Here is a 55,960-nt window from a genome sequence, read left to right as displayed (position 1 = left end):
GCACAGTTCTACGCTCGATCAGAAATCCTCACCTATCAACCCGTCTCAAAAAATCGGCGAGCTTCTGGCTGCTTTCGCGCGGGCTTTCCACCGTGGCCCAGTGCCCGCACCGATCCAGCGACGAGAATACGGCGCCCTTGATCTTGTCGGCAAGCGCCTGGGCGACCCCCGGCGGATTGACCGTGTCGGCGTCGCCGGTGACCAGCAACGTCGGCGCCGAGATCCTGCGCGCATCGACCGCGGTCGCCTTGGCCAGAGCCTCGCAGGTGCGGGCGTAGGATTCGGGATCCTGACGCGTGATCGATTCCCGCACGAAGGCAACTGCCGCCGGCGAGGTTTCCCTTGTGTGCGCGGAAATCGCGTTGGCGACGATCTGGTCGGCGATATCGGCAATACCGCCCGAACGCGCCAGACGCGCCCGGTTGGCGAGCCCTTGCCGTGTTGCGTCCGTCGGTTCCGCCAGGGCGCCGAACAGCGCCAGCGATGTAACCAGCGATGGCTGCGTCGCGGCGATCTGCTGGCAAACGATGGTGCCCATCGAATGGCCGACGAAGTGCGCGGCAGCAACCCCCATGCCGGCCATGGCGCGGATCACGGCCTCGCTCATCCCTTCGACGGTCAGCGGCTCGATCGGGCGCGGCGAGCGGCCGGAGCCCGGCAGGTCGAGCCGGATGACGCGATAGGCGGAAAGCGCCGCCATCTGCGGCTGGAACATGTTCGAGGTACCGCCGAGGCCATGGATCATCACCACGGCGGCGCCCTCGCCGACAACTTCCGCAACGACCTGGCCAACCGTCACCGTGGTCATTGCGCATGCTCCGTGAAGCGGTTTTCCAGCGTGCCGATGCCATCGATCTCGATGCGCACGACGTCGCCGGCCTTGAGGTATTTCGGCGGGTCGAAACCGATGCCGACCCCGACCGGGGTGCCGGTGGCGATGATGTCGCCGGGCTTCAGCGTGATGCCTTGCGACAGCGTGGCGATGATGGTCGGAATATCGAAGATGAGCAGCGATATGCGGGAATTCTGGCGCAGATCCTCGTTGACGAAACACCGGATGCCGGCTGTTGCCAGGTCGAGTTCGTCCCTGGTCACCGCCCACGGGCCCATGGGACAGAACGTGTCTTGCGACTTGCCGATCAACCACTGGCTGTATCTGCCTTGCAGATCGCGGGCCGTGACGTCGTTGACGATGGTGTAGCCCCAGACATGGTCGAGCGCGTTCTCCTTCGATATACCGCGCCCGCCCTTGCCGATGATGACGGCCAGCTCCGCCTCATAGTCGATGGCGGTCGAGACCGATGGATCGATCAACACGCTGGCATGGTTGGCGACGACCGATTCGGGAACCTTGGAAAAGATGATCGGATGCTTCGGGATCGCGCCGGCGCCGGCGCTGGAATCGAAGCCGCTGCGGGCGAATTCGTGCGCGTGCTCGTGATAGTTCTTGCCGACGCAGAAGATGTTGCGGCGCGGTTGCGGGATGGGCGCCTCGATTTCCACCTGCGCCAGCGGGATGGGCGACAGGGTGCGCGGCATGCCGGCGCCGTTGCGCTCTATCAAAGCCAGAATGCCTGATTTGGCCTGATCAACGGAAAAATCGAAGGGCGCGATCGTCTGGGCGTCGAGATCGACAAGCCCCACGCGACGTTCGCCGGCGATCGAAAAAGTCGCGACCCGCATCCAGATCCTCCCTGAACCAATACTGAGCCAATTATTCGCTCTTTTGTTACACGCTATCGCCGATTGGTTTAGCCCGCAAGAAGAATCTGGGTTGGTCGCACCAAAAAGGATTTGGTTGCCAGCCCTACCGCTTCACAGGATATCGACCGCTGCCATGCGATGGACGACGGAACCTGAAGCTGCTATCAATGGTTCAGTATCGGATCAGATAAAAGTGACCGGACATGCCCAAGCTCGTCGCCAGCGATATCGCCACCGCGCTGAAGAAGCGGATTTCTTCCGGTGAATGGATCGAGAATGGCCGCATGCCGCCGGAACGCGATCTGGCGAGCGAATTCGGCGTGGCGCGCAACACGGTGCGCCGCGCCGTCTCCTTCCTCGAGGACGACGGCACCGTGGTTCGGCATGTCGGGCGCGGCACATTCCTGACCGCCACCAATCCTGGTTCGATGGCAGCGGTTGTCGGCCGGATGGAAGGCACCAGCCCGGCCGACATGATGGAGATCAGGCAGCTGCTTGAGCCGGCGGCGGCGGCCTTCGCCGCCACCAATGCCAGCGCCATGGAACTCAACGCGGTGCGCGAGGCGCACAAGATCGCTTCGGAGTCGCAGGACATGCCGACCTTCGAGCATTGGGATGCGGAGTTTCACCACCGCATCTTCGCCTGCTCGCGCAACGACTTCCTCAAGGAGATCCACAATCTGATGCGCATCCTGCGCAATCAGGCGCCATGGTTCGAAATGAAAAAGCGTTCCTTTTCCGAAGAACGCCGCGGCATCTATTGCAGCGAGCACCAGATCGTTCTCGATGCGCTGCTGCGCCGTGACCCGGAGAGCGCCAGCCAGGCCATGCTGGCGCATCTGAGAACCGTCGAGCGCAACCTGCTGGGCCGGTAAATCCGCGCACCGCTATCCTCAATAGGGCAGGCCGACATAGTTCTCCGCGAGCGCGGTCGACGCGGCGCGCGAGTGCACGAGGTAGTCGAGTTCGGCCTCCTGGATGCGCTGGCCGAAGTCCCCGGTATCGGGAAAGCGGTGCAGCATGGTCGTCATCCACCAGGAAAAGCGCACCGCCTTCCAGACCCGCGCCAGTGCCTTGGCGGAATAGGCATCGAGACCCGCTTCGGACTTCCCTTGATAGAAGTCCCGCAACCCGTTGAAGAGATAGCGCACGTCGCTAGCGGCGAGGTTGAGGCCCTTGGCGCCGGTCGGCGGCACGATGTGAGCAGCGTCGCCAACCAGGAACAGCCGGCCGAAGCGCATCGGTTCGGCAACGAAAGAGCGCAGCGGCGCGATCGACTTTTCGAAGGAAGGTCCGGTGGTGACGCTGGCCGCCGTCTGTTCCGGCAAGCGGCGGCGCAGCTCGTCCCAGAAGCGATCGTCCGACCAGGCCTCGACTCGGTCACCCTCGGGGCACTGCACATAGTAGCGGCTGCGGTGCGTCGAGCGCATCGAGCACAGCGCAAAGCCCCGCTCATGATTGGCGTAGACAAGTTCGTGATCCGCTGGCGGCACTTCGGCCAGCACGCCGAGCCAGCCGAACGGATACTGCCGCTCGAACGTTTTCAGCGCCCGCTCCGGCACCGATCCGCGGCTGACGCCATGATAGCCATCGCAGCCGGCAATGAAGTCGCAATCCATGCGACGCGTGATGCCGTCCTTGTCGTAGGTGACGAATGGTGCGGCACCGCCGAAATCATGCAGTGCCACATCCGACGCCTCGTAGACGGTGACAAGGCCGGCCGCCTCGCGCCTGTCCATCAAATCATGCGTCACCTCGGTCTGGCCGTAGACCGTGACATGCCTGCCACCGGTGAATTCGGCGAGATCGATGCGGTGCAGGCGCCCGTCGAAGGCCAGCGAGATGCCGGAATGCGGCAAGCCTTCGGCATGCAACCTTGCGGCAGCACCGGCTTCCCCAAGCAGATCGACCGTGCCCTGTTCGAGCACCCCTGCCCGCACGCGGCCAAGCACATGGTTCCGACTTGAGCGTTCCAGAATGACCGTCTCGACACCGATGCCGGCCAGAAGTTGCCCAAGCAGCAGGCCGGAGGGTCCCGAGCCGACGATGACGACCTGCGTTCGCATCAGTGGCCGAGACTTTCGATCTGCGCGGCGAGTTCGGCGGCAAGGCGCAGCGATGCCGCGGTCGCGACCACCATCTGCGGCAGCAGCAGCCATTCCAGCGTCCATGCCGCGCCCGAACGTTCCTGCTCATGCACCAGCGCCTGATGCATGCCGGAAAGCTGCGTGGCGTTGAAGCGGGCCAGCGCCACCAGCGCTTCGGCTTTCACCGGGTTCTGCTTGTGCGGCATGGCCGACGAGCCGCCGCCGCCGGAAAGCGTGATGTCGGCGCCGCCCTGCGCCATCAGGGCGATGTCCTGACCAAACTTGCCGAGGCTGCCGGTCAGCAGCGACAGCCAGCCGGCGAAATCGGCGAGCGCGTCGCGCTGGCTGTGCCATTGCGGCGCATCGCCAAGGCCGAGTTCTGCGGCAAGCGCCGCGCGCACCGCCGGTCCCTTGTCGCCAAGCTTTTCCAGCGTCCCGGCGGCGCCGCCGAACTGCACGACCAGCAGGCGCCCAGACTGTTCCGATAGTCTTTCCCGATGCCGCCGCAGCGGCCCGCGCCAGGCGTTCACGCGATCAGCTACTTGGATAGGGATCGCGGGCTGCATGCGGGTCATGCCGGTCAGCGCCCTGCCCCCAAAACGCTCCTCAAGCGATGTGAGGCGCAAAACGGTCTCGGTCAGGAGCAGGCCGAGATGGTCGACGACGGATTTCAGTCGAAGCACCAGGCCAGTGTCGATGACATCCTGGCTTGTGGCACCGAAATGCACCTTGTCGCCATGCGGCTCGCCAACCGCCACTCTGAGTTGGCGTACCAGTTCCGGCACGATGACGCCGTCCTTGGCGGCAGCGGCGCGCAGCAAGGTCGTGTCCGGCCGGAACGAGGCCAGCACCACCCCGATCGCCACCGCCGCGTCCCTGGTGATGATCCCGTTTTCGGCTTCCGCTTCCGCCAGCGCGCTCTCGAACGCCAGCATTGCCTCTATCTCGGCCTCGACGGAAAAATGCCTCGCCGCCTCCTCGTCGCCGAGAAAGGCGGAAAGCAATGGATGGTCGAAGGCCGATATGGTCATATCGCGGATCTCCTAGCTGTCGAAGAAGACCGTTTCCTTCTCCCCCTGGAGATGGACATCGAAGACGTAGGTGTCGCCCTGGCGCTCGGCGATCAGCGTCGGCACGCGGACGCGCTGCTCGATACGCGCCAGGATCGGATCCCCGGCATTGGCTTCTTCCTCATCGGAGAAGTACAGCCTTGTGTGCAGGCCGAGATTGATGCCGCGCGCGACGATCCACAGCGTGATGTGCGGTGCCATCGGGCGGCCATCGCGGAACGGCACGCGGCCGGGCTTGATCGTCTCGAAGGCGCAGACGCCAGTGTCCATGTCGGTCGGGCAACGGCCCCAGCCGAAGAAGTTCGGATCGGCGACACCGCGCAATTCAGCCGGCGAATTGTAGAGTCCGTCCGCGTTAGCCTGCCAGATCTCGATCAGAGCGTCCTTGAGCGGCGTCCCGGTGCCGTCAAGCACCCGGATGCGCAGGCCGATGCGCTCGCCTTTTGTCTTCTCGTTGACCATGGTCGCGCCAAGGTCACTGGCATAGACGCCACCGATGCCGCAAAAATTGGGCGTCAGCCCGATATGGACGTAAGGGCCCGCCGTCTGCGAAGGGCTTTCCCTGAGCCTGTCGGGCAACTGGGCCATCAATTGCCCTCCAGCCGGTTTTCGAACAGCGACGAGCGGCGCCCGCGCAGCACGATATCGAACTTGTAGCCGAGCGCATCCATCGGGATCGTCGCCTGCGTGTCGAGGACGGCCGTCAGCGCCTCGATGGCCGCCTTGTCGGCGATGCCGCGAACGATCGGGCATTTCCAGATGAGCGGATCGCCCTCGAAATACATCTGGGTGATCAGCCGCTGGGCAAAGCCATGGCCGAACACCGAGAAGTGAATGTGCGCGGGGCGCCAGTCATTGGGGCCGTTCGGCCATGGATAGGGCCCGGGCTTGACGGTTCGGAAGGCATAGAAGCCATCCTCGCTTGTGATGGTGCGGCCGCAGCCGCCGAAATTCGGATCGAGCGGCGCGAGATAGCCATCCCTCTTGTGGCGGTAGCGGCCACCGGCATTGGCCTGCCAGAATTCGAGCAGCACGCCGGGCACCCCAATGCCGCGTTCGTCGAGCACGCGCCCATGGACGATGATGCGCTCGCCGATGGCGCTCTCGCCCGGCCTGGCGAAATTATGGATCAGGTCGTTGTCGAACTCGCCCAGCATGGCGTGACCGAAGACAGGTCCCGCTATTTCCGACAGCGTGTTGTCGAAGGACAAAAGCGGCTTCCGCGGCGAGCGCAGCACCGAACTCTTGTAGCCTGGCGTCAGCGCCGGCGGGTGCCATGTCCGGTCGCGCTGGAAGAAGGCGCCGGTCTCGGGCCTCCGGTTCGAGCCGGACTCAGCGGGCATTGTCGGCTCCGTCCATCTCCGAAAACACGTCCTTGGCGATCTTGAAGGCACGGTTGGCGGCCGGCACGCCGGCATAGATGGCGACATGCAGGAACGCCTCGCGGATGTCGTCGCGCGTGGCGCCGGTGTTGGCGGTGGCGCGCACATGCATGGCCACTTCCTCATCATGGCCGAGCGCGGCCAGCAGCGCCAGCGTGACGATCGAACGCTCGCGCCTGGTGAAGCCCGGCCGCGCCCACACCGTCCCCCAGGCGGCCTCGGTGATCAGCTCCTGGAACGGCTGGTCGAAACCGGTCGCCGCGACATTGGCCCGATCGACGTGGCGGTCGCCGAGCACCGACCGTCGCACGGCAAGGCCTGTCCGATATCTTGCCGTATTGCCGGGGACTTCATCCATGGGTTTCTCCAGGGGCAAGCGATGCGACAAAACCGCGGATCAGCGCGACCAGCGCCTCCGGCTGCTCGATGCACGGAATGTGCCCGGCGTTGCGGATGATTTCGAAACGTGCGCCGGGGATCAGATCCGCCAGCGAGCGGACAAGATCGGGAGGCGTCGAGCCGTCCTGGTCACCGACGACGCAGAGTGTCGGGACAGCGATGCGGCGCGCGCTCTCGGTGAAATCGGCGTCGCGGACAGCCTTGCATGTCCCGATATAGCCCGGCAGCGCCTGCCGGGTCAGCATGTTGCGGCAACCGGCAAGGTCGGCGGGGCGCCCGGCATGGAAATCCGGCGTGAACCACACTTTCATCACGCCATCGGCGATCGCCTCGATGCCGTAGCGCTCCACGACCGCGATACGGCTGTTCCAGCTTTCGGCGGTACCGATCTTGTGGGCGGTGTCGCTGAGGATCAGGCCCAGGACGCTTTCAGGGCGGCGGACATGCAGGCCCTGCGCCACCATGCCGCCGACCGACAGGCCAAACAGCACGACCTTGTCGAAACCGAAGTGGTCGACGAGGGCGTGCAGATCGTCGACATGGTCGTTAATCGAGTGGACGCCGCTGCCGATGTCGGAGAGACCGTGGCCGCGCTTGTCATAGACGAGCAGCGGCATCTCGCCGGCCAAAAGCGCAACGACTTCATCCCAGATCCGCAGATCGGTGCCGAGCGAATTGATGAACACGATCGGGGCCGTCTTGCCGTCCGCCTCGACATATCGGTGGTGCAGCGTGATGCCGCCAATGGTGACGAATGGCACGATTTCGATCCTCCATCTCCACATTGCACGCCGCATTTGGTTCGGTAAAATGATATTTTGCGCCGTTTCATTAACTCGGGGGTTATCAAATTCATGCCCGACAGCCGCATCCGGTTCCGTCACCTGCAGGCATTCCTGGAAGTCGCCCGGCAGGGCAGCGTGGCCCGCGCCGCCGACTTCCTGCATGTCAGCGCGCCGGCGGTGACCAAGACCCTGCGTGAACTGGAAGAGGCGCTCGGCATCGCCGTGGTCGAGCGCGACGGGCGCGGCATCCGGGTCACCAGGCTTGGCGAAATCTTCCTGGACCATGCCGGCTCGGCAATATCGGCGTTGAAGCGGGGCATCGATTCCGTTCGCCAGGACGGTACCATCCATCGCCACCCGATCCGCATCGGCGCGCTGCCGACAGTGTCGACGAAGGTGATGCCGCAAGCCATGAGCCTGTTCCTCAAGGAGAACACCGGAGCTGCGATCAAGATCGTCACCGGGGAGAACGCCGTGCTGCTAGAGCAGTTGCGCAGCGGCGCGCTCGATCTCGTCGTCGGTCGGCTGGCGGCGCCCGAAAACATGACCGGTTTCTTCTTCGAGCACCTCTACTCGGAACAGGTGCTCTTCGTCGTGCGCGCCGGGCATCCGCTGCTGGAACCGGGAGCGGACATCTTCGCCAGGCTCGACGAATTCCCGGTGCTGATGCCGACCCGGGAATCCGTCATCCGTCCCTTTGTCGATCGCCTCTTCATCACCAATGGCATGACCGCGCCGGCAACCGAGATCGAGACGGTCTCGGATTCCTTCGGGCGTTCCTTCATGCGGCAGAGCAATGCGGTGTGGATCATCTCGGCCGGCGTGGTCGCCAACGAGCTCGCGAGCCGCGCCTTCGTCGCCTTGCCGGTCGACACCGAGCAAACCAAAGGGCCGGTCGGCCTGACGATGCGCACCGACACCGCGCCCTCGCCCGCCTTCACGATCCTGCTGCAGACCATTCGCGAAGCCGCAAGGCCGGGCGCCTGACCTTCGGCGCGTTCATGCATCAAGGCCGGACCTGCATGTCGACCGGGCGGCCGACCGTCGATGAGAAGATAGCCGATCGGTTCGTTTCCAAGCTTGCGGCCCGCGCGTCGCAACGGTGATCCGCGCGGCCATGTCGTGCCGGGCTCGCCGCGAGGCCGCCAAGTTTGTCACCGGCAACGACGTCAGACGGCCCGTGACGGCGTGAAGCGAACGCAGGCGGATCGCCTCTGCCCGGGCGCCAGCATTATCCAGCCAGTGTTGGTGTCCTCGTCGTTCACGCGGTTGAAGGCATCGGTGATGTTGCTGACCGGCTCGGCGCAAAAGAACGGCTCACCCGGCGGCGTGTAGAGGACGAGGAAATCGAGCGGTGCCTCGGCCTCCATGTCCAGTTGCCGCCCATGCTCCGGCCAGGAGATCCGGGCACGGCGCGTCCATCCGGTGAAAACCGTGTCGAAATCCACCTCCGACACGTCAAAGCCGATGGATGGATCGGCCCCTGCTGGCGGCGGAACGTGACGGACAGGCAGTATCTCCGCGTCGGTTTCCCACATGCCGGACACCGACGCCTGGACATGCGTCCACGGCGTCGACGGGAAATAGGGATGGAGGCCGAAGCCAGCCGGCATCGGCGCGTCCGACAGGTTGCGCACGGCAATGGTTATGGAAAGCGTACCGTCAGCCAGAGTGATCTCCTGCTCGGCTTCATAGCTCCATGGCCAGGAATCGGCGGCGTGGCGATAGCGCAGGACGATCGTGCCGGCTTCGTGCCTCACAACCGTCCAAGGATGGCGCCAGCCATGGCCGTGCTCATGGTGCGGATCCTCCGGCCGACTGGGCAGTTGGACAGTGCGACCCGCGAATTCGAAGCGGCCGCCCCTTATGCGATTGGAATAGGGGATGAGCGGGAAGCAGGCCATGGCGCCTGCATCGCGACGGCTGATCGCCAGCGGATCCGCTGGGCGCAGCCAATCCACGACAGAGCCATCTTGCCACCACCGATACGATGCCACGGCGCCGCCGGCTGCAGGAGCAATGTCGACAGTCGCGATGCCGTCGCTGATCGAGACCAGTTCGGTCTGCTGCGCGGCAACGGCAGCGGAATTCTTTGTCATCGGCATCCCCCATCCCTTGACTCCAATCGCCATGGCTATAAGACATATCATATGAATAGTATGAAGAATAAGAAATCTTTCAGCACGGCGCGTACGTCACGGGTTGCCGTGGCGGTCTCCAGTGGCTCCACCGCGCTGCACGCGACCGTCGTCGAGCAGATTGGCTTGCGCATCGTCCAGGGCGACTTCCTGCCAGGAGAAGCCCTGCCCAATGCGGACGATTCCAGCGAGATGCTGGGCGTCAGTCGCACGGTGCTGCGCGAGGCGATCAAGGTGCTGGCCGGCAAGGGGCTGGTCGAATCGCGGCCGAAAACCGGCACACGCGTGCGTCCCCGCTCCGACTGGAATTTCCTCGACCCCGACGTGCTGTCATGGCGCTACGCCGGCGGCATCAGCGCCGACGATGTGCGCGCGCTGTTCGAATTGCGCCGCGCCATCGAGCCGATGTCGGCAGCCCTCGCCGCCCAGCGCGCCAACCCGGCGCAGATCGCCGAGATCCAGGCGGCACTCGCCGAAATGGAAGCGGTGAGCGACGATGGCGACCGCTTCGCCAAGCCCGATCTGGTGTTCCATCAGACCATCCTGCGCATGACCGGCAATGAGCTGATCGGCTCGCTGGCCGCACTGGTCGAAACCGCGTTGGTGATGAGCTTTCGCCTCTCCAACGACAATCCGGATGGACAGCGCCACTCCTTGCCGCTGCATCGCGAGGTCGCCGAGAAGATCGCCGCCGGCGACGCGCTCGGTGCGCAGAAAGCGTTGCTGGTGCTCATCGACAATGCCGAGGACGACGTGCGCCGCAGCGTCGAGAACCGCAACAAACGCCGCAACGATCGGGGCCAGCAATCGTGACCGACACCAAACGCAAACTGCGGTCCGAAGCCTGGTTCGGCGGTGAAGGCAAGAACGCCTTCATGCACCGCAGCTGGATGAAGAACCAGGGCATCCCGGCAGACGCTTTCGACGGCCGCCCGGTGATCGGCATCTGCAACACATGGTCCGAATTGACCCCGTGCAACGCCCATCTCCGCGCCTTGGCCGACCACGTCAAGCGCGGCGTCTATGAGGCCGGCGGCCTGCCGCTGGAGTTTCCGGTAATGTCGCTGGGCGAGAGCAACATGCGCCCGACCGCCATGCTGTTCCGCAATCTGGTGAGCATGGATGTCGAGGAATCCATCCGCGGCAATCCCATCGACGGCGTGATCCTGCTGGTCGGCTGCGACAAGACCACGCCGGCGCTGCTGATGGGGGCTGCCTCGTGCAACCTGCCGACCATCACCGTCTCCGGCGGGCCGATGCTCAACGGCAAGTTTCGCGGACAAGACATAGGCTCGGGCACGCATGTGTGGAAATTCGCCGAGGAGGTGAAGGCGGGGCGCATGCCGGTCGCCGACTTCCTCGCCGCCGAGCAAGGCCAGAGCCGGTCGGCCGGCAGCTGCATGACGATGGGCACGGCTTCGACCATGGCCAGCATGGTGGAAGCACTCGGCATCGGCATGCCGGACAATGCCGCGATTCCGGCGGTGGATTCGCGCCGCGGCGTGCTTGCCCAACTGGCTGGACGCCAGATCGTCGAGCTCGTCCGCCGCGACGTGACGATAGCGCAGATCCTCACCAGGCAAGCGTTCGAGAATGCCATCCGCGTCAATGGCGCGATTGGCGGTTCGACCAATGCGGTGCTGCACCTGATCGCCATCGCAAACCGGGTTGGTGTCGATCTCAGCCTCGAGGACTGGGACCGTCTTGGCCGCGACGTTCCGACGATTGTCGACCTGATGCCGTCGGGCAGATTCCTGATGGAAGACTTCTACTATGCCGGGGGGCTAGCTGCGGTCATGGCGTCGCTTGATGAAGTGGGGCTTCTTCATCGCGACGTCATGACCGTCAGCGACAAGACGATCGGTGAATTGGTCGACGGCGCGCCCAATTACAACCGCGAGGTCATCCGTCCGCTGAGCGAACCGCTGACAGAGCAAGGCGGCATCTCGATCCTGCGCGGCAATCTGGCGCCCAACGGGGCGGTCATCAAGCCGTCGGCGGCGACGCCCGAGCTGATGCAGCATCGCGGCAAGGCTGTCGTCTTCGAGAACATCGAGCACTACTACGCCCGCATCGACGACCCGGAACTGGATATCGACGCCTCTTCGGTGATGGTGCTGAAGAACTGCGGACCGCGCGGCTATCCCGGCATGGCCGAGGTCGGCAACATGCCGCTGCCGGCCAAGCTGCTCAAGCAGGGCGTCTCCGACATGGTGCGCATTTCGGACGCACGCATGAGCGGCACGGCCTACGGCACCGTCGTGCTGCATGTGGCGCCTGAAGCGGCGGCAGGCGGCGCGCTGGCGCTGGTGCGCGACGGCGATCTCATCGAGCTCGACGTTGCCGGCCGCCGTCTGGAATTGCTGGTATCGGACGAGGAACTGGCGATCCGCCGTCTCGACTGGAAGCCGCCGGCACCGCCCGAAGGCGGCTACCAGAGCCTCTATGTCGAGCGTGTTCTGCAGGCCGACAGGGGCTGCGATTTCGACTTTCTCGTCGGCCGGCGCGATGCCGGCATTCCCCGGCATTCCCACTAGAGACGCACGATGACGGATCCAATCGGCAGCTACGCGACCTACCCAAGCCTCAAGGGCCGCAGCGTCTTCATCACCGGCGGCGGCAGCGGCATCGGTGAAAGCCTGGTGCGCCATTTCTGCGCGCAAGGCAGCCGTGTGGCTTTCGTCGATCTGGCCGAGGAGCCGTCTCGGCGGCTCGTCGATGCGATCGCGGCCGAAGGACATAGCGCACCGCTGTTCATTCCCTGCGACCTGCGCAATGTCGAAGAGCTGCAGGCAGCCACAACGCAGGCAGCACGGCACAATGGTCCGATCCAGGCGCTTTGCAACAATGCCGGCAATGACGACCGGCATCAGACCAAGGACGTCACGGTCGCCTATTGGGATGACCGCATGGCGGTCAATCTGCGCCACCAGTTCTTCGCTGCGCAGGCGGTGCGCCCGCAGATGAGTGCGCAGGGCGGCGGCTCGATCATCAATTTCGGCTCCATCACCTGGATGGTCGGCGATCCCGATTGCCCGGCCTATGTCACCGCCAAAGCCGCTGTCTACGGCATGACGCGGGCGCTGGCCCGTGAACTCGGCCCCGAGCGCATCCGAGTCAACTGCATGGTGCCCGGCTGGGTGATGACCGAGCGCCAGATGCGGCTGTGGCTGAACCCGGCCGGCGAACGCCAGATCGACGAAAGGCAGTGCCTGCCGGACCGGCTGCAGCCCTCCGATATCGCGCGCATGGCGCTGTTCCTCGCCGCCGACGACAGCCGCATGTGCACGAGCCAGCAGTTCATCGTCGATGCCGGCTGGGTGTAACCCGCGCGGCTCCAAGGGAAGAAGGGTATTTCATGCGTCTTGTTCAGTTCAGAATGCCGGATGGCAGCAGGCGGGTCGGCCGTGTTTCCGATGACGGCAACCGCCTGCATCCGCTCGAAAAGACGGCCAGCGTGCTGGACCTCGCCGAAGCGGCGATCGCCGAGGGTGTATCAATCGCCTCGCTGGTCGAGAAGCGGACGGGCGCCGCGACAGTCGACTATGACGAGCTGTTGCGCGATGGCCGCGTGCTCGCCCCGTTGGATCACCCGGAGCCGGCGCGGTTCCTGGTCACCGGCACCGGCCTGACCCACACCGGAAGTGCCGCCGCACGCAACCAGATGCATGTTCTGACGCATGGCGAAGGTGCCGAGGAATCCGATTCCTTGAAAATCTTCCGCATGGGGTTGGAGGGCGGTAAACCCGGCGCCGGCAAGATCGGCATCCAGCCCGAGTGGTTCTTCAAGGGCGTCGGCACCTGCATTGTGCCGCCTGGCGCGCCGCTGCCGATGCCGGCATTCGCGAAAGCCGGGGCAGAGGAAGCCGAGATCGTCGGACTTTACCTGAATGGTCCGGACGGCCATCCCCACCGCATCGGCTATGCGCTCGGAAACGAATACTCCGACCACGTGACGGAGGGCGAGAACTATCTCTACCTCGCGCATTCCAAGCTGCGCTCCTGCTCGATCGGCCCCGAACTGCTGATCGGCGAGCTGCCGAACGAAGTGCGCGGCTATTCACGCATCCTGCGCGACGGCACCGTCATCTGGGAGCAGGAATTCCTGTCGGGCGAGGCGCACATGTCGCACTCGATCGCCAACCTCGAGCATTTCCATTTCCGCTACCCGATGCACCGCAGGCCGGGTGACCTGCACGCCTATTTCTTCGGGGCGGCGGTGATGAGCTACGCCTCCGGCGTCAAGACGGCTTCCGGCGACGAGTATGAAATCCAGGCACAGACATTCGGCAAGCCGCTCCGCAACAGAATGGTGTCGGTGCCGGACGAGGGGCTGGTCACCGTCACCCAGCTGTGACGGCGAAAGTCCGACAATTACGGTCCACCAGAACGACAATGGGAGATTAAAAATGGGACTGAAGAAAGTGTTTCTAAGACTGGCGACAATCGGGCTCGGCATCGGCCTGATGACATCGGCCGCATTGGCCGCGAACCTGCGGGTTCTGGCTTGGGACGGCTACGCCGACCCGGATTGGGTGAAGGACTTCACGGCCGCCACCGGCATCGGCGTCGATGTCGTCTTCATCGGCAGCGACGACGAGATCTGGGCCAAGATCAAGGGCAGCGAAGGGCAGGATTTCGACGTCTTCGCCGTCAACACCGCCCAGTTGCAGCGCTACATCAAGGCCGATCTGGTGTCGCCGATCGACATCACCAAGCTGCCCAACCAGAAGGAAGTGCTGCCGCGCTTCCGTGACCTGTCGCAGGTCAGCGGCGACACCAAGGACGGCAAGGTCTACGGCATTCCCTTCTGCTTCGATTCCATCGGGCTGATCTACGACACCGACAAGGTCAAGCCGGCCCCGACTTCGATGTCGGTGCTCTGGGATCCGGCCTACAAGGGCAAGATCCTGGCCTATGACAATGGCGAACACAATTTCTCGTTCACCGCACTGACGCTCGGCTACAAGGATCCGTTCAACCTCAATGAGGAGCAGATGGCGGCGGTCAAGGCCAAGCTGGTCGAGCTCAAGCGCAATGTGCTGAGCTTCTACACCACCGCCGACGAGGCGCAGCAGATCTACCAGAACAATGACGTTGCCCTGATCTGGGCCAATTACGGCCAGCAGCAGGTCAAGGCACTGCAGAAGATCGGTGCCCACGTCGCCTACATCAATCCAAGCGAGGGAGCGCTGGCCTGGCTGGACAACTGGGTGATCTCCAAGGGCGTCCGCGACAATGCGGCGGCTGAGAAGTGGATCGACTTCATGCTGACGAAGAAGGTCAGCGGCGAGCTTTCCGAGCGCACCGGCTTCGGCAACACCGTGGTCGAGTCGAGCAGCGCCGGCAGCAACGACAAGCTGGTCTGGCTCAACAATGTCGAGGACCCGCTCAAGCGCTCGGATATGTGGAACGAGGTCAAGGCGACGCCCTGATCCTTTCCGCACCTGATTTCGAAGGACCCGGCGGTCCGGACGTACCGGACCGCCGCAGCGTATGCGAGACTATATCATGAACCAGAACACCGACCTGCTGACGCTGCGGTCCGTCTCGAAATCCTACGGCACGGTTCCCGTGCTGCACGACATCGACCTGTCGATCAAGGACGGTGAGTTCCTGACCGTTCTCGGGCCTTCGGGTTCGGGCAAGACGACTGTCCTGCGGCTGATCGGCGGGCTCGAGCCGCTGACGTCAGGCGAGATCCGCCTCGACGGTCAGGACATCAGCCGCATGCCGATCAACAAGCGGCCCTTCAACACCGTGTTCCAGGACTATGCGCTGTTCCCGCACATGACCGTTTCCGGCAATGTCGGATACGGGCTTTCGGTGCGCCATGTCCAGCGCAAGGAGATCGCGCGCCGTGTCGCGGAGGCGCTGGAACTGGTGCAGCTCGGTCGTTTCGCCGACCGCTTCCCGGCACAGCTTTCCGGGGGCCAGCGCCAGCGCGTCGCGCTCGCCCGCGCGCTGATCTGCCAGCCGCGCCTGATCCTGCTCGACGAGCCGCTCGCGGCACTCGACCTCGAATTGCGCCGGCAGATGCAGGAGTTCCTGAAATCCATCCAGCGCGAGATCAAGACCACCTTCCTGTTCGTCACCCATGACCAGGAGGAGGCGATCGGCATGGCCGACCGGATCTGCGTCATGCAGGCGGGGCACATTCGCCAGCTCGGCACGCCGCACGACCTCTATTACAAGCCGAATTGCGAGTTCGTGGCGCGCTTCTTCGGCGAGAACAACCTGGTGGCCGGGAAACTCGGTCCCGTCCAGGGCGACCTGCGATCGATCGAGACCGCGCTTGGGCGCCTTGTCTGTTCGATCGGCGGTCAGCCGCATTTGCAAGCCGCGCCGGATGGCGCCGCCGCCTTCGCGGCGTTCCGTCCCGAAGCCTTGCATCTTGCCGACGCCAAGGACAGCGGCAACCGCTTTTCCGGCACCATCGCGGACCTGGCCTTTGCCGGCTCGTCAACCGTCGCCACGATCGCCTCGGATGCCGGCAATGCCGCGCAACGCCTGCGGCTGCGCATGCCGAGCCGGATCGGCGGCAGCGTGCTGAGATCCGGCGAAACGGTCTCGCTGTGCTTTGCGCCGCATGAAGGCCATCTGGTGCTGGCATGAGCGCGGCCGCAACGATACAGCCCCCAGAAAGGCGTTTGTCGCTGCTGGTGACGGTGCTGGCCTTCGCCTTGCCTGTGATCTTCGTGCTCGTGCCGCTGGCGATCTTCCTGGTCTACAGTTTCTTCAGCGTCGACCAGGGCACGATCGTCTACGCGCCGACGCTCGGCAACTATGTCAGGTTCTTCACCGACCCGATCTTTCTGCCCGTATTCTGGAACACCATCGTGCTGTGTTTGTCGGTGGCCGTCATCTGCATCCTGCTCGCCTATCCCGCCGCCTATTTCCTGACCACCCTCAGAGGGCGGTGGCGCTATGCCTTGCTGATGCTGCTGCTGGTGCCGCTGCTGATGAGCTACGTCATCAAGATCTACGCGATCCGCAGCATTCTCGGCCTCAACGGCTTCCTCAACAAGGCGCTGGTGGCGCTTGGCATATTGCAGCAGCCGTCGACGCTTTTCGTTTTCAACATGAACGCCATCCTGTTGACGCTGAGCCTGCTTTTGATCCCCTTCGCCATCCTGCCGATCTTCCTGTCGCTGGAGCGCATTCCGCAGACCTTGCTGCGCGCTTCCGATGATCTCGGCGCCAGCGGCCTGCAGACATTCCTGCGCATCACCTTGCCGCTCAGCCTGCCCGGCGTCGCCTCGGCGGCGAGCTTCGTCTTCGTGCTGGCGATCGGCGACTTCCTGACGCCGCAAATGGTCGGCGGGATCAGCGGCTTCACATTCGGGCGCATCCTCTACAGCCAATTCGGCACGGCCTATAACTGGCCGTTCGGCGCGGCACTCTCGGTGGCGCTGGCAATCGTGGTGATCTGCGCGATCCTCATCGGCGAACGCTTCGGACGCAGCCGGGGGACGTCGATATGAGCGCCCTGCCCCGGCCCGCCACCATCTTCCTGGCCGCGATCACAACGTTGGTCGCGGTGTTGCTCTACAGCCCGCTGTTCGTGCCGATCGTGTCGTCGTTCTTCACCATCTCGCATGGCGATGTCGACTGGTCGTCGCCCACCCTCTCGACCTATCGGGCGCTGGCCGGGAACGACGACATCCTGGCTGCCCTGCGCACCACGCTTATCGTCGGTATCTGCACCGTCATCCTTTCAGTGGTCAGCGGAACGCTGCTGGCGCTGTACTATCACGGCCGCCGTTCCGGACGGTCGATCCTGCAGTTCATCATCTTCCTGCCCTTCCTGATGCCGCCGATCATCAGCGGCCTTGCGCTGCTGATCTTCTTCCGCGAGATCGGCCTCGAGCGCTCGCTGCTGACGGTCGTCATCGGCCATACTGTCTTCGTGCTGGCGATCGTCTACCGAACCGTGCTGATGCGCCTGCAGTCGATGAGCCGCACGCTGGTCGAAGCGTCCTACGACCTCGGCGCCACCGGTTGGCAGACCTTCTGGCGCATCATCCTGCCGAACCTGTCGAGCGCGATGGTCGGCGGCGCCATCCTGGCCTTCGCGCTATCCTTCGACGAGACAATGATCACCATCCTGGTCACCGGCACGCAAAGCACGCTGCCGGTCAGGCTGTGGGCGATGATGCGGCTTGGCTTCTCACCCGACATCAATGCACTGGTGGCGCTGATCCTGATGTTCACCGTGCTGCTCTGCGTGCTCGCCGCCCGCTTCCTGATTCCCAGGCAGATGGCGACGGAGCGGACCTGAGCTATCGAACGCGCATCATCGTGCGAAGGCCGTCGGATCGAGATCGAAGACACGCCCCCGATTGAGAATGTTCTTCGGATCGAGCGCCGTCTTCAGCCGCCGCATCGTGGCGATCTCGGTGTCGCTGCGGACCAGATGCAGCCACTGCTTCTTGTCGAGGCCGATGCCGTGCTCGGCCGAAACGGCGCCGCCCGCCACCGCCACGCCGCAATAGACGATGCCGTAGGCCGCCGCCGGATCGACAGTGCGCACCTGGTAGTGCAGATTGCCATCGCCGAGATGGCCAAAGACGTAGATGTCGGCATTGGGGTCAAAGGCGCGGATCGCGGTCTCGGCTTCTTGCAGGAACGCCCCCATCCGTGCCAGCGGGATGCTGATGTCGACGCCAATTAGGCCTTTGATCGAAAACAGAACGCGATTGGCGTCCTCCCGCACGTCCCAAAGCGCCCGGAATTCGCGCGGCGACTGAGAGACGACGACATCATCGACCACGCCGTCCTCGACCGCCTGCATCAGGACTTCCGCGAAGCGCTCGCTGTCGCGTTCGGGCTCGCTGCCCTGAATCTCGGCCAGCACATAGACCGGAGAGCCGGCCGGCAACGGCGCCGACATCGCCATACTGCCAACCATGATGTCATAGAGCGGCGCGAAGTTGACCTCATAGGCGGACAATAAAGGGCCGAGCTTTTGCCGCAGCAGCCCAAGCAGGGCGATCGCCGCATCGAGCGAAGCGAGCGCGCAGAAGGCGTTCACCTCGGAGGCCGGCTTCGGATGCAGCCTGAGCGCGGCGCGGGTGACGACGCCGAGCGTCCCTTCCGCGCCGATGAAGAGCTGACCGAGGTCGTAGCCGGAATTGTCCTTGGGCAGCCCCTTAAGCGAGGACAGGACGCTGCCGTCGGCAAGCACGGCTTCCAGTCCCAGCACCTGCGCCCGGTACATGCCGTAGCGCAGCACACGGATGCCGCCGGCATTGGTGGCGATGTTGCCGCCGACCGTGGCCGAACCGCGCGCGCCGATATCGACGCCGAACATGAGCCCGGCACCATCCGCCACCTCTTGCACCGCCTGCAGCGTCACACCGGCTTCGGCGATGACGGTGGCGGCTTGAGCGTCCGGCGCGGCGAGGCCGCTCATGCGTTCCAGCGACAGCACGATCTCTCCAGGTTGGACGCGTGTGCCGCCGGCCAGCCCGGTGCGTCCGCCCTGGACGACGACCGGCTGGCCGAGAACGTTGCACCCGGCGAGTGCCGCCGCGACACCGACGGTATCGCGCGGGCGCAGCACCACTTCGGGCAGCACGCCAAGCTTGCCGTCGGGATCGTCGCGATAGCGTTGTTCGACAGCGGAGCCGGCAAGCACGCCGCCCTCGCCCAGCCGATCGCCGAGCGCGGAGAGAAGTCGTTCCGTTTCAGGCGACATCGGGATCAGGCGCTTGCGTGGCGAAGCGCAGCGTCTGCATCCATTGATCGGACGGTCCGATGAGTATTCGATCCGACACGCTCGCCATCCTTCAATTGCAGCTGGCCGATCCTATTCTTGATCGCTTGCCTTGCAAGCGATATCGGCCTGCCCCAGGCGATGCCGGCATCAAGTCGCGACAAGATGCGATCGATGCCGGAAGCGCCGTTTCAGCTTACTGAAGCTTGGCCTGCAGCGCGTTGACGTCGTCGGTGGTCATTTCGCCATCGGTCGTCACCTTGCCGTCGACGATCTTCCACAGCCGGAACGGGCCGGTGATGTCGCCATACTTGTCGAAGGCAACCGGGCCGATGACGCCTTCGTAGCGGATCGGCTTGCCGTCCTTGATCAGGCCAAGTGCCTTGGCGAACTCCTCCTTGCCGGCAAAGATCGGCGTGCCGGCCGGGTCGACGGCCTTGTACATCGCGTCCTTGATCTTGGCCGGATCCTCGGAACCGGCGATGGCGATGGCCAGCCCGACGATGGCGCCGGCATCATAGGAACGGTCGGCCGCCGGGTTGGACGGCTCGATGCCGGAGAATGCCTTGTAGTTCTTGGTGAAATACTCGGTCGATGCGGTCGGGCTGGTTCCCGATGACGTGCCATAGGCGTCCTTCAGATAGTCGGCGCCGACCGACTCGATGAAATCAGGGCTGTTCATGCCGTCATTGAGCAGGAATTTCTGCACGCCGCCCTGCGAAATCCAGGTGCGGGCGACGGTCGCGCCGTCGACCGGCGTGCTGACGAGATAGAGCCCGTCCGGCTCGCCCGCCATCGCAGCCGTCACTTCCGAGGCATAGCTGGACTGTTTCTCGTTGTAGGGCGTGTCGGAGACGATGGTGCCGCCGAGCGCTTTGTAGGCGCGCGAGAACTCAGCCACCATGTTGACGCCGAAGTCGTTGTTGACATGGATGATCGACAGCTTCTTGAAACCCTTGTCGATGGCGTATTTCGCGGCGGCGACACCCTGCAGCGCATCCGAGGTGATGGTGCGGAAGAAGATGCCGTTGGTCTTGCCGTCGCGGCCGAGCGCGGTCAGCGTCGGCGAAGAGGATGCCGGCGAAACCTGGACGATCTTGGCCGGTGCGGTGACCGAGGTCAGGATCGGGATCGACACCGAGGAGATGATGCCGCCGATGATGACCGGCACTTTCTTGACTTGAACCAGCTGGGTTGCGGCGTCGACCGCGATATTGCCCTGGCTCTGGCTGTCACGCGTATCGGTCGCGAGGTCGCAGCCGCGGACACCGCCGGCTTCATTGATGTCGCGGAAGGCCATTTCGACCGACTTGGCACCGGCCTGGCCATATTCGCCGGCCGGGCCGGTCAGTTCCATGACGAGGCCGACGGTGATCTTGCAATCGGCGGCCTGCGCGGCGCCCGCCAACGTGACGAGAGCGAGCGCGGTGGTGAGTTGGAGTATCGTCTTTCTCATTGTTGTTCCCCTTGGGTTGTCAGGCAATAATTTGATCTCTGGAGCGTGTTCAGCGTTCCGGCACCTGCAGCCAGGTTTCATGCAGGTGCCGCCATTCGACGCCGTTGGGCGCCGATGAACTGGTGGTGAAGACGGCGCTCGACTGGCGGCGGCTGTGCTTGCCGCCACGCAATTGCGCCTCGACGTACAAGACGACAATCGTGTTCGCATCCTGCCAACCGGGCCGGATGTCCTCGATCGAAATGGCGAAGCCGTCATCGCACGTGGCGCGGCTGGAGCGGACATGATCGACGACAGCAGCGCGATCGAGCACTTTGCCGTCCGGCGCGACCATGCTGAAGCCGTCGCCCATGGCACGCTCGAAGCGCATGAAATCCACGGTGTCCGCGCGCGCGGCGACAAACCAGTCGACGAAGAAGCGATGCAGGCCGGTGACCTCGGCGCTGGCCTGCGAAAACAGCGTCGCGTTGGTGGCGCTCATGTGCGGCCTGCATTGAGATTGTAGTGCATGATCGAGCCGTGGCGGCCGTGGCGGTCGCGCTCCAGCGTGTAGACGTCGCCCAGGGGACCTCGGCTTTGCGCGATCACGGCCGCGATCCTGGCCCGGTCATCGGCATCGAGCGTGACCTCCATGATGCCCGCGTTGGCCAAAGCATGCGCCTGGTTGCGGGCGCCGACGATGACGGCGGCGACTTGCGGCTGCTCCAGCACCCAGGCGCTGGCGACGGTGGCGATGTCGACACCGTGGCGATCGCCGACGGCCTTCAACGCCTGGAGCAGTTGCTGGAACAGGTCCCAGCCGCCGAAGTCATCGATGATCAGCTTGTATTTGACCAGCGAGCGGTTTTCGAGCGGCGTGGCGGGTTCAGCCGCGCCGAGCCACTTGTCACTGAGAAAGCCACCCGCCACCGAGCCGTAGCAAAGGAAGCTGACGCCGTTTATCTTCGCAAGCGCGGCGAGGCTGTGTGCAGGTCGCTGGTCAAGCACGGAATATTGCAGTTGCTGGCTGACCAGCGGAATGCCGGCGGCGAGAATTTCGGCGAGCCGTGGCGTGTCGAAATTGGTGGTGCCGAGATTGCGCACCTTGCCCTCCCGGCGAAGCTCGTCGAGCCAGCCCATCGCATCGACATAACGAGGCTGGTCATAGTCCCACCAGTGGAACTGCACGAGATCCAGACGCTCGGTCTTCAGCCGCCGCAGCGACTGGTCGACGATGCCCCTGATGTAATCCCGGCTGATGCCGGTCAGCCTTTCGAGGTCGGGCACCAGCTTGGTGTGTACCTTCATCCTGGCCGCGACATCGAGGCCGCGTTCGCTGGCCAGCCGCAAGCGGGCGGCGCCGATCAGTTCCTCGACGCCGGTGTAGATGTCGGCGCAGTCATAGGTCCAGATGCCGGCGTCGAAGGTGGCGATCAGGTCGGTCACAGCCTGGCCGCGGTCGATGGCCCCGTGCCCACCAGCCAGTTGCCAGCCGCCGCGAATGACGCGGGAGATCGTGTAGCCTGGGCCGAGTTCGAAGGTCTTGGCGGTCATGTCTGCTCATTCTCCTTCGGCAGCGGTACGGCCGTGGTCTCGGCATGGCTGAACCGCCGTTTGCCGGTCCTGACGATCCGCAGCCGGCTGGCGCAATTGGGATCGGGACACGCGATCTCGGCGTCCGATGTCATCCAGTCATTTGGATGGGTTGGCCGTTGCTTTGCCGCCAGCAGCGGAAGCACGGCGGCAAGCGAGTAGATCGAGAAACCCTGCCCCGCCGGCATCGACAGCATCTCGCCCTTGAGTTCGAAATAGTCTCCGGCCTTGGCGCCGCAATAGATCGGCTTGCCCTCGGGGATGACCGCCTCGACGCGAAGGTCGAAGAGTTCGAAACCGTCGTCGGCCATGTCAGGCCTCCACCAGGCTGAAGGTGATGTCGCAGGCGCCGTTGCGGCGGATCACCCCGCAGGCAACGGCGAACTGGTCGCGCTGATCGGCTCGCACCTGCGCCACCACGCTGCCGGCCAGCCAGCCGATCGGGAACAGCAGGCGCGCGCCCTGCCCGTAGAACAGACCGATGTCGAAGATCGCATTGGGATTGCCGCCCCACATGCGCGGCGGCACATAGGACAGCACGATATCGCCGGGCTGCGGCGTCAACGTCGCGTTCTCAGCCGGCAATGGCCTGGCATAGGCTTGCCCCTCGATATCGGCGGCGGGAACCGGGCAGGAAATTTCCGGTCCCGTCCACATGGCGTGGATGCCCGGAACGACACGCGGCGTGTCGAGATATGCCTTGAGGAAGGCGGCGTTTTCAGGCGCCTTTTCGGGCAGCAACAGCGCCGTAACCGCAAGCTTCGAGCGTGGCTCGGTGATTCTGATAGCGGTCATGTCTGATCCTTCGCGGCGGCGGCTTGCAATTTGCTGCGCAGGAAGGTGAAAGGCCGGCTGATGTCGGCGACCAGCGACTCTCGCGCTGCCTGTGCATCCTGCGTTGCCAGCGCCGTGACGATGCGGCGGTGGTAATGGGCGGTGTCGACCTCGCCGGCCTCCGAGAACGCATAGATGGCCACGCGGATGCATGGCCCCGATTGCAGCCACAGGCTCTCGATCATCGGGATCAGCACCGCCGAACCGCAGCAGCGATAGATCTCGAAATGAAAGCTCTGGTTAAGCGTCACTTCGCGATCGACATCCTTTTTGTGTTTCAGCGCCCGCATCTCGTCCCATTCGCCGAGAATGGTCTCGATGGTGGCGATCTGGCGCGAACCCATGCGGGCGGCGGCCAGCGCGATCGCCTCACCCTCGATCAGGATGCGGGCCCGAAGCAGATCGTCGAGCCGTTCCAGCGTGATCGGCGGCACACGCACCGAACGGTTGGGCAGCGCTTCAAGCGCCTTCTCCGTGATCAGCCGGCCAAGCGCCTCGCGCACCGGCATGGTCGACGTGACCAGCGCATCGGCAAGCCCACGGATGGTCAGCACCTGGCTCGGTTCGAACAGGCCGCCGATCAGGGCGCGGCGCAATTCCGAATAGACACGGTCCTGCACGGTTTCGCGGCCGACCGGAGCAAGCTGGGCAGCGATCGCCTCGTTGTTCTTTTCGATGGCAGCCTTTTGCATGGAACCCCGTTCCTGGCCGGTTTTCGGCTTGCGGACGAAATTAAAGCCGAATAGCGTGATCAACGCAAGTGTGATCACAAATCAAAAACCAGGGGACGGCAACGACCGTCTCCGGCCAGAGGGTTGATGAGCGAGGCAGCGGAGCGCCAGGGGCAGAAGGCCCGTGCGTCGGTTCTGACAGCAAGCAGGGTTGTCAGACGGTTCGGCGGCCTTGTCGCCGTCAACGATGTCTCGTTCGACGTCAAAGCAGGAGAGATCCTTGGCCTGATCGGGCCGAACGGCGCCGGCAAGACAACGATGTTCGACCTGCTTGCCGGCAGTATCCTGCCTTCCAGCGGCGACATCCTTATCAATGGCGTGCGCGTCTCCGGCGAAGCCGCGCATCTGCGCATCGGCCGTGGCCTTGGCCGCACCTTCCAGATCCCGCGCCCGCTGCCCAATCTGACGCTGATCGAAAACATCATGCTGGCCGCGCAGGGCCAGGCCGGCGAAAGGCTGCTCGCCAACTTCGTCACGCCGTGGCGGGTGGCGGCGGAGGAAAAAGCGGCCAGGGCGAAGGCGCTGGACCTGTTGGAGCTCGTCACCCTCACCCATCTCGCGCATGAGCCGGCGCGTGTGCTGTCCGGCGGCCAGCGCAAGCTGCTGGAACTCGCCCGCGTCATGATGGCCGATCCGGCGATCATCCTGCTCGACGAACCCGCCGCCGGCGTCAACGCGACGCTGCTGGAGGTCATCATCGACCGCATCCGCGACATCAACGCGCGCGGCATCACCTTCCTGCTGATCGAACACAACATCGACATGGTGACGCGGCTTTGCCACCGCGTGCTGGTCATGGCGAGCGGCCAGTTGCTCAGCGAAGGCACGGCGGAAGAAGTCGCCCGCGACCCGCGTGTCATCGAGGCCTATCTCGGGGGCACCGCATGAGCGAGACCGTCCTCGATGTCCGTGATCTCGAGGCCGGTTACGAACCCGGCGTGCCGATCGTGCGCGGCGCCTCGATCACTGTCCGCAAGGGCGAGATCGTCGTCGTTCTCGGCCCCAACGGCGCCGGCAAATCGAGCTTCATCAAGGCGATCGCCGGCCTTGTCCCGATCACAGGCGGCACGGTGTTCCTGGACGGCAAGGACATCACCGCCGCGCCCGCCCACACCATGGTGAGGCTTGGCCTGGCCTTCGTGCCGCAGACCGAGAACATCTTCCCGCTGATGTCGGTCGAGGACAATCTCAGGGTTGCCTGCGGCGTCCTCGAACGGCGCGAAATCCCCGGCCGCATCGACGAGATGTACGCCGCCTTCCCCGACCTCGTCCGGCAGCGCCGCACCGCCGCCGGCAATCTGTCGGGCGGACAGCGCCAGATGCTGGCAGTCGCCCGGGCGCTGATCGTCCATCCCAAGGTGCTGGTGCTGGACGAGCCGTCGGCCGGCCTGTCGCCAAAATTCGTGTCGATGGTGTTCGAGATGCTGGCCGGCATCCGCAAGTCCGGCGTCACCATCCTTCTTGTCGAACAGAACGCCAAGGCGGCGCTTGCGATAGGCGACCGCGCCTATGTGCTGGTCGAGGGCAAGGACCGGCACGAGGGTGTTGCCTCCGAACTGTGGAACGATCCTGTGGTCGCCGAACTCTATCTCGGCCAGCGCCCCTCTCACGTCGGCAAGGGAGGCGCGGCATGAGCCTGCAATTTGTCGTCGACGGACTGCTGACCGGTTCGATGATCGGCCTTGGCGCCATCGGCGTGACGCTGACCTATTCGATCCTGCGCTTCTCGAATTTCGCCCATGGCGACTTCATGGCCTGGGGCACATACGCGACGCTGGCCGTTGTCAGCGCCATTGGTGCGACCTTCGGCAAGGTAGCACCCATCGCGCCGCTGTCCTTCGGCTGGCCGCTCCTGGTTGCGCTGGTCGTCGGCATGGCCTTCACCGCCTTGCTGGCGCTGCTGCTCGACAAGGTCTTGTTTTCGCGGCTGCGCTCGCAAGGACAAGCCATCATCGTTGTGATGGCGAGCTTCGGCGCCTCGATGGCGCTCAGAAGCCTGCTCGAATTCACCTTCACCTCGCGGCCGACTTATTTCAGCCGGGCGATCCAGATCGCCATGCCGGTCGGCTTCGGCATCCGCATCACCCCCGACCAGATCGCGCTCTTGCTGCTGACCGCCATACTCGTGCTCGGCGTGCATCTGTTGATGACGCGCACGCAGACCGGCCGCTCCATGCAGGCATTGAGTCAGAACCCGGCATTGGCCCGCATCGTCGGCATCGACGTCGCCAGCGTGGTGCGCGTCACCTGGGTCATTGGCGGGGCGCTGGCCTGCGTCGCCGGCGTGATGATCGGCATCCTGGTGCAGATCCGCCCGTTCATGGGCTTCGACATGCTGCTGCCGATGTTCGCCGCGGCCATCCTCGGCGGCATCGGCAGCATCCCGGGCGCCGTGCTCGGCGGCCTGATCATCGGGCTCGCCGAAGCCGGGGCGGTGCAATTGATCGGCGCCGAATGGCGCGCCGCCGTCTCCTTCATCATCCTGATGGCGGTGCTGTTCGTGCGGCCGATCGGCCTTTTCGGAGTTCGGGAAAGATGATCGATCTCATCGGTTACGGCGCCTTCTTCCTGACCACCGCGCTGATCTTTTCCCTGGTCACACTGGGGCTCAATCTGCAGTGGGGGCTGACCGGGCTATTCAATGTCGGCCTTGCCGGCTTCGTCGCCATCGGCGCCTACACCTCGGCCTTGCTGACCACACCGGATGATGCGGCACGGCTTGGCGGTTTCGGCCTGCCGATCCTTGTCGGCTGGCTGGGCGCCATGGTCGTCGGCGGTATCGCCGCTGCGCTCACCGGCATGGCGACATTGCGGCTCAGGTCCGACTATCTGGCGATCACCACATTCGGCGTCGCCGTCGTTGTGCAACTGGTCGCGCTCAATGCGCAGAAGCTCACCGGCGGGCCGTTCGGCATCGGCTTCATCCCTCGTCCCTTCGGCGGCCTTGCCGAGACGCCGCTGCTGTTCAACCTGTCGAACCTTGCCGTTATCTGCGTCGTGACGCTGATCGCCTATCTCTCACTGGAGCATCTGTCGCGCAGCCCGTGGGGACGCGTGCTGAAGGCGCTGCGCGAGGACGAGCGAGCGGCGATCTCGCTGGGCAAGAGCGCGCGCTTCTACCGGGTCCAGGCCTTTGCCGTCGGTGGCGCAATCATGGCGCTCGCAGGCGCGTTGCAGGCGCATTTCACCGGCTTCATCGCGCCGGACAACTATCTGCCGATCCTGACCTTCCAGGTGTGGGTGATGCTGATCGTCGGCGGCTCGGGCAGCAATCTCGGCGCCGTGATCGGCAGCGTCCTGGTGTGGGGGATATGGGCCGGATCGGGTACGCTGACCAGCGTGCTGTTTGCGCCCGAGCAGCAGGCGCGCGCGGCCTCGCTGCAGATCGTCGCCATCGGCGTCATGCTCTGCGTCATCCTGCTGATCCGGCCGAACGGACTGTTTGGCGACAGGCCACGGCGGCCACGGCTGGACAAGCGAGCAAAGGCGGCCGCGACCAAGGGCAGTTCCGGCTCATGAATGCCGTGACCCGGCACGAGGCACGGGGCGTTTCGCTCTGGCACGCTGTCAGCCGCGACCGCCGCCAGCGGTCGCCAATACAGGGCGAGATCGATGTGGACCTTGCCATTGTCGGCGGCGGTTTTTCCGGCCTCTCGACAGCACTGCATGCCGCGGGGAAAGGGCTTTCCGTCGCGGTCCTGGAAGCCGAAATCATCGCCTGGGGGGCGACAGGCCGGAATGCCGGCTTCATCGTGCCGAACTTCGCCAAGATGGACCCGGACAACATCCTTGCACATCTCGGCCTCGAGCGCGGTGAACGCCTGATCGACTTTGCCGCCGGCAGCGCCGACCTTGTCTTCGACCTGATCCGGCGGCACGGCATCGACTGCGACGCCGTGCAGAACGGCTGGATCCAGCCGGCGCATTCAGCGGCAGCTTTCGAGAAGGTCAAATCGCGCGCCGGGCAATGGGCACGGCGCGGCCGGCCAGCCGTTACCCTGGATCGGCGGGACGTCGGGGCGCTGACGGGCGCGCGCGGCTATGTCGGCGGCTGGATGGATCGTTCGGGCGGCGTGCTCAATCCGGTTGCCTATGCGTGCGGGCTCGCCGATGCGGCGGAGAAGGCTGGCGCGAGGATCTTCGAACGGACGCGCGTTGCGTCGATCGACCGTGTGGCCGATGGCTGGTCGCTGAAAACGCCATCGGGCTCGGTGCGTGCCGGCAAGGTGCTGGTCGCTACCAACGCCTATGGCGGGTCGCTCAATCCGTTGCTGCAACGGACCTATATTCCGCTGAAGGTCTTCCAGATCGCGACCATGCCCCTGCCGCGCGAGGTGCGCACACGGCTGCTCTCCGGCGGGCAAGGCGTCGGCGACACCAGGCGCAATCTCTTCACCTTCCGCTTCGATGCCGAGAACCGGTTGATCAGCGGCGGCATGCATATTCTGAACGCCGGCGCCGATACGCGCGTGCCACGAGCGATCTGGCGGCGGCTCGCCCGACATCTCGATTTGCCGGACCTGCCGCCGCTTGCCTATGGCTGGTCGGGTATGGCAGCGGTCGAACCGGATTTCCTGCCGCACCTTCTGGATCTTGGACCAGGGCTGATCGCCGGTCGCGCCTGCAACGGACGTGGCATTGCCATGACGACGGCGATGGGCAAGGTGCTGGCCGACTGGGCCGCCGGGACCGAGGCGCGTGATCTGCCGCTGCCCTTTGGGCTGCCGGCACCGATCCCGTTCCACGCTTTGCTGCGGCACGCGCCCAACATGCTGCTTGGCTGGAGCATGTTGCGCGACCGGTTGGACGAAACCCGATAAGGCGATCATGTCCGGTCTGCGGACGATCGATCGGTCGTGCGAAGATTTTCGGCGAGAATCGCGGCCGCCACGGCGATGTCCTCTTCGAGGAATGCTCGAACGTCAGGGCCATTGCGCTGCTCCAATGCGGCGACAATCCTGCGATGCGCGTCGTTCGATTGCGGAATATAGCGATCGGCCTGCATCAGCAGCTTGAGATACGGCCCGACCCTGCCCCAGAGATCGCGGATCATGTTCAACAGGATTGGCGCACCGGCATGCTGGTAGATGGCGAAGTGAAACGCCTCGTTCAGCGCGAGATAGGCCCTGGCGTCACCAGCCTCGATGGCGCCCTGCATGCCGGCGAGCGTGGCCTGTATGTCGGCCAGCCCGCTTTCGGCGATCCGCGACCCCGCCATCTCGCCCGCCAGCCCCTCGACGGCGATGCGGATGCGCGTCAGCTCCTCGAAGGCAGGCACGGATAGCAAGGGCACGATGACCGAACGGTTGTTCTGCATCTCGAGCAGTCGCTCGGCGACCAGCCTTTGCAGCGCCTCTCGGATCGGCGTCGTCGAAATGCCGAAGGTCTCGGCGAGCTTGCGGATGACCAGCGTCTGGCCTGGGCTGAAGCCGCCCGAAATCAATTCCTGCTTGAGCGCGCCATAGGCGCGGTCGTTGAGGGTTTGATGTTCGAGCTTCAGCATGCGCGCCGCGTTCCGATCACCAATTCGACAAAGCGCGATCGAGCGTCTCGGCCAGTTGCTCGGCATTGTCCCTGGCGAACGGCAGCGGCGGCCTGATCTTCAGCACATTGCCGCGCGGACCGCAGGACGAGATCAGCACGCCATCCTCGCGCATGGCTTCGACGACCGCCGATGTCTTGCTGGCGGCCAGCGCCTCGTCGCCGTCGGCGGTCAGTTCGACGCCGAAATAGAGGCCGTTGTGCCTGACATCGCCAACCATGCCGTGCCGGCCCTGCAGCGCGCGCAGCAGGTCGCCGGTATAGGCACCGACATTGCGCGCATTCTCGATCAGACCCTCGCCCTCGATCACCTCGAGCACGGCAATGCCGACAGCGGCCGCGACGGGATTGCCCCCGAAGGTGTTGAAGTAGCCGGTGTTGGAGCCGAAGGATGAAACAAGCCGCGGCCGCACGAGCACCGCGCCCATCGGATGGCCGTCGCCGATCGGTTTGCCCATGGTGACGATGTCGGGTTCGAGGCCATAATTGACAAAACCCCACATGCCCTGGCCAAGCCGGCCGAAGCCGGACTGGACCTCGTCGGCAATGACGATGCCGCCGGCTTTCCTGACGTGATCCGCCGCCTCGCGCATGACCGCCGCATCGGGGAAGAAAATGCCGTCGCTGGAAAAGGCCGAGTCGAGCAGCAGCGCCGCCGGACGGATATTCTGCGCGCGCATGTCCTCGATGGCGGCGGCGACATTCCTGGCGAAATCATGCGCGACGCGGCCATGGTCGCGGAACGTGTCCGGCGCGGCCACGGTCCGGTGGTGCGCGGGCACGCCCTTCGCCCCGACCGCCGCAGGCGACAGCTGCGCGGTGGCGATCGTCGCGCCGTGATAGGCGAAGTCGGTGATGATGACGCCGCTGTTGCCAGTGGAATGCTGGGCGATGCGGATGGCGAGATCATTGGCCTCGCTTCCGGTGCAGGTGAACATGGCGTGGCCAAGATGGGCCGGAACGGTGCCGAGCAGTTTTTCCGCGTAGTCGAGGATGATCTCGCTGAGATAGCGCGTGTGCGTGTTGAGCGTGGCGGCCTGGCCCGACAGCGCCTCGACGACGCGCGGATGGCAGTGCCCGACCGAGGCGACATTGTTGTAGGCGTCGAGGAATTTGCGCCCCTGCGCATCGTAAAGCCAGACCCCGCTGCCGCGCACCAGATGGATCGGGTTGCGGTAGAAGGCGCGGTAGGTCGGCCCAAGCAACCTGGCGCGGCGCTCGAGCAGGGCTTGCTCGGATGCCGTCGGTACGGCATTTGCAGGATATGGCGAGGACTGGGACACGAGCATCTACTCCGGATTGGAATGATCTAGAAAAAAGCGGCGGGCATCCGCGGACGACAGCCCGTCGAGCCGTTCGAGCGAGGCCCAGACCTCGGTGATGAGGCGCAGCACATAGTCGCGCTTGGCCGGGAACCGTTCGGCCTGCCAGCTGGCGATGTTGGCGATGAGCGCAAGGCGGGCACGGATCAGGTCGAAAAGGATGCCGATTTCTTCGGCCTCGAGCGGCTGCACCGACTGGTAGCCGGCAACGAAGCGCGCGGCGGGCGCGAGCGGATGTCCCTGCGCCGGCCAGCGGTAGACGGCGCCGATGGCAAGGTCACAGATCAGCGGCGAATGGATCATGTCGCCGAAATCGAGGATGCCGGTCACCACCTCCGGCCGCGAAGCGTCCATCACCACATTGTAGGAATTCATGTCGTTGTGGACGATCTGGGCGCGCAGGCTCGGGATGACCGGCGCCGCATGCGCCTCGAAGGCATCCATCACACGCTCGACCATGGCCCGATGGCCGGCATCGGCGATATGCGCCATCATCGGCCTTGTCTTGGCGACCTTTCTGATGTCCCAGAGCAGGTCGCTGCCGGCGGCCGGATGGAAGAAGCCGCGCAGTGCCCGGCCAAGGCGGGCGAGGAAGATGCCGAGATTGCGATCCTGCGCCGCCGACGTCGGCGAGCGCGACAGCAACTGGCCGGGCAGATAGGTGACCAGCCGGATGATGCGGGGCGCCGATCCGCCGACGCCGACCGTGAACTGCGCTTCGCCCTCCAGGCTCTTGCGCACCGAAGGAACCGGCAAGGTCGGGTCGACGGCAAGGATGTGGTCGAGCGCCCTGTTCTGGAAGTCCGTGAAGCCAGCCTCCTCTGCCGGGTGGGAAACCTTCAGGACGAACTCGCCATCGCCTTCCGTTTGGACGTGGAAATTGTGGTCGCGTTCGCCCGGCAGCGGGCGCGCGCTGCCGGTGAGGCCGTAGTGCCGGCGCAAGATTGCTAGCGCGTCGGCGATCGAAACGTCAGGCGCGTCCTCGGCGAGCGTTTCACCGAAACCGTCGGGCACGGCTGCATTCATGCGCTCACCTCCGGATCGATGGGCTCGAGGCCACACCAGTCGGCGATGAACAGTGCAATGGTCTGGGTGACCTTGCGCACCGAATCGAGATCGACGGCCTCGTCGTAACCATGCGGCATGCGGCAGATCGGGCCATAGACGATCGCCGGCGTATCGGCATAGAGGCCGAAGAAGCGTGCATCCGTCGTCGCCGAGGTGACGTGTTCCGTCAGCGGCTCGCCCCACACGGCGACATGGCTGCGGCGCAGCACGGCTTCCATCTCGTCGGCGCCCTCCAGTACATAGCCCTCGGCCATGAAGCCGTTATAGGTCATCTTGGGCGGGCGATTGGCCAGGAATGGATCGGCACGGGCCGCATCGGCGATGCAGGCTTCGAGCTCGGCCCTGGCATCTTCGAGCTTCTGCCCGGGATAGGTCGCGACCCGCATCTCGAAGACACAACGCGCCGGAACGCTCGATGTCCATTCGCCACCTTCGATCTTGCCGAGATTGAAGCGGATTGGATGCGGGTGATTGCAGAAATGCGGATCATCGACCTTGCGCGCATTCCAGACGATTTCGAGCTGCTTCAGTGCCTGGATGATGACGAAGGCCTTTTCGATGGCATTGGCGCCGGCCGAGAAAGCCCCCGAGGCATGCTGCGGATCGCCGTCGACCTCGACCCTGAACCAGATCGGTCCGACCTGCGCGCGCATCAATCGCGGTTCCAGCGGTTCGGGAATGAAGGCGGCATCGGCGCGGTAGCCGCGCTGCAGGCAGGCAAGCGCGCCATTGCCGGTGCACTCTTCCTCGACCACCGACTGCAGGAACACGTTGGCGGCCGGCTGATAGCCGAGGCCGCGCAAGGCGGCCAGCGCGTAGAGACAAGCCGACAGGCCTGCCTTCATGTCGCCGGCGCCGCGACCATGCATCCAGCCATCCTCGATGGCCGGATCGTAGGGATCGCGCACCCAACGGTCGAGCGGCCCCGTGGGTACCACGTCGATATGGCCGTTGAGGATCAGCGAGCGGCCGGTGGCGTTTCTCGGCGTGTGGGTGGCAACGACATTGAAGGCGTCATCGTAGGACACCGCAACGGGAGAAAACCCCGGCAGGTCGCGAATCGCATCGACATCGACACGCCACATATCGACTGCATAACCATCGGCCTCATAGGCCGCCGCCATGAAGGATTGCGCCGCGTGTTCCTCGCCGCGTTGAGAGGGAAAGCGCACGAGGTCCGCCAGGAATGCGACTTGTCGTGCGAAGCCGTCGTCGACCGCACGCAAAATGGCTTCGTCGGCAATTCGCTCAGGCATGATATTCCGCTTTCTCGTGAATGGTGTATCATATCTCATATGCCATTTCCTGGAAAGGCAAGGAGACAGGTCGGGCCAAAACCATGGCCCAACCCGGGAACCTCTTGGCAGGCGGGCTCAGAGTTGGCATCAGCTTCCTGTATGCTGGCGAAACCGCATGGCGAAGATCGAGGACAGATGCTGGTCACCGAAGGCCCATTGCCGGATGAAATCACCGATCTCTCGTCCGGCTACCGGCGCGTGCCGGCCGGCAAGATCGTCAATGCCGTGACATGGATGGAAGCGCGCGCACCGGTGCCGGGTCTCGCCCAACCCCTGGCAATGACCCGGATCACCAAGCCCGACAGTGCCGCCTACCGCACGATCTTCCTCGAGATCGGCGCTCCCTGGCTCTGGGATCGCGCCGCCGAAATGTCGGATGCCGAAGTCGCCGCGCATTTCGCCGACCCGCGCCAGCATCTCTATTACGGCCATGATGAAAGTGGCGGCCATGTCGGCATGGCCGAATTCCGCGTGGCGGACGGCAACGAGATCGAGATCACCTATTTTGGCCTGTTCCCCGCCTTGACCGGCCGGGGTCTCGGCAAGCGGCTGATGGCGGGAGCGCTCGACCAGGCATGGCGCCTCGGCCCGGAGCGTATCTGGCTGCACACCAGCAGCATAGACCATCACAGCGTCATCGGGTTCTACCGAGCTTGCGGGTTCGAACCCTTTGCGGCGGGGTTCGAAATCACCGACGATCCCCGGATCAAGGGAACCCTGCCGCGCGATGTGGCCCCGCAAATCCCGTTGATCGAAACGGAATGGGTGCCCGGCGCCAGATGAGACCGTCTTCGCAACCTGCCAGCCTTTCGTCGTCTCACCATCGCCGGTGGGTGCGGCGCGAAAGCATCCTGTCGAGGCTGGAGCGGCACATCGACACGCGCATCGTTCTGTTCGCCGCGCCCGCCGGTTTCGGCAAGTCGACGACGATGGCGCAGTGGGCCGCGGAAGTCGCGCGTCTGGGCCGACTAACCGCATGGTTCTCCTGCGAGGCGACGGACAATGACGAAGGCGCCTTCCTGTCGCATCTGGTGGGCGCGTTGCGCCATCTCGTCCAGAATCCCGCCGAACTCGACCTCGCCTTCCAGTCGAGCCCGATCCCGCAGCTCGACGTCGTGCTATCGGCCCTTGTAGCGGGTCTTGCCGCGCGCGACGCCGACATCACCCTGTTCTTTGACGACTACCACGCCATTGAGGCGCCGGTGGTGAAGCGGTTCATGGAGCGCCTGACGAGGCAGGCACCGGCCAACGCCGCCTTCGTCATCGGTTCGCGCAACCTGCCAGACCTGCAACTTGGCAAGCTCAGGGTGCTTGGCGACGTTTTCGAAATCGGCCCGGACGATCTGCGCTTCGCCTCGTCCGAGGCCGAGGCCTTCTTCAACGACAAGCTGGGCCTGAGCGTCAGCAGCGGCACGGTGGAAACCTTGTGTTCACGGACCGAAGGCTGGGCCGCCGGCCTGCAGCTCGCCTCGCTGTCGCTGAGCGCCGCGCATACGCCAGAAACCGTCATCGGCAATTTCACCGGCGCCAACCGCAACGTCGCCGACTTCCTGATGGGGGAAGTGTTCCTGGAGCTGCCGCCGGCCCTGGCGAAGTTCCTGCTCCACAGTTCGATCTTCGAGCGCTTCAGCGCCGAGGCCTGCCGGGCAGTATTGCGCGCGGCCGACGCCGAGGCCGACATCACAGAGATCGAGACCCGCAACCTGTTCCTGGTGCCGCTCGACGAGGAGCGGCGCTGGTTCCGCTACCATCATCTGTTCCATGACTTCCTCAGCCGCGAAATGGAACGGCGCGAACCGGAGATGATCGCTCCCCTGCACCTGGCCGCCGCCGAATGGTTCGGCGAACGCAAGATGCTGACCGAAGCCATCGGACACGCGCTCGCTGCCGGCGACCAGGCGCGCGCAGCGGTGTTCGTCGAAAACAATGCGCTCGAACTCATCGCCCAGTGCCAGCTGCTTTATGTGCGGCAGTTGCTGGCACTGCTGCCGCGGAAGCTGGTCGACCAGCGCATCCGGCTGCAACTCATCGTGCTGTGGCTGGCGGTGCACTCAAGCCAGCCTGAAATTGCCCAGCAGACGCTCGCCAATGCGCGCAAGCTCGTCGAAACCGGGCCGGCCGACGGCAAGGATCCCGGCACGCTGACCGGCACCACCATCGAGGCCGAGATCGCGGTCCTCGATGCCGCTGTGCACAGCACGCTGGAGCAGTTCGAGGCCGCGCGTGATACCGCGCTGTCCGCCCTGCGCATCATCGCGCCGGACGCCTGGTTCATGGAGGGTGCGACGGCCAACGTCATCGGCTACAATCTCTATGCGCTGGGCGATCTCGAAGGGGCTCGGGCTGCGGCCGACGCCGCGCGCAAGGCGCATGAGCGAAGCGGCAGCCTGCTCGGCGTCACCATCGCCAATTGCTACATGGCCGTCATCGAGCGTTCGGCCGGCCGCCTGCCCGCCGCCGAACGGCTGCTGCGCAACACGATCATCGAGGCCAGGACGCGGATCGGCGCGAACTCATATGCCGAGGCGCTTGCCGGAACGCTGCTTGCCGAACTCGCCTATGAGACCAACGCATCCGGCGAGGCGCTGACATTGGTCGAGAATCTCGGGCCGCTGATCGAGGGCGCCGCCGTCATCGTCTATCCGCTGGCCAGCGTGCCGACCTATGCTCGTGTGCTGCAGCTGACCGGTCGTGGCGACGCGGCCCTCGACATGCTGGAGCGCGTCTACCAGCGTGTGCGCGGTTCCGTTTATCGCCGCCTCGCTTCGGTGCTGGTGCATGACCGCATCCGGCTGCTCATCGACCAGAGCCGCGTCGCCGAGGCGCGCTCTCTGCTGAGCGAGCATCGCCGCGAAAGCGCTGAAACCGCCCCTACCGTCGCCAATGAATTCGAGTTCTTCGCCGAAGGCAGGCTGCTGACGGCGGAGAAATCCTACGCAGCGGCGGCGGCCATTTTTGACACGTTGCTGGAGCGAACGAAAAGCAGCGGACGCATGCGCCGCCACATACTGGCGCTGATCCTGCGCGCCAGGAGCGCCGGCCACGACCAGCGCGAAGCTGATCGCTATCTTCTCGAAGCGTTGCGCCTTGCCCAGCCTTCCGGCTTCATCCGCTCCTTCGTCGACGAGGGCAGGCCTGTCATGGAAGGGTTGATGCGGCTGCGCGCGGCGCAAGCGAAGACCGAGCCGTCCCTGTCGGCCTATGCAACGCGCATCATCCATGCCGCGCAGACCATGCCTGTGCCAACGCGCAAGCCGGCCGCATCCGCGCCCGAAAAGGAACAGCTCACCCAGCGCGAGTCCGAATTGCTGCGCTACCTGTCGGAAGGCATGTCCAACCGCGATATCGCGGTCGCGCTGTCGGTGGGCGAAACAACGGTGAAATGGCATTTGAAGAACATTTTCGGCAAGCTCTCCGTATCGAACCGAGTCCAGGCCGTGCGCGCCGCGCAGGCGGCCGCCAACCTTCGGCCCCCTTCGAAAGGAGGGGCATAGACATCTGGCCCAACCCCCTCTTTCGGGTCGGGCCATGGCATCGTTAGCCTGCTAGCGTCATCCGGGATTGCAGAGGACGCTGCGTATGGCGACAGGTTACGTTTTTCACGAACAGCTGATGTGGCATGACACCGGCTCCAGCGCCGACATGATGCCTCCCGGCCGTTTCGTGGAACCCGGACGGCATCTGGAATCGCCCGGGTCGAAGCGCCGGCTCAACAACCTGATCCAGGTCAGCGGCCTGGGGCGCCATCTGGTGCCGATCATCCCCGAGCCGGTGACGGTCGACGACCTGCTGCGCGTGCACACGCAGCGCCATGTCGACGATATCAGGACACTGAGCGAGCGCGGTTCGGGCTTCGCTGGGCCGCAGGCGCCGATCGGCCTCAACAGTTTCGACATCGCCCTCTTGTCCGCCGGCACCACCTATGCGGCAATGCGCGCCGTGCTCACTGGCCGTGTCGACAACGCCTATGCGCTGGCACGCCCGCCGGGTCACCATGCAGAGCCCGACCAGGCGATGGGCAACTGCCTGTTCTCCAACATCGGCGTCTCCGTGCGCCGGCTGCAGCACGAGGGCCTGCTCGGCCGCGCGGCGATCGTCGACTGGGACGTGCATCACGGCAACGGCACCGAGACGGTGTTTTATTCCGACCCGTCGGTGCTGACGATTTCGCTGCATCAGGACAATCTCTACCCGACCGGACGCGGCGCGCTGGCCGATAATGGCAAGGATGAAGGTGAAGGCTACAACATCAACATCCCTCTGCCGGCCGGCAGCGGCACCGGCGCATATGAAGCGACCTTCGACCGCATCGTTGCCCCGGCGTTGCGTGCCTTCAAGCCGGACCTCGTTATCGTGGCTTCCGGTTTCGATGCGTCGGGCTTCGATCCGCTCGGCCGCATGATGCTCAACAGCGAGTGCTTCCGGCGCCTTGCCGCGCGCATGGTGGCGCTCGCGGCCGAGACGTCACAGGGACGCCTGGTCATGACCCATGAAGGCGGCTATTCCGAAGGCTATGTGCCGTTCTGCGGCCATGCCGTCATCGAGACACTGGCAAACCACCGCACCGAAGTGGCCGATCCCCTGTCGGATCATATCGACGAGTGGGCCGGGCAGGACTTGCAGCCGCATCAGGCCGCGGTGATCGATGCCGCCGAGGGCCTGCTCGCCGGCTTGCGCCAACGCCTCGCAAGTGCTGCCTGACGCGATGGATTTTCTGGTTACCACGCTCCTCAACGCGCTGACGCTGATCAGTATCCTGATGCTGGTCGGGCTCGGGCTGGCGATCAGCTTCGGCCTGATGAACGTGACCAATCTGGCGCATGGCGAGTTCGTCACGGTCGGCGCCTTCGCGGTCTATTTCGTCCAGAGCATCGGCGGCTCCTTCTGGCTGGGGCTGGCCGCCGCCCCCATCGCCGGCGCGGTGGTCGGCTGCCTCCTGGAATTCGCCATCATCCGCCATCTCTATTCGCGGCCGGTCTCGACCGTGCTTGCCACCTGGGGCGTCAGCCTGATCCTGCAGCAAGGGCTGGAACTGACCTTCGGTCTCGGCGCCAAGCCGGTGACGCCGCCGATCGAGGGCACGTTCGACCTCTTCTTCACCGTCTATCCCGCCTACCGGGTGATCCTGATCGCCATCGCCATGCTGACCCTGCTCGGCGTCGTGCTGCTGATCAGCCGGACATCGTTCGGCCTCGACATCCGCACCGTCATCCAGAACCGCGAAATGGCCGAGGGCGTCGGCATCAACACGCGGCGCACCTACGCCATCGCCTTCACCTTCGGCGCGGCCATCGCCGGGCTCGCCGGTGGGCTGGTCGCGCCGCTGGCGATCGTGCTGCCGCAGATGGGCGTCAACTATCTCGCCAATGCCTTCTTCGTCGTCATTGTCGGCGGCGTCGGCTCGATCGGCGGCCTCGTCGCCGGCAGCGTCTTCGTCGGCGGCCTGACCAGCGTGCTCAACTACCAGATCTCGCCGTCGCTGGCGCAGGCGATCGTGCTGCTGGCGGCCATCGTAGCTGTCCGTCTACGGCCGAACGGCCTGTTCAACGGGGCATCACGATGATCGCCCGGGACCGTAACTGGCTGCTGATCTTCGCCGTCTGCGCCGTACTCGCCATCGTCTATCCCTTCTTCGCCGACGGCTATCAGCTGACGGTGATCCGCGATGCGCTGATCTTCGGCCTGTTTGCCGCCAGCCTCGACTTCTTCTGGGGCCGCACGGGCATCCTGTGCTTCGGTCACGCCGCCTTCTTCGGCATCGGCGGCTACATCATGGCGCTCATCACGCTCAATGACGCCATCCCCTTCGGCAGCCTGCTCGGCATCATGAGCGCGGTGGCCGGTGCCGCCTTCGTGGCCGCCGTCATCGGCTACTTCCTGTTCTTCGGCGGCATCCGCGGCAGCTATTTCACCATCGTCACGCTCGCCATGGGCGTCATCTGTCAGCAGGCCGCGATCTCCTGGAGCTCGGTCACCGGCGGCGACAGCGGCTTGATCGGCATCCCGCCGATCGAATTCGATCTTGGCGGGATGCATGTCGATCTCAGCCAGGACTTGCCCAGCTACATCTTTGTTGCATGCATCGTCGCGGTGGTCGTGCTGGCGCTGTGGTCGATCAGCCGTGGCCGCTGGGGCACGGTGCTGACCGCCATCCAGGACAATGAGGTCCGGGCTGCCGCGCTCGGACACAACGCGCCCCTACGGTTGCTCCTCACCTTCGTCCTGTCGGCCGCGATGGCCGGGCTTGCCGGCGCGCTTTATGTCTGCATGGCCGGGCTGGTGGCCCCCGACCTGTCCGGCCTGCTTCTGTCGACCGAAGTCATCGTCTGGGTGGCGGTCGGCGGGCGCGGTACGCTGCTCGGCCCGGTGCTGGGCGCCATCGCCATCCAGCGCGCGCAGCAGACAATCAGCAGCTTCAATCCTAGCCTGTGGCCGCTGCTGCTCGGCTGCGTCTTCGTCATCATCGTCTTCGTGCTGCCGGACGGCATCCTGTCGATCTACGCACGGCTGAAGAGCCTGTTCAAAGGCAGGAGGCAGGCGCAATGAGCGACGTGCTGCTTCAAGCCGAGAATGTCGGCATCCGCTTCGGCGGCCTCCAGGCGCTGGAAGGGTTGAACCTGACGGTGCGCGACAAGGAACTCTGCTGCATCATCGGGCCGAACGGCGCCGGCAAGAGCACTTTCCTCAACGTGCTGACCGGAACGCTTCGCCCGACCAGCGGCAGCGTGCGCTTCCTCGGCCACGACATTGCCGGCCTGCCGCTGCACCGCATCGCCCGGCTCGGGATCGCGCGAAAATTCCAGATCCCGTCGGTCTTTCCGAACCTCTCGGTCGAAGACAATCTGAAGGTGGCACGGTGGGGGGCGCCCTCGCCGGTTCGCCCGGTCGGCGAATTGCTGGAGCTGGTGGCGCTCACCAATCGAGCCGCCACGCTGGCCGGTGAGCTGGCGCACGGCCAGAAGCAATGGCTGGAGATCGGCATGGCGCTGGCGATCGAACCACGGCTGCTGCTGCTCGACGAGCCGACGGCCGGAATGACGCCGCAGGAAACGATGGCGACCGCGCAGATGCTGCTGCGGCTCAAGGGCGAGTTCTCGATTGTCGCCGTCGAGCACGACATACGCTTCGTGCGGGCGCTGAACTGCGAGACGCTGGTGCTGCACCAGGGGCGCCGGCTGCGCAGCGGTCCTTTCCACGACATCGAGGCCGACGAAATGGTCCGCGACGTCTATCTGGGGAGGCGCTGACCATGTTGCGGACATTTGCCGTCTCGGCCGGCTACGGCCCGCTCCCGGTGCTGAACGGCATCGACCTCAGCGTGGCGCCGGGCGAAGTCGTCGGCCTGCTCGGCCGCAACGGCGCCGGCAAGACGACGCTGTTGCGCGTCATCGCCGGCGCTTTGAGGGCCAGCGGCGGCGCCGTGGTTCTCGGCGACCAGGATCTCACCAATGCAGCGGCCTTCCGCCGCGCCCGGGCGGGCATCGCGCATGTGCCGCAAGGCCGGGGCATCTTCAACCAACTCACCGTGCGGCAGAACCTGGAAGTCGGCACACGGGCCGCCCGCGATCGCGGCGACGGCGGCATTGCGGCCGACATCTTCGGCTATTTTCCGATCCTGCGCGAACGCGAGGCACAGATCGCGGGCACGCTCTCGGGCGGCCAACAGCAGATGCTGGCGATCGGCCGCGCGCTGTGCGGCCTGCCGTCGGTGCTGCTGCTCGACGAGCCCTCGGAAGGCATCCAGCCCAACATCGTGCAGTCGATCGCCGAACTGGTGCCGCGGATCGCCCGCGAGCGCGGCATCGCGATCGTTCTGGTCGAGCAGAATCTCGATCTCGTTCTCAAGGCGGCGGACCGCTGCCTGGTGATGGAGAAGGGCAGGATCGTGCATGAGGGCACGCCGGAGGCGTTCGCCGACGAGAGCCTGCTGAAGGATTTGTTGGCCCTGTGAGGCGCGGCTGAAGCGCGCCAGGGACCTGTTGGCTTTGTAAGGCGTGCATGGGGCGCGCCTGGACTGGAAGGGAACACAAAAATGATAAGCAGAAGAACTGTCCTGAAATCCGGCGGCGCTGCCGCCGCCTTCGCCATGGTCGGCGCGCCGTCGATCCTGCGCGCCGCCGACACCGTCAAGGTCGGCCTGTCGATCCCGATCACCGGGCTGCAGGCGATCCTCGGCGAGACGCTGCTGAATTGCTACAAGCTCGCCGCCGCCGAACTCAACGCCGCCAACGGCATTGGCGGCCGCCAGGTCGAGCTGTTCATCGAGGACAACCAGACCACCACCAAGGGCGCCATCGACAAGGCACGCAAGCTCCTCAATGAGGACAAGGTCGACGTGATCATGGGCACGATCATCTCGCCCGAACGCAGTGCGACGCTGTCGGTGACATCGAAGGCCAAGAAGCTGTTCTTCTACCCGACCAATTTCGAGGGCGGCGAATGCAACCGCTATTTTGTCGCCACCGGCCCGATCCCGATGCAGCAGGTCGACCCGATGATGCCGTGGGTGGCCGAGAACCTCGGCAAGACGATCTACATCATGGCCTCGGACTATGCCTGGCCGCAGAAGATGACCGAGGCGATCACGGCTGCCTACGAGAAGGCCGGCGGCAAGATCATCGGCGCCGATTACTATCCGTTCGGCACCACGGATTTCGGCCCGGCCTTCCAGAAGATCAAGTCTCTGAAGCCCGATGTCGTCTGGTCGATGGTGGTCGGCAACGACGCTGTCACCCAGCTCAAGCAGTATCGCAGCTTCGACATCAAGCAGCCGCTGATCGCGCCGCTCGACGAGGTCTTCAACAAGGACGCGCTGCCGCCCGGCGTCGCCGCCGGCACCTATGCGCCGCAGCCTTACTGGATGGCGCTCGACAATCCGGTGAACAAGAAATTCATCTCGAGCTTCCGCGAAAAATTCGGCCAGGAAAAGATGGTCAACGGCATCGGCGAGGCCGGCTACAATGGCCTGCATCTCTATGCGCTGGCCGCCGAGAAGGCCGGATCGCTGAAGGACGACGATGTGCTCAAGGCGCTGCCGACCATCGAGTTCGACGCACCGCAAGGCAAGATCCGCGTCGATGCCTCCAACAACCACACGCTCTGCCATTCCTATGTCGGCAAGGCTGCGGCCGACGGCATCAGCTACGAGATCGTCAAGGATTTCGGCACCATCGCGCCGGTCACGCCCTACTGCAAGGTGTAGGCCCTCGCCCGACCAATCCTGATGGCGGCGTTGCCGCCGCCGTCAGGGCTTCTGTGGCGCCGGCAGCCGCTCGCGCAGTTCGTCGACAAGCACCCTGGTATTTTCGGAATAGTCGATGGGCACGACGACGAGATGCACGCCGCCGCCCGCGAAGGCCTGTTCCAGCGCCGGCCGCAATTGGGCGATCTCGCCGACCCTGGTTCCCCTGGCGCCATAGGCCTCGGCGTATTTAACGAAATCGGGGTTGCCGAAGGTCATGCCGAAATCCGGGAACTCGTCGACCGCCTGCTTCCATCGGATCATGCCATAGGCATGGTCTTCGAGCAGCAGGACGACAAGGTTCAGCTTGAGCCGGACGGCGGTCTCCAGTTCCTGGCTGTTCATCATGAAGCCGCCGTCGCCGCAAATGGCCATGACGCGGCGTTGGGGATAGAGCAGTGCCGCCATCATCGCCGACGGCAAGCCGGCGCCCATGGTGGCCAGCGCATTGTCGAGCAGCAGCGTGTTTGCCATGCGCGTGCGGTAATTGCGCGCGAACCAGATCTTGTACATGCCGTTGTCGAGGGCGAGGATCCCGTCCGCCGGCATCACGGCGCGCACGTCATGCACGATGCGCTGCGGCGTGAAGCGGTCTTCGGTGGCGCGCGCGGCTATGCGGCTCAAGATGCCTTCACGCAGCGGCAGCAAGGCCTGCGCATTGGGGATCCTGCCTTCGACGCGGTCGGCCAGCAGCGCCAGCGAGGGGCCAAGGTCGCCGACGATCTCGGCCTGTGGGAAATACACCTGCTCGACATCGGCTGAGTGATAGCCGACATGGATCACCTTCGGCCCGTTGGTGCCCATGATGAAGGGCGGTTTCTCGACCGTATCGTGGCCGATGGTGATGATCAGATCGGCCTGTTCTATGGCCTCGTGCACATAGTCGCGCTCCGAGAGCGCCGCCGTCCCCATGTAGAGTTCGGTGCCGCCAGGCACGGTGCCCTTGCCCATCTGTGTGGTGAAATAGGGTATCTGTGTGCGCAGCACGAACTGAGCGATATCCGGGGTCACGCGCGGGCGCGACGCCGCCGCGCCGAACATCAACAGCGGGCGCTTCGCCTCCATGATCATCCGGGCAGCCCGATCCAGCGCGTCCGCGCCGGCGATGGGCAGGTCGACCGGATGCGTCGGCACCAGCGCGACCGGATCGCACTGGGCCGCCGCTATGTCTTCCGGCAATTCCAGATGCACCGGACCCGGGCGCTCCTCCTGCGCGACGCGGAAGGCCTCACGCACCAGCGAAGGGATCATCTTGGGCGAGACGATCTGGCGCGACAGCTTGGTCAGCGGCTTCATCGCCGCGACGATATCGACGATCTGGAAGCGCGCCTGCCGCGATGACAGGATGCCCTTCTGGCCGGTGATCATGATCATCGGCATCGCGCCGAGCAGCGCATAGGCCGCGCCGGTCGTCAGGTTGAGCGCGCCGGGGCCCAACGTGGTGATGCACACACCCGGCTTGCCGGTGAGCCTGCCGTAGGTAGCAGCCATGAAGGCCGCCGCCTGCTCGTGGCGGGTCAGGATCAGCTGGATCGAAGAGCGACGAATGGATTCGACGATATCCAGGTTCTCCTCGCCGGGAATGCCGAAAATCCGCTCGACTCCTTCGTTTTCGAGGGCCGCCACGAACAGATCCGAACCCTTGGTCATCAACCGTCTCCTGCAGTGCGCACATTCCGTCAGCCACCTTCATATGGCACCGGAACGCCGCCTCAAAGACCTGAAGCGCGCACTCATTTTGCAGAAGAGACCCGAATCCACGTCTCGCGGGTCAAAGGCGCGTCGAGCAGGCCGCCTTGGGCGATGCAAAGAGCTGCGCCGGCGCGGACCATTGGCTGGCTGGTGCGCCGCGCGTGCCGGTGATCAGCGAGCGCAGTTCCGACAGATAGGTCTGCACGAAGAAGGAGGTCTGGCTTTCCAGCGGCGTATAAGGGCCAGGCCTATAGGCGCGCGACAGGATGCCGTCGGCATTGTCCTCGGTGATCTTCTTGTCCTGTACCGTGGTCACGTCCCACATCCAGCTGATGGCGTCGGCATCGACGTCCTGATCGGCGTCCTTGTCGACGAGCCAAGTCAGGATGACGTCGGTCTCCATGGCATTGCGCGGTATCATCTGGAACAGGGTGACATAGTCGTTGGCAGCGCTGGCGAAGGACAGCCGCCCGAGGCGGAAGCCGCTTTCGCCGCCATCATAGGCGCTGCGGCCGCCCATCAGGCACGAGACCCCCTCGCCCGTGTTGGACAAGGTGTTGCGGCCCGAGCCGATCGGCTTGCGGTGCATGGCGAACGGCATGGTGTCGAGGTCGCCCGGCTGCCATGCGCCCTTGTGGAATTCGGCATCGCCGATGACGCTGTGCCACGCCTCGATTTCATTCTGCCATTCGACCGCCTTGTCGGCATCGCGGGTCGCGGTGACTTTGACATGGCCGTTGACGCGGTAATATTCGGGATGCGCCGGCCGGCAATGGTAGCATTCGAGGAAGTTCTCGAGCACCAGCTTCCAGTTCGCCTTGGTCAGGTAGTTCTTGCGGGCAACAATGCGCGCCTGGTCGAGGCCGTTTTCGCGCAACCCATCCGTCAGCCCCGCCGCGACAGGCTCGATATCGGGCAAGGAATTGGCGTCCAGGCCACAGAACACCAGGCCGCCGAAAGATTTCGAGGGCACGCGATGCAGTCCGAGCGCTTCCGGGTCCACGCTTGGCGGAAGATCCTGCCGCGACTGCAGTTCGCCGGTCAGCCTGAACGACCAGGCGTGATAGGGACAGACCAGAAGCTTGCCGCGGCCATCCTTGGTGCAGAGCCGCGAGCCGCGATGGGTGCAGACGTTGTAGTAGGCCGCGATGTCCTCCTCGCCGTCACCGAAGCGCACAACGATGATCTCCTCGTCGAACAGCTGACGCACGATGTAGCGCCCTTTCTCGGGCACTTCGCTGGCATGGGCGACAAGCACCCATTGGCGCGGGAACCACAGATCCCGCTCCAGCGCGAAGATGGCCGGATCTGTATAGAAAGCCTGTTCCAGCGACCAGTCCTGACGCTGCCGGTCAATCAGGCGGACAATCTCGTTTCGATCGATGGGCTGGCTGTTCGGTGTGTTGGCCTGCACGGCGAACACCTTTCTGCACGCTGGCGTTAGGATGATGTTTCGATAGAGTTTGCGACGCCGAAAAGCTTGCGGCAAATACAGAAATGGTAGACCTTCATATCGAAAAGGCATGAAGACAGAACCGGACCCGAATCGTGAAGACCCTCAAGACGTCACTTCCGCTTCTGAACGCCATGGTCGCCTTCGAGGCGGCCGCGCGGCATGGCGGCCTGACACCCGCCGCGCAGGAACTCAACATCGCGCAATCCGCGGTCAGCCGCCACGTCGCCAATCTCGAGAGGCAGCTTTCGGTTGAACTGTTCACGCGTCAGGGCAACCGCGTCGCCGTCACCGGAGCCGGCAGGGCGCTGGCCGAAGCGATCCACGAAGGGCTAACGACCATCAGGCGAGCGGTGGAGGAGCTGACCGAGCACGACAGCGACACATTCGTCGTCGGCTGCAGCCATGACCTGGCGCAAGCGTGGCTGATGCCCCGCTTCGGCCTGATCACTTCGCTTGTCGCCGAAGGCCGGGTGCTGCTGCAGACATCCAACGACTACAGGGATTTCGACCAGCCTGAAGTGGCACTGTCGATCCGCTTTGGCGAGCCCGAACAATGGCCTGATCTTGTTACCGAAAAGCTGTTCGACGGAGAATGGTATCCCGTCTGCGCGCCAGCTTTCCTGGCCCGGCATCCGGCGCTTGCGACGGAAGAGCCGCAGACTTTCCTTGACGTGCCGCTGCTGCATCAGGCGACGCCGCCCAGGGCGATCGACAGCTGGCAATCGTGGATCGGAACCGACCGCAAGCTCGAGGGGCCCAGGTTCACGAGCTATATGTCGATGATACACGAGACCATCGCCGGGCGCGGCGCGGCGCTGGCCTGGGCCGGCTTCGCCGATGAACAGCTTCGCCGCGGCCAGCTCATTCGTTTGACCAAGGCCTCGCGTCGCCACGCCGGCTCCTTCCACATCGTGACGCGGAAGAATGCCGGTCCGCTGGTCAGGTCGGTGGCGCATGCGCTGCTTGGCAGCGTCGGCACCAGCTGAGGGATCAGGCTTCGCGGCCAAACCTTGAGGCGTCGTGGCGCGCGCCCCAGGCCGGCATGGCGGCCTCGACCTCGGCTTCGGACTTGAAGGCATCGGAAGCGTAACGGTCGACACGGAAGCGTCCGGGCGAGACGAACGGGGCCTGACCGAGGGCGAGTTCGCAGGCGAGCCGGCCAAGGCCCGGGCCATGGGTGACACCGCTCTCATTGTCGCCGCCGGCGATCACGACGTTGTCGCTGCCCGGGACCTTACCGACCACGAGGCTGTTGTCAGGTGTGTAGCACGGCACGCCTTGCGCCCAACTCGCGATCTTCGAACCGCGCAGCGGCGGGAAAATCGTCTGCAATTCCGCAAGCTCTTGCTCGGATGTCGCCTGCATCAGTTCCAGATTGTGCGGCTGACCGGGTTCGATGTCGCTGTCGGCCGTTTTGTAGAGAGGTTGATAGTGCCGCCCGGTGCCCCACATGACAGCGCCGAATGTTTCGCGCAGCCACAGCCGCAACTCGCGGCACTGGACTGTCGGGATCGTTGACGGCAACCCCCTGTTGTCGGTGACGATGCGCGTCGCGACGACCCGCAGCAGCGGCAGCTGCCAGCCAAGGCCCGCGATCACCTGGTTGTTCCAGGCGCCGGCGGCAACGATCGCGCCATCGGCCTCAATGCTGCCCTGGTCGGTTTCGATCGTCACCCGGTCACCCGCATCCTGGATGGCGGTGACGCGCGTCCCGTTGCGGAAGACACCGCCAAGCTCGCCGATCTGGCCGGTGAGCACCTTCATCGCCAGGCTGGTATCCAGCTGGATGCCGTGCGGGTTGTAAGCCGCCGAGTGCACGCGCGCCGGATCGATCAGGCCTTGCATCTTCTGGCCGATCTGCGCGGCGTTCAGATCCTGCATTTCCGGCGGCGCGTAGGGAGAGTCCAGCACCGGACGCACGAAGCGCTCGCGTCCATCCTCGGTCAGCGCCATGATCAAGGTGCCGTTCGGCCGGTAGCCGATCTCGACGCCGACCTCGTGCAGCCGACGATAGAAATCGAGCCCATACTGCTGCAGCTGAAAACCTTCCTCGCCGAGCGGGATCATGCCCGCGGACCAGTGGGAGACGAAACCCGCACCGGCGCCGGTGGTCGCCGCGCCCGGCTGACCCGCATCGATGATGGTCACCCGGCGCACGCCGGACCGCAGCAGATGCACGGCCGCGCTGCAGCCGATGATGCCACCGCCGATCACGGCGATATGCCGGTTGCCGCCTCCGGTGTGGTTGCCGTTTGTGCTCATCTCTTTTGTTCTCCCTTCACTGATGGCCCGGTCCCGCCCCGGCGGGGCCGATATGTCTTTCCAGCCACCACAGGATGCGCGCGGCGCTGTCGATGTATTCGGGGTAACCGCGCAGGCTGTGCCCAGCCTTCGGATAGATGACGAGAGCGCTCGGCGCGCCGGACCTCAGGGCCGCGAAATGGCATTCCTCGGCCTGTCCCGGCGGTGTGCTCTTGTCGATGGCGCCGGCCATGATCAGCGACGGCACGATCTTCTTCTGCTTGTGGAACGCGGGGCTGCGCGCAAAATACTCGCCGCCGGGTTGCCACGGCGACGTCGTCAGCATGATCTCGTCAAATTCAGGGATTTGCGACGTGCGGTGCTGGCTATACCAGTCGCCAACCGGAGAGATCGGCACCGCCGCGGCGAAGCGGTCGCTCTGCGAGGGCAGCCAGGCTGACATGAAGCCGCCATAGCTGGTGCCGGTGACGGCGACGCGCGCGGCATCGACCAGCCCGCGCGCGACCAGCGCGTCGACCCCGCCGATGATGTCCTGCGCGTCGGCGCCGCCCATGTCGCCCTTGACGGCACGGGCAAAGTCGTCGCCGCGCCCGGTGCTGCCACGCGGGTTCGGGAACAGGACCGTCCAGCCGCGGCTGGCAAGAATGGCGCCGGCGCGCGAACGGCCAAGCCAGCGGTTGCGGTGCGCCGAAACCGGCCCGCCATGAACGTCCACCAGGAGCGGCGTCGGGGCCGTCGCGCCAGACGGCCGCACCAGCCAGCCCTGGATCGTCAGCCCGTCCGGCACCGGCCATTCGAAGGGCTCGACCATACCGCAGGCGGCCATCGCCTTGGCGGCACCGGGCGCGGCCAGCGAGGCCAGTTCAACAATGGAGCCATCCGTCTCTTCGGCCAGGAACGGCGCGCGCGACCAGGATTCGGCGATGAACAGCGAGCCCCTGTCTCCGATCGGGTGAGACGCGGGCACCCACTCGCCATGGGTGAGTTCGCGCGACGCCCAATGTTGCGTCGCGACCGCACGGTCGAGCGAGAAATCGCCGCTCACGGTTTCTGGGCCACCAGCACCGGCAAAATGGATGACCGTTGCCGAACGCCATTCGACCGATGTCACATCGATGCCCGGCGTGTCGGCAATTACATCCGCACCGGTTTTCAAATCGAGAATGGAAAGCAGGCCCGCGACCAGCCCGCGATCGCTGCAGAATGCCTGGACGAAGGCGACCTTGTCGCCGCCCGGACCGCCCCTGACGCAGCCGATCTGGTCCTTTGGCGTGTGGATCGTCCGCGCGGAGCCCGAGCCGGCATCGACCAGCGCCAGATGCGCCCTGTACCAGCTGCCCTCGCTGTGATCGTCGCTGACCAGGGCAACAATACTGCCGTTGCCGGACCAGCTCGCTTCCCAGACGTTCAGCGGCGGGGCGGTGAGCGGGCGGGCGGCACCCTTGATATCCCAGATCCATATGCGGCGCCAAAGGTCCTCGCCCTCGCCCAGCCGAACCTCGGGCAGCCAGGCAACGGCTTCCGCCTGTTGTTTCTGGGCATAGCCGCCGTGGATACCGGCAAGGTCGGCCGCGGTTCCGGCAACCACCAGAAGAAGTTTCTTGCCGTCCGGCGACCAGTCGAGCTGTTCGATGCGCCCTTGCAAGGCGGCGCTCGCGACAACGACACTGTCGGACCATATCTCGATCAGGTCCGTCGCGGGACCGTCACCCTGGCAGGCGAATGCCAGCCGCGCCCCGTCAGGCGACAAACGGATCTGCCGCGCTTCCCTTTCGCTCAGACGTTTGAGCGGACCGCCACCGCGTGCGACCTGGTAGAGCCTGCTCGCGGGTCCATCCTCGATCGTTCCTTCGAAACTCTGGCCGATGAAATGGAGTTGTCCCGCGCCATGATGGCCGCACAGCGAGCGGCCGCCGAAGACGTGGCCGGGGGCGCCAAGAAGATCGCTGTAGAAGCCATGGACGGCTTCGAATTCCGCCGAGGAGCGAAAATCCCGTTGCATCGGATACCCTCATAATCATGCGCTGCGGACACCACCGCGCGGAGCCGCGCCGCACTGTCCTGATGGCAACGACGGCGACCATACAGGCTCAATCGGAGCTGTCTAGACACATGTGTCTGTGGCCTGATAGTTGATAGGCGCTGCATCTGGATCATGCGACCGGAACGCTGATTGATCCGGCATTCCGAGATGTTGGTACTGCCGAGAGAGCGAGGAAAAAGTGACCGTTTCGAATGCCGCCCGGGCAATTTTTGACAGTGAAATCATTTGGGACGCGCATTCCGGCTTCATGCCGGATCCGGCGGCGGACCTGAACAATCTGCAGATCTGGCGCGATGCCGGCATCGACTATCTGTCGATCGACGTCGGCTTCGATCTGTTGCCCTGGGAGCAGACCGTCAGGACGCTGGCGAATTTCCGCCACTGGATCCTTTCCAATTCCCAGCATTACACCCTCGTCTCCTCGGTCGCGGAAATCCGCAAGGCCAAGGCCGAGGGCAAACTCGCGATCACGTTCGACATAGAGGGCATGAACGCGCTCGACGGCCGCATCGAGATGGTGGAGTTCTACCACCAGCTCGGCGTGCGCCAGATCCTGTTTGCGTACAACAGGAACAATCTTGCCGGCGGCGGCTGCCACGACGTCGAGACCGGCCTGACAGCGTTCGGCCGCGAGGTCATCGACGAGATGAACCGTCTCGGCATGTTTGTCGACGTCACCCATACCGGCTACCGCACTTCAATGGAGGTCATGGAGTATTCCAACCGGCCGGTCATCTTCTCGCACTCCAACCCCAAGGCGCTTTGCGGTCACGGCCGCAACATCACCGACGATCAGATCAAGGCCTGCGCACGCACCGGCGGCATTGTCGCGATCGTCGGGCTCAATCGTTTCCTCGGCGAAGGCCGGACGGATTCGGAGAGGCTGGCCGACCACATCGAATATCTCGTCGATCTGATCGGCCCGCGCCATGTCGGCATAGGGCTGGACTACGCCTTCCCGGTCGACGTCAAGGGTATCGACCGCATCATCTCCGACAACCCGCAATTCTGGCCCAAGAACGAATATCCCGAAGGTGCCACGACCTACTCGGCCCCTGGCCAGATGCGCGAACTGGCCGAGGTGCTGCTGCGCCGTGGCCAATCGGAGCATGCGGTGCGCGACATCATGGGCGGCAATTTCATGCGGCTCGCGAGCGAGATCTGGAAGTAGTCGAGAACACGGGCTGCGCTTCAGCTCTTGCTTCCGCCGACCGGCGGGCCAGCTTGCCAGGGGGGCCGATCGCATCTCGCCCCCCCGCCCGAGTGTCGGCAGGGGCGGATCGGATATCGGAATTTTGCGCAAGACGCGCCATATCCAAGATTCGAACATGCCAGCAAAATTTTCGCTAGACATACATGTCTATCCCTAGCAGTTTTAGCTGACCAATAAATTCGGCGCGGTTCGAAAAAGCCAGCAGATCAAGCACGACAATTAAAACAGCAGAGGGTAGAGCATGTCCATTTTGACCGACACCAGGGTTTCGCGACGCGGCCTGCTGGCTGGAGCCGGAGCCTTTGGTCTTGCCTCGATGGTCAATCCAAAAATCTCCTGGTCGGCCGATGGCCCGATCCTGAAGGTGCGCTCATACGCCGACATCCAGACGCTCGACCCCTGCTTCCGGCTGGCCGCGCCCGAAGGCGACATCACCAGCGTCATTTTCGCCGGCCTCGTCGTCACCACGCCTGGCGAGAGTTGGGGCTGGCGGCCGATGGCGGCGGAGACGATCACGCAACTCGACCCCCTGACGGTCGCCTTCAAACTGCGCGACAATATCGGCTTCACCGACGGCTATGGTCAGATGACGGCGGAAGACGTCAAATTCTCGATCGAGCGCATCGCCGACCCGGCCAACAAGAGCCCCTATGCCGGCGACTGGGCGACGCTCAAGGAGGTCGAGGTCAAGGACAAGCTCTCGGGCATCATCCATCTCAAGCAGGCCTTCGCGCCGCTGTGGACATCCACCTTGCCGACGCCGTCCGGGACCATCCTATCGAAGAAAGCCATCACCGAACTCGGCGGCAAGTTGGGCGTCAAGCCGGTTGCGCAGTCGGGCCCCTACATACTGAAGGAATGGCTGCCCAAGCAGCGCACGGTGCTGGTGCGCAACCCTGACTGGAAGTACGAGCCGGGCGGCTTTGCCGAAATCCACATCCATCCGATCGAGGACGAGAAGACAGGCGAACTCGGCTACGAGGCCGGCGATCTCGATTACACCTGGACCGCGGTCTCCTCGATCTCGCGGCTGAAACAGACGCCGCCGCCGAAGACCAAGGTCGTCGAGAAGCCGTCGCTGGCCTTTGTCTGGCTGGGCATGAACCAGGATGTCGCGCCGTTCAACAATCCGAACATGCGCCGCGCGGTGCAATATGCGGTGGACCGCAAGGCCGTCGTCGATGCGGCCTATTTCGGCGCGGCCGCCACCGCAACCGGCATCATCGCGCCCGGCCTGCCCGGCCACCGCGAGAAGAACCTTTTCGACTACGATCCGGACCGCGCTCGCGACATGATCGCCAAGGAGGGGCTTGCCGGCACAACGATCACGCTCGACATCCTCAACAAGACCGAGCGCCTGACCGCCGCTCAGGTCGTGCAGTCGAACCTGCAGGATGTCGGCCTCAACGTCGAGATCAAGCAGAACGACAGCGGCACCTTCTGGACGCTCGGCGCCAAGGAAGGCGACTACTGGAAGAAGCTGCAGATGATCATCAGCCGCTTTTCCATGCAGCCGGACCCAAGCTGGGCCACCGCGTGGTTCACACGCGACCAGATCGGCGTCTGGAACTGGGAGCGTTTCTCCAGCGAGGAATTCGACAAGCTCAATGCCGAGGGCATGGTCGAACTCGACCCGGCCAAGCGCGACGTCATCTACAAGAAGCTGCAGGACCTGATGGAAGAGAACGGCAACTACGTCTTCCTCACCCACGAAGTCACCGGCGTCATGTATCGCGACTCGGTCGCGGCCGGCCTGAAGCCGAACGGTGAACCGGTGTTCACCGATTTCAAACCGGCATGACATCGACCCGCGGGGGCCTGCCCCCGCCGGAGACGTTCCGACGGGTAATGACATGATCCGCTACGCTCTCAAGCGTCTGTGGCTGGGCGCCATCATCATCAGCTTCGCGCTGATGATGATGTTCGCCATGGTTTACCTCATCCCCGGCGATCCGGCGTCCGTCGCGCTGGGACCACGCGCGACGCCGGAGATGAAGGAGGCGTTGCGCGAGCGCATGGGCCTGGATCAGCCCGTCTGGCGGCAATTCGTGAACTTCTATGGATCAGCCTTGCATGGCGACCTCGGCACGGAAGTCTTGTCCGACCGCCCGGTGCTGAACGTGGTGATGGAGCAACTCCCGTTCACGCTGGCGCTCATCATCGGCGGCATCACCTGGTCGGTGGCGCTCGGCATTCCGCTTGGCTGCATCGCGGCGGTGCGGCGCGGCGGCTTCGTCGACCAGGTGATCGGCGTATTGTCGGTGGCGATGATCGCGGTGCCGTCCTTCGTCGTCGCCATCTATTCGCTACTGGTCTTTGCCGTTGCCCTGCAATGGCTGCCGGCAATCGGTGCCGGCGACCCCGGAAACCTCGCCAGCCAGCTTCAACATCTCATCCTGCCGTCATTGGCGGTCGGCCTTGGCTGGATCGGCTATATCTCGCGCATGGTGCGCGCCTCGATGCTGGAGACGCTGGAGGCCAGCCATATCCGCACGGCGCGCGCCTTCGGCCTGCCCGAACACCGCATCATCTACACCTACGCGCTGCGCATCGCCGTGCTGCCGACCATCACCCTGCTCGGCGTCGGCATCGGCCACATGCTGTCGTCTTCGGTCTTCGCCGAAATCGTCTTTGCCCGCCCCGGCATAGGCAAGCTGGTCTATGAAGCGATTTCGGTGCGCAACTACCCCATCGTCTCCGGAGCCGTGCTGGTCACCACCGTCTTCTTCGTCCTCGTCAACGTAGCGGCAGACATACTGGTCGGCCTATTGGATCCCCGTGTCAGATCAAGTTTCAACTGAGCTGTCCTTTCGCGGCAGCCGCCTCGGCGGCGTGTGGCGCACCGTGCGCCGCATCATGCGCGAGCCGCTCGGCGCCATCGGCCTGACGCTGGTTGCGGTGGTGGTGCTTTCGGCTGTATTCGCCAGTGTCCTGACCAGCTATACGCCGAGCAAGATTTCGCCAGCCGAGCGCTTCGCCTCGCCCAGCCTTCTGCACCTGCTCGGCACCGACCATCTAGGCCGCGATCTTTTTACCCGGGTTCTCTACGGCGGACGCGTCGCGCTGATGATCGCGCTGGGGTCAACCCTGGTGTCGCTGATTGTCGGGGTGGTGCTGGGCCTGATCGCCGGCTATGGCCCGCGATGGCTCGACAATGTGCTGCTGCTCATCTTCGACGCGGTGAAGAGTTTCCCGACCGTCATGCTGGCGCTGACGCTGGTCACCCTGTTCGGGCCCTCGCTCTATGCGGTGGTGCTGGTGGTGATGCTGGTCAACGTGCCCGGCTATGCGCGCATCATCCGCACCCAGACGCTGGTGCTCAAATCCGCCGAACATGTCATGGCGGCGCGCTCGATGGGCGCAAGCGCCGGCCGCATCCTGCGCGTCCATATCTTGCCCAACATCATCGGCCCGATCCTGATCCTGGTGTCGATGGACATCCCCGTGGTGGTGGCGATCGAGGCCGGCATGAGCTTCCTCGGGCTTGGCGTGCGGCCGCCGACGCCGAGCTGGGGCGCAATCCTCAATGACGGCTTCGCCAACATCCGTGATTCCTACTGGATCGTAATCGCCGGCGGCCTGCCGATCGTGCTGACCACGCTCGGCTTCACCTTCTTCGGCGAGACCTTACGCGATCTCTTCGATCCCCGGCTGAAGGGGCGGTCATGACGGTTCTCGCGGTGAAGAATCTCAGCGTTGCCTTCCACACCGAGAGCGGCCGGCTGGAGGCGCTGAAAGACGTCAGCTTTTCCGTACCCTCCAACCGCAGCGTCGGCGTGGTCGGCGAATCCGGCTGCGGGAAGTCGACGCTGATCAACGCCATACTCGGCCTGCTCGCCGACAATGGCGAGATATCGTCGGGCGAGATCGTCTTCGAAGGCGACAAGGACCTCACCCGACTTGACCCGACCGCGATGCGCGGGCTGCGTGGCCGCAGGATCGCCACCGTGTTCCAGGATCCGATGGGCGCGCTCAATCCCGTGCTTTCGGTGGGACGGCAGATGCGTGACATCCAGTATCGCTCAGGCCTATCGAAGCGGGACAAGGACGCGCGCTCGGTCGCCATGCTGCGCAAGGTCCGCATTCCCGATCCGGAAAGCCGGCTGGCGCAGTTTCCGCACGAATTCTCCGGCGGCATGAAGCAGCGCATCGCCATCGCCATGGCGCTGATGATGGAACCGGCGCTGCTGATTGCCGACGAGCCGACCACCGCGCTCGACGCGACGCTGGAGGTGGCCACTATCGAGCTGCTCAAGGACCTGCAGCGCGAGATCGGCTGCTCGGTGCTTTTCATCTCGCATCACCTGGGGGTTATCGCCGAACTCTGCGACGAGATGATCGTCATGTATGCCGGCGAAGTGGTGGAGAGCGGCACGACCCGCGAGATCTTTCATGATGCGCGTCATCCCTATACCCAAAAGCTGCTCGCCTGCGATCCGGCGCGGCTGTCGCAACGGGTCGCCCGCCTGCCGACCATCGCCGGAACCTTGCCGGACCTGCGCCGGCGGCCGAGCGGCTGCGTCTTCCAGCCGCGTTGCGACCGCGCCGACGCGCAATGCCTGACGACACCTCCCAACGCTCCACTTGGCGGATCCCACATCGCCCGATGCTGGCACGCGGACGTTCCCCTGGTGGTGATGAGCGCATGAGCTCCGACGACCTGCTCCGCATCAGCGATCTACGCGTCTCGTTCCGGGTTGGCGGGCTGACCGCCAGGCTGGCTGGGCGCGCCACGGAGATCGAGGCGGTCTCCGGTGTCAGCTTCAACCTGCAGCGCGGCACCACTTTCGCGCTGGTCGGCGAATCCGGCTCCGGCAAGACCACTCTCGCACGTACGATCAATGGTCTTCAGCCCGTCAAATCGGGCACGATCCTGTTCGAAGGACAGGAGTTGCAGGGTCTCTCCAACGCCGCGATGAAGCCGGTGCGGCGGCGCATGCCGATGAT

55 protein-coding genes (1 of these 55 running past the window's edge) are annotated in these 55,960 nt (G+C 64.7%); 31 read left to right on the top strand and 24 right to left on the bottom strand.

Features of this window, described 5'->3' with window-relative positions:
- Positions 1–28: 28 nt before the first annotated feature.
- A complete protein-coding gene (locus AC07SZ_RS33220; RefSeq protein ID WP_494917606.1) occupies positions 29–808 on the bottom strand; it encodes an alpha/beta fold hydrolase in 780 nt (259 codons plus the stop codon).
- Entirely contained in the window at positions 805–1,683 is an 879-nt protein-coding gene (locus AC07SZ_RS33215) for a fumarylacetoacetate hydrolase family protein (protein ID WP_056564561.1), read from the bottom strand. Before AC07SZ_RS33215 ends, AC07SZ_RS33220 begins: the two co-directional genes overlap by 4 nt.
- 224 nt (positions 1,684–1,907) lie before the next feature.
- Between AC07SZ_RS33215 and AC07SZ_RS33210 the strand changes: the two genes are divergently transcribed.
- Entirely contained in the window at positions 1,908–2,579 is a 672-nt protein-coding gene (locus AC07SZ_RS33210; protein ID WP_056564565.1) for a FadR/GntR family transcriptional regulator, read from the top strand.
- 18 nt (positions 2,580–2,597) lie between these two features.
- Here AC07SZ_RS33210 and pobA read toward each other — a convergent pair whose 3' ends face one another.
- Genes pobA through pcaD form a run of 6 tightly spaced genes read right to left on the bottom strand, consistent with a single transcriptional unit; the run spans position 2,598 to position 7,403 of the window.
- Entirely contained in the window at positions 2,598–3,770 is a 1,173-nt protein-coding gene (pobA, locus tag AC07SZ_RS33205) for a 4-hydroxybenzoate 3-monooxygenase (RefSeq protein ID WP_494917605.1), read from the bottom strand.
- Positions 3,770–4,822 (bottom strand): 3-carboxy-cis,cis-muconate cycloisomerase, encoded by a 1,053-nt coding sequence (locus AC07SZ_RS33200; protein WP_172374270.1) that lies wholly within the window; start codon positions 4,820–4,822, stop codon positions 3,770–3,772. Before AC07SZ_RS33200 ends, pobA begins: the two co-directional genes overlap by 1 nt.
- A 12-nt stretch (positions 4,823–4,834) precedes the next feature.
- Entirely contained in the window at positions 4,835–5,449 is a 615-nt protein-coding gene (pcaG, locus tag AC07SZ_RS33195; RefSeq protein ID WP_494917604.1) for a protocatechuate 3,4-dioxygenase subunit alpha, read from the bottom strand.
- On the bottom strand, positions 5,449–6,204 hold the full coding sequence (gene pcaH, locus AC07SZ_RS33190; RefSeq protein ID WP_494917603.1) for a protocatechuate 3,4-dioxygenase subunit beta: 756 nt from the start codon (positions 6,202–6,204) through the stop codon (positions 5,449–5,451). Before pcaH ends, pcaG begins: the two co-directional genes overlap by 1 nt.
- Positions 6,194–6,601, bottom strand: a complete 408-nt coding sequence (gene pcaC / locus AC07SZ_RS33185; protein WP_172374272.1) for a 4-carboxymuconolactone decarboxylase — start codon at positions 6,599–6,601, stop codon at positions 6,194–6,196. Before pcaC ends, pcaH begins: the two co-directional genes overlap by 11 nt.
- Positions 6,594–7,403, bottom strand: a complete 810-nt coding sequence (gene pcaD / locus AC07SZ_RS33180; protein ID WP_056565710.1) for a 3-oxoadipate enol-lactonase — start codon at positions 7,401–7,403, stop codon at positions 6,594–6,596. The genes pcaC and pcaD overlap by 8 nt, the downstream gene beginning before the upstream one ends.
- A gap of 93 nt (positions 7,404–7,496) precedes the next feature.
- Here pcaD and pcaQ point away from each other — a divergent pair, with 93 nt between their 5' ends.
- Both pcaQ and AC07SZ_RS33170 read left to right on the top strand, forming a co-directional pair.
- The gene (gene pcaQ / locus AC07SZ_RS33175; RefSeq protein WP_172374274.1) at positions 7,497–8,414 is read left to right on the top strand and encodes a pca operon transcription factor PcaQ; all 918 of its coding nucleotides are present in this window, start codon (positions 7,497–7,499) and stop codon (positions 8,412–8,414) included.
- A 14-nt stretch (positions 8,415–8,428) separates the two neighbouring features.
- Complete coding sequence (locus AC07SZ_RS33170) at positions 8,429–8,533, top strand: aldehyde dehydrogenase family protein (RefSeq protein WP_494917602.1); 105 nt, start codon at positions 8,429–8,431, stop codon at positions 8,531–8,533.
- Positions 8,534–8,596: 63 nt separating this feature from the next.
- On the opposite strand, the gene AC07SZ_RS33165 is transcribed toward AC07SZ_RS33170, so the two are convergent.
- A complete protein-coding gene (locus tag AC07SZ_RS33165) occupies positions 8,597–9,526 on the bottom strand; it encodes an aldose 1-epimerase (RefSeq protein ID WP_494917601.1) in 930 nt (309 codons plus the stop codon).
- A 60-nt stretch (positions 9,527–9,586) separates the two neighbouring features.
- On the opposite strand from AC07SZ_RS33165, the gene AC07SZ_RS33160 reads away from it, so the two are divergent.
- From AC07SZ_RS33160 to AC07SZ_RS33125, 8 genes are all read left to right on the top strand, one after another.
- Complete coding sequence (locus tag AC07SZ_RS33160; protein WP_056564582.1) at positions 9,587–10,378, top strand: FadR/GntR family transcriptional regulator; 792 nt, start codon at positions 9,587–9,589, stop codon at positions 10,376–10,378.
- Positions 10,375–12,102: an IlvD/Edd family dehydratase gene (locus tag AC07SZ_RS33155; protein ID WP_494917600.1), complete on the top strand. Its 1,728-nt coding sequence runs from the start codon at positions 10,375–10,377 to the stop codon at positions 12,100–12,102. The genes AC07SZ_RS33160 and AC07SZ_RS33155 overlap by 4 nt, the downstream gene beginning before the upstream one ends.
- Before the next feature lie 9 nt (positions 12,103–12,111).
- Positions 12,112–12,891 (top strand): SDR family NAD(P)-dependent oxidoreductase, encoded by a 780-nt coding sequence (locus AC07SZ_RS33150; protein ID WP_056564588.1) that lies wholly within the window; start codon positions 12,112–12,114, stop codon positions 12,889–12,891.
- Between the two features lie 32 nt (positions 12,892–12,923).
- Positions 12,924–13,922: an AraD1 family protein gene (araD1, locus tag AC07SZ_RS33145; RefSeq protein WP_056564591.1), complete on the top strand. Its 999-nt coding sequence runs from the start codon at positions 12,924–12,926 to the stop codon at positions 13,920–13,922.
- 52 nt (positions 13,923–13,974) lie between these two features.
- Positions 13,975–15,000: an ABC transporter substrate-binding protein gene (locus AC07SZ_RS33140; RefSeq protein WP_056564594.1), complete on the top strand. Its 1,026-nt coding sequence runs from the start codon at positions 13,975–13,977 to the stop codon at positions 14,998–15,000.
- A 76-nt stretch (positions 15,001–15,076) separates the two neighbouring features.
- On the top strand, positions 15,077–16,180 hold the full coding sequence (locus tag AC07SZ_RS33135) for an ABC transporter ATP-binding protein (protein WP_494917599.1): 1,104 nt from the start codon (positions 15,077–15,079) through the stop codon (positions 16,178–16,180).
- A 35-nt stretch (positions 16,181–16,215) separates the two neighbouring features.
- Positions 16,216–17,049, top strand: a complete 834-nt coding sequence (locus AC07SZ_RS33130; RefSeq protein WP_244493906.1) for an ABC transporter permease — start codon at positions 16,216–16,218, stop codon at positions 17,047–17,049.
- On the top strand, positions 17,046–17,846 hold the full coding sequence (locus AC07SZ_RS33125) for an ABC transporter permease (RefSeq protein WP_494917598.1): 801 nt from the start codon (positions 17,046–17,048) through the stop codon (positions 17,844–17,846). Before AC07SZ_RS33130 ends, AC07SZ_RS33125 begins: the two co-directional genes overlap by 4 nt.
- Positions 17,847–17,861: 15 nt before the next feature.
- Here AC07SZ_RS33125 and AC07SZ_RS33120 read toward each other — a convergent pair whose 3' ends face one another.
- The 7 genes from AC07SZ_RS33120 to AC07SZ_RS33090 all read right to left on the bottom strand — a co-directional run bounded on the left by AC07SZ_RS33120 (position 17,862) and on the right by AC07SZ_RS33090 (position 23,837).
- Positions 17,862–19,265 (bottom strand): FAD-binding oxidoreductase, encoded by a 1,404-nt coding sequence (locus AC07SZ_RS33120; protein WP_056564606.1) that lies wholly within the window; start codon positions 19,263–19,265, stop codon positions 17,862–17,864.
- 214 nt (positions 19,266–19,479) lie between these two features.
- Positions 19,480–20,739, bottom strand: a complete 1,260-nt coding sequence (locus tag AC07SZ_RS33115) for an ABC transporter substrate-binding protein (protein WP_056564608.1) — start codon at positions 20,737–20,739, stop codon at positions 19,480–19,482.
- Positions 20,740–20,788: 49 nt separating this feature from the next.
- Positions 20,789–21,220: a hypothetical protein gene (locus AC07SZ_RS33110; RefSeq protein WP_494917597.1), complete on the bottom strand. Its 432-nt coding sequence runs from the start codon at positions 21,218–21,220 to the stop codon at positions 20,789–20,791.
- Complete coding sequence (locus AC07SZ_RS33105) at positions 21,217–22,272, bottom strand: aldo/keto reductase (RefSeq protein ID WP_494917596.1); 1,056 nt, start codon at positions 22,270–22,272, stop codon at positions 21,217–21,219. Before AC07SZ_RS33105 ends, AC07SZ_RS33110 begins: the two co-directional genes overlap by 4 nt.
- Positions 22,269–22,622 carry a TIGR04076 family protein gene (locus AC07SZ_RS33100; RefSeq protein WP_056564617.1) on the bottom strand — a complete coding sequence of 118 codons (354 nt, stop codon included), beginning with the start codon at positions 22,620–22,622 and terminating at the stop codon, positions 22,269–22,271. The genes AC07SZ_RS33105 and AC07SZ_RS33100 overlap by 4 nt, the downstream gene beginning before the upstream one ends.
- 1 nt (position 22,623) lies before the next feature.
- Positions 22,624–23,106: a DUF3830 family protein gene (locus tag AC07SZ_RS33095; RefSeq protein WP_056564620.1), complete on the bottom strand. Its 483-nt coding sequence runs from the start codon at positions 23,104–23,106 to the stop codon at positions 22,624–22,626.
- On the bottom strand, positions 23,103–23,837 hold the full coding sequence (locus AC07SZ_RS33090; RefSeq protein WP_081294765.1) for a GntR family transcriptional regulator: 735 nt from the start codon (positions 23,835–23,837) through the stop codon (positions 23,103–23,105). Before AC07SZ_RS33090 ends, AC07SZ_RS33095 begins: the two co-directional genes overlap by 4 nt.
- Positions 23,838–23,963: 126 nt before the next feature.
- On the opposite strand from AC07SZ_RS33090, the gene AC07SZ_RS33085 reads away from it, so the two are divergent.
- The 5 genes from AC07SZ_RS33085 to AC07SZ_RS33065 are packed head-to-tail and all read left to right on the top strand — an operon-like array spanning position 23,964 to position 28,696.
- Positions 23,964–24,764, top strand: coding sequence for an ABC transporter ATP-binding protein (locus tag AC07SZ_RS33085; protein ID WP_494917595.1), 801 nt, complete (start codon positions 23,964–23,966; stop codon positions 24,762–24,764).
- Positions 24,761–25,510 (top strand): branched-chain amino acid ABC transporter ATP-binding protein, encoded by a 750-nt coding sequence (locus AC07SZ_RS33080; protein ID WP_056564628.1) that lies wholly within the window; start codon positions 24,761–24,763, stop codon positions 25,508–25,510. The genes AC07SZ_RS33085 and AC07SZ_RS33080 overlap by 4 nt, the downstream gene beginning before the upstream one ends.
- The gene (locus tag AC07SZ_RS33075) at positions 25,507–26,415 is read left to right on the top strand and encodes a branched-chain amino acid ABC transporter permease (RefSeq protein WP_494917594.1); all 909 of its coding nucleotides are present in this window, start codon (positions 25,507–25,509) and stop codon (positions 26,413–26,415) included. Before AC07SZ_RS33080 ends, AC07SZ_RS33075 begins: the two co-directional genes overlap by 4 nt.
- A complete protein-coding gene (locus AC07SZ_RS33070) occupies positions 26,412–27,395 on the top strand; it encodes a branched-chain amino acid ABC transporter permease (RefSeq protein ID WP_056564633.1) in 984 nt (327 codons plus the stop codon). Before AC07SZ_RS33075 ends, AC07SZ_RS33070 begins: the two co-directional genes overlap by 4 nt.
- On the top strand, positions 27,392–28,696 hold the full coding sequence (locus AC07SZ_RS33065) for an NAD(P)/FAD-dependent oxidoreductase (RefSeq protein WP_494917593.1): 1,305 nt from the start codon (positions 27,392–27,394) through the stop codon (positions 28,694–28,696). Before AC07SZ_RS33070 ends, AC07SZ_RS33065 begins: the two co-directional genes overlap by 4 nt.
- A gap of 5 nt (positions 28,697–28,701) precedes the next feature.
- On the opposite strand, the gene AC07SZ_RS33060 is transcribed toward AC07SZ_RS33065, so the two are convergent.
- From AC07SZ_RS33060 to AC07SZ_RS33045, 4 genes are read right to left on the bottom strand one after another with little or no spacing between them, the layout of a single operon-like run.
- Complete coding sequence (locus AC07SZ_RS33060) at positions 28,702–29,379, bottom strand: GntR family transcriptional regulator (protein ID WP_056564639.1); 678 nt, start codon at positions 29,377–29,379, stop codon at positions 28,702–28,704.
- 16 nt (positions 29,380–29,395) lie between these two features.
- Positions 29,396–30,706: an aspartate aminotransferase family protein gene (locus AC07SZ_RS33055; protein WP_494917592.1), complete on the bottom strand. Its 1,311-nt coding sequence runs from the start codon at positions 30,704–30,706 to the stop codon at positions 29,396–29,398.
- A complete protein-coding gene (locus AC07SZ_RS33050) occupies positions 30,707–31,765 on the bottom strand; it encodes a phosphotransferase (protein ID WP_494917591.1) in 1,059 nt (352 codons plus the stop codon).
- Positions 31,762–33,063, bottom strand: a complete 1,302-nt coding sequence (locus tag AC07SZ_RS33045; RefSeq protein WP_056564646.1) for an ArgE/DapE family deacylase — start codon at positions 33,061–33,063, stop codon at positions 31,762–31,764. The genes AC07SZ_RS33050 and AC07SZ_RS33045 overlap by 4 nt, the downstream gene beginning before the upstream one ends.
- 177 nt (positions 33,064–33,240) lie before the next feature.
- Between AC07SZ_RS33045 and AC07SZ_RS33040 the strand changes: the two genes are divergently transcribed.
- The 8 genes from AC07SZ_RS33040 (at position 33,241) to AC07SZ_RS33005 (ending at position 42,307) form a co-directional block, all read left to right on the top strand.
- Complete coding sequence (locus tag AC07SZ_RS33040) at positions 33,241–33,888, top strand: GNAT family N-acetyltransferase (RefSeq protein WP_494917590.1); 648 nt, start codon at positions 33,241–33,243, stop codon at positions 33,886–33,888.
- A 50-nt stretch (positions 33,889–33,938) separates the two neighbouring features.
- On the top strand, positions 33,939–36,599 hold the full coding sequence (locus AC07SZ_RS33035) for a winged helix-turn-helix domain-containing protein (protein ID WP_494917589.1): 2,661 nt from the start codon (positions 33,939–33,941) through the stop codon (positions 36,597–36,599).
- A gap of 85 nt (positions 36,600–36,684) precedes the next feature.
- Positions 36,685–37,806 carry a class II histone deacetylase gene (locus AC07SZ_RS33030; RefSeq protein WP_056564651.1) on the top strand — a complete coding sequence of 374 codons (1,122 nt, stop codon included), beginning with the start codon at positions 36,685–36,687 and terminating at the stop codon, positions 37,804–37,806.
- Between the two features lie 4 nt (positions 37,807–37,810).
- Positions 37,811–38,668, top strand: coding sequence for an urea ABC transporter permease subunit UrtB (gene urtB, locus AC07SZ_RS33025; RefSeq protein ID WP_494917588.1), 858 nt, complete (start codon positions 37,811–37,813; stop codon positions 38,666–38,668).
- Positions 38,665–39,651, top strand: a complete 987-nt coding sequence (locus AC07SZ_RS33020) for a branched-chain amino acid ABC transporter permease (RefSeq protein WP_172374278.1) — start codon at positions 38,665–38,667, stop codon at positions 39,649–39,651. The genes urtB and AC07SZ_RS33020 overlap by 4 nt, the downstream gene beginning before the upstream one ends.
- On the top strand, positions 39,648–40,352 hold the full coding sequence (locus AC07SZ_RS33015) for an ATP-binding cassette domain-containing protein (RefSeq protein ID WP_494917587.1): 705 nt from the start codon (positions 39,648–39,650) through the stop codon (positions 40,350–40,352). Before AC07SZ_RS33020 ends, AC07SZ_RS33015 begins: the two co-directional genes overlap by 4 nt.
- 2 nt (positions 40,353–40,354) lie before the next feature.
- Entirely contained in the window at positions 40,355–41,056 is a 702-nt protein-coding gene (locus AC07SZ_RS33010; protein WP_056564660.1) for an ABC transporter ATP-binding protein, read from the top strand.
- An 81-nt stretch (positions 41,057–41,137) separates the two neighbouring features.
- On the top strand, positions 41,138–42,307 hold the full coding sequence (locus AC07SZ_RS33005) for a substrate-binding protein (protein WP_494917586.1): 1,170 nt from the start codon (positions 41,138–41,140) through the stop codon (positions 42,305–42,307).
- 42 nt (positions 42,308–42,349) lie between these two features.
- Here the strand turns inward: AC07SZ_RS33005 and AC07SZ_RS33000 are convergent, their stop codons facing one another.
- Both AC07SZ_RS33000 and AC07SZ_RS32995 read right to left on the bottom strand, forming a co-directional pair.
- Positions 42,350–43,996: an acetolactate synthase large subunit gene (locus AC07SZ_RS33000; RefSeq protein ID WP_172374280.1), complete on the bottom strand. Its 1,647-nt coding sequence runs from the start codon at positions 43,994–43,996 to the stop codon at positions 42,350–42,352.
- A gap of 121 nt (positions 43,997–44,117) precedes the next feature.
- Entirely contained in the window at positions 44,118–45,452 is a 1,335-nt protein-coding gene (locus AC07SZ_RS32995) for an aromatic ring-hydroxylating oxygenase subunit alpha (RefSeq protein WP_494917585.1), read from the bottom strand.
- Positions 45,453–45,586: 134 nt separating this feature from the next.
- On the opposite strand from AC07SZ_RS32995, the gene AC07SZ_RS32990 reads away from it, so the two are divergent.
- Entirely contained in the window at positions 45,587–46,480 is an 894-nt protein-coding gene (locus AC07SZ_RS32990) for a LysR family transcriptional regulator (RefSeq protein ID WP_494917584.1), read from the top strand.
- Positions 46,481–46,484: 4 nt separating this feature from the next.
- Here the strand turns inward: AC07SZ_RS32990 and AC07SZ_RS32985 are convergent, their stop codons facing one another.
- Positions 46,485–47,756, bottom strand: coding sequence for an NAD(P)/FAD-dependent oxidoreductase (locus AC07SZ_RS32985; protein WP_056564674.1), 1,272 nt, complete (start codon positions 47,754–47,756; stop codon positions 46,485–46,487).
- Positions 47,757–47,772: 16 nt separating this feature from the next.
- Positions 47,773–49,758 carry a S9 family peptidase gene (locus AC07SZ_RS32980; protein ID WP_494917583.1) on the bottom strand — a complete coding sequence of 662 codons (1,986 nt, stop codon included), beginning with the start codon at positions 49,756–49,758 and terminating at the stop codon, positions 47,773–47,775.
- A 220-nt stretch (positions 49,759–49,978) separates the two neighbouring features.
- On the opposite strand from AC07SZ_RS32980, the gene AC07SZ_RS32975 reads away from it, so the two are divergent.
- The 6 genes from AC07SZ_RS32975 to AC07SZ_RS32950 form a co-directional block, all read left to right on the top strand.
- Positions 49,979–50,971: a dipeptidase gene (locus AC07SZ_RS32975; RefSeq protein WP_081294663.1), complete on the top strand. Its 993-nt coding sequence runs from the start codon at positions 49,979–49,981 to the stop codon at positions 50,969–50,971.
- Between the two features lie 283 nt (positions 50,972–51,254).
- Positions 51,255–52,814, top strand: a complete 1,560-nt coding sequence (locus tag AC07SZ_RS32970) for an ABC transporter substrate-binding protein (protein WP_056564680.1) — start codon at positions 51,255–51,257, stop codon at positions 52,812–52,814.
- 52 nt (positions 52,815–52,866) lie between these two features.
- Entirely contained in the window at positions 52,867–53,814 is a 948-nt protein-coding gene (locus AC07SZ_RS32965; RefSeq protein WP_056564683.1) for an ABC transporter permease, read from the top strand.
- Positions 53,792–54,682: an ABC transporter permease gene (locus AC07SZ_RS32960; protein ID WP_244493909.1), complete on the top strand. Its 891-nt coding sequence runs from the start codon at positions 53,792–53,794 to the stop codon at positions 54,680–54,682. Before AC07SZ_RS32965 ends, AC07SZ_RS32960 begins: the two co-directional genes overlap by 23 nt.
- Complete coding sequence (locus tag AC07SZ_RS32955) at positions 54,679–55,662, top strand: ABC transporter ATP-binding protein (protein ID WP_494917582.1); 984 nt, start codon at positions 54,679–54,681, stop codon at positions 55,660–55,662. Before AC07SZ_RS32960 ends, AC07SZ_RS32955 begins: the two co-directional genes overlap by 4 nt.
- A protein-coding gene (locus AC07SZ_RS32950) for an ABC transporter ATP-binding protein (RefSeq protein ID WP_494917581.1) crosses the window boundary here: on the top strand, positions 55,659–55,960 show its 5' end (the start). Its footprint extends 676 nt past the window's final position; the window shows 302 of its 978 coding nt (coding positions 1–302); the start codon lies at positions 55,659–55,661; the stop codon falls past the right edge of the window. The genes AC07SZ_RS32955 and AC07SZ_RS32950 overlap by 4 nt, the downstream gene beginning before the upstream one ends.

The organism is Mesorhizobium sp. GW821-FHT07A06, from assembly GCF_059419085.1.
This window is presented reverse-complemented; position numbering and strand designations above follow the sequence as displayed.

Excerpts from the sequence above, each read along its gene's own strand:
- AC07SZ_RS33220 (WP_494917606.1), bottom strand. The coding sequence starts at position 808 with ATGACCACGGTGACGGTTGGCCAGGTCGTTGCGGAAGTTGTCGGCGAG.
- AC07SZ_RS33215 (WP_056564561.1), bottom strand. The coding sequence starts at position 1,683 with ATGCGGGTCGCGACTTTTTCGATCGCCGGCGAACGTCGCGTGGGGCTT.
- AC07SZ_RS33210 (WP_056564565.1), top strand. The coding sequence starts at position 1,908 with ATGCCCAAGCTCGTCGCCAGCGATATCGCCACCGCGCTGAAGAAGCGG.
- pobA (WP_494917605.1), bottom strand. The coding sequence starts at position 3,770 with ATGCGAACGCAGGTCGTCATCGTCGGCTCGGGACCCTCCGGCCTGCTG.
- AC07SZ_RS33200 (WP_172374270.1), bottom strand. The coding sequence starts at position 4,822 with ATGACCATATCGGCCTTCGACCATCCATTGCTTTCCGCCTTTCTCGGC.
- pcaG (WP_494917604.1), bottom strand. The coding sequence starts at position 5,449 with ATGGCCCAGTTGCCCGACAGGCTCAGGGAAAGCCCTTCGCAGACGGCG.
- pcaH (WP_494917603.1), bottom strand. The coding sequence starts at position 6,204 with ATGCCCGCTGAGTCCGGCTCGAACCGGAGGCCCGAGACCGGCGCCTTC.
- pcaC (WP_172374272.1), bottom strand. The coding sequence starts at position 6,601 with ATGGATGAAGTCCCCGGCAATACGGCAAGATATCGGACAGGCCTTGCC.
- pcaQ (WP_172374274.1), top strand. The coding sequence starts at position 7,497 with ATGCCCGACAGCCGCATCCGGTTCCGTCACCTGCAGGCATTCCTGGAA.
- AC07SZ_RS33170 (WP_494917602.1), top strand. The coding sequence starts at position 8,429 with ATGCATCAAGGCCGGACCTGCATGTCGACCGGGCGGCCGACCGTCGAT.
- AC07SZ_RS33165 (WP_494917601.1), bottom strand. The coding sequence starts at position 9,526 with ATGACAAAGAATTCCGCTGCCGTTGCCGCGCAGCAGACCGAACTGGTC.
- AC07SZ_RS33160 (WP_056564582.1), top strand. The coding sequence starts at position 9,587 with ATGAAGAATAAGAAATCTTTCAGCACGGCGCGTACGTCACGGGTTGCC.
- AC07SZ_RS33150 (WP_056564588.1), top strand. The coding sequence starts at position 12,112 with ATGACGGATCCAATCGGCAGCTACGCGACCTACCCAAGCCTCAAGGGC.
- araD1 (WP_056564591.1), top strand. The coding sequence starts at position 12,924 with ATGCGTCTTGTTCAGTTCAGAATGCCGGATGGCAGCAGGCGGGTCGGC.
- AC07SZ_RS33140 (WP_056564594.1), top strand. The coding sequence starts at position 13,975 with ATGGGACTGAAGAAAGTGTTTCTAAGACTGGCGACAATCGGGCTCGGC.
- AC07SZ_RS33135 (WP_494917599.1), top strand. The coding sequence starts at position 15,077 with ATGAACCAGAACACCGACCTGCTGACGCTGCGGTCCGTCTCGAAATCC.
- AC07SZ_RS33125 (WP_494917598.1), top strand. The coding sequence starts at position 17,046 with ATGAGCGCCCTGCCCCGGCCCGCCACCATCTTCCTGGCCGCGATCACA.
- AC07SZ_RS33120 (WP_056564606.1), bottom strand. The coding sequence starts at position 19,265 with ATGTCGCCTGAAACGGAACGACTTCTCTCCGCGCTCGGCGATCGGCTG.
- AC07SZ_RS33115 (WP_056564608.1), bottom strand. The coding sequence starts at position 20,739 with ATGAGAAAGACGATACTCCAACTCACCACCGCGCTCGCTCTCGTCACG.
- AC07SZ_RS33110 (WP_494917597.1), bottom strand. The coding sequence starts at position 21,220 with ATGAGCGCCACCAACGCGACGCTGTTTTCGCAGGCCAGCGCCGAGGTC.
- AC07SZ_RS33105 (WP_494917596.1), bottom strand. The coding sequence starts at position 22,272 with ATGACCGCCAAGACCTTCGAACTCGGCCCAGGCTACACGATCTCCCGC.
- AC07SZ_RS33100 (WP_056564617.1), bottom strand. The coding sequence starts at position 22,622 with ATGGCCGACGACGGTTTCGAACTCTTCGACCTTCGCGTCGAGGCGGTC.
- AC07SZ_RS33095 (WP_056564620.1), bottom strand. The coding sequence starts at position 23,106 with ATGACCGCTATCAGAATCACCGAGCCACGCTCGAAGCTTGCGGTTACG.
- AC07SZ_RS33090 (WP_081294765.1), bottom strand. The coding sequence starts at position 23,837 with ATGCAAAAGGCTGCCATCGAAAAGAACAACGAGGCGATCGCTGCCCAG.
- AC07SZ_RS33085 (WP_494917595.1), top strand. The coding sequence starts at position 23,964 with ATGAGCGAGGCAGCGGAGCGCCAGGGGCAGAAGGCCCGTGCGTCGGTT.
- AC07SZ_RS33080 (WP_056564628.1), top strand. The coding sequence starts at position 24,761 with ATGAGCGAGACCGTCCTCGATGTCCGTGATCTCGAGGCCGGTTACGAA.
- AC07SZ_RS33075 (WP_494917594.1), top strand. The coding sequence starts at position 25,507 with ATGAGCCTGCAATTTGTCGTCGACGGACTGCTGACCGGTTCGATGATC.
- AC07SZ_RS33070 (WP_056564633.1), top strand. The coding sequence starts at position 26,412 with ATGATCGATCTCATCGGTTACGGCGCCTTCTTCCTGACCACCGCGCTG.
- AC07SZ_RS33065 (WP_494917593.1), top strand. The coding sequence starts at position 27,392 with ATGAATGCCGTGACCCGGCACGAGGCACGGGGCGTTTCGCTCTGGCAC.
- AC07SZ_RS33060 (WP_056564639.1), bottom strand. The coding sequence starts at position 29,379 with ATGCTGAAGCTCGAACATCAAACCCTCAACGACCGCGCCTATGGCGCG.
- AC07SZ_RS33055 (WP_494917592.1), bottom strand. The coding sequence starts at position 30,706 with ATGCTCGTGTCCCAGTCCTCGCCATATCCTGCAAATGCCGTACCGACG.
- AC07SZ_RS33050 (WP_494917591.1), bottom strand. The coding sequence starts at position 31,765 with ATGAATGCAGCCGTGCCCGACGGTTTCGGTGAAACGCTCGCCGAGGAC.
- AC07SZ_RS33045 (WP_056564646.1), bottom strand. The coding sequence starts at position 33,063 with ATGCCTGAGCGAATTGCCGACGAAGCCATTTTGCGTGCGGTCGACGAC.
- AC07SZ_RS33040 (WP_494917590.1), top strand. The coding sequence starts at position 33,241 with ATGCTGGTCACCGAAGGCCCATTGCCGGATGAAATCACCGATCTCTCG.
- AC07SZ_RS33030 (WP_056564651.1), top strand. The coding sequence starts at position 36,685 with ATGGCGACAGGTTACGTTTTTCACGAACAGCTGATGTGGCATGACACC.
- urtB (WP_494917588.1), top strand. The coding sequence starts at position 37,811 with ATGGATTTTCTGGTTACCACGCTCCTCAACGCGCTGACGCTGATCAGT.
- AC07SZ_RS33020 (WP_172374278.1), top strand. The coding sequence starts at position 38,665 with ATGATCGCCCGGGACCGTAACTGGCTGCTGATCTTCGCCGTCTGCGCC.
- AC07SZ_RS33015 (WP_494917587.1), top strand. The coding sequence starts at position 39,648 with ATGAGCGACGTGCTGCTTCAAGCCGAGAATGTCGGCATCCGCTTCGGC.
- AC07SZ_RS33010 (WP_056564660.1), top strand. The coding sequence starts at position 40,355 with ATGTTGCGGACATTTGCCGTCTCGGCCGGCTACGGCCCGCTCCCGGTG.
- AC07SZ_RS33005 (WP_494917586.1), top strand. The coding sequence starts at position 41,138 with ATGATAAGCAGAAGAACTGTCCTGAAATCCGGCGGCGCTGCCGCCGCC.
- AC07SZ_RS33000 (WP_172374280.1), bottom strand. The coding sequence starts at position 43,996 with ATGACCAAGGGTTCGGATCTGTTCGTGGCGGCCCTCGAAAACGAAGGA.
- AC07SZ_RS32985 (WP_056564674.1), bottom strand. The coding sequence starts at position 47,756 with ATGAGCACAAACGGCAACCACACCGGAGGCGGCAACCGGCATATCGCC.
- AC07SZ_RS32980 (WP_494917583.1), bottom strand. The coding sequence starts at position 49,758 with ATGCAACGGGATTTTCGCTCCTCGGCGGAATTCGAAGCCGTCCATGGC.
- AC07SZ_RS32970 (WP_056564680.1), top strand. The coding sequence starts at position 51,255 with ATGTCCATTTTGACCGACACCAGGGTTTCGCGACGCGGCCTGCTGGCT.
- AC07SZ_RS32965 (WP_056564683.1), top strand. The coding sequence starts at position 52,867 with ATGATCCGCTACGCTCTCAAGCGTCTGTGGCTGGGCGCCATCATCATC.
- AC07SZ_RS32955 (WP_494917582.1), top strand. The coding sequence starts at position 54,679 with ATGACGGTTCTCGCGGTGAAGAATCTCAGCGTTGCCTTCCACACCGAG.